The following is a 57,098-nucleotide window of genomic DNA, read 5'->3' as shown; positions in this document are numbered from 1 at the left end:
AGGTGGCCGGTCAGGGTGATCTCGGGCTGGGCGTCATGCAGCCCGAAATTGTAGATGTTGGTCAGCGGGTTTTCCTGCGCATCGACCTCGCCCGAGGCAACCGCCACGACCAGATCCTTGACGTCGATCACCCGAGGATCGAAGCCGAGCGCGCGGAACACCCGCTGGTGATCGTCGCTGGCAAGGGTGCGCAGGCTGAGCCCGGCGCAATCGTCCGGTGTCGCCAGCTTGCGCCTGGCCGAGATATGGCGCAGCCCGTTGTCCCAGTAGCCCATCACCTCGAAGCCGGTCCTTGCGGCGACATCGGCGGCGATCCAATCGCCAAGCGCGCCGTCGAGCCGGGCAAACAGATCGTCCCGGGCCGGGGCGGCAAAGGGCATGTCAAACAGCGTCAGCGACGGCACCCGCCCGGACATGTAGCTCGACGAGAAATAACAGCCGTGGATCTCGCCAGCTTCGACCATGGGCAACAGGTCGGCAGCCTTGTGCCCGCCCTGGGTGATATCGGGGCGCAGCAGGATCTCGGCCTCGCCGTCGGTCAGGCGGTGCAGCGCCGCTGCGAAATACCCGGCGCCGCGGGTATGAACCGAATTGGGCCCCTGATAGCCGCCAAAGATGATGCGATGCGGTTTGCTCATCCGACCAGCTCCTGCATCAGCTCGGCGGGATCGACCGGCAGCGCAACGGGCACGCCGCGCTTGGCCGACAGATCCATCGCCATGGTCATCATCAGGTTGCGATGGCCATCGGCGGCGGTGGCATGGGGCGTGCGGGCCCCGGCATAGACCCGCTGGAACCAGCTGTTGGTTTCCTCGCGCATCGGCCCCCAAAGCTGGCCGTCATGCAGATCACCCGGCGGGTAGGAGGTCAGGAAATCGACATGCCGCGCCGGGGCGACATAGCCGTCGGGCACATAGCCACCGCCCTGCGCCACGTTGGTGGCCATGACCAGATCGCGGTGGGTGTCTTCGATGTCGATGACGCCCTCGGTGCCGACGATGCCGATCTCGATGCCGTAGACCGCGCCGGGCCAGACCTCGGGCAGCGCCCAGCTGATGTTCATCGACCAGATGGTGCCGTCATCCATGGTGAACACGCCGAAGGTGCTGTCCTTGGTGCCATGGGCGCTCAGCACCTTGTCGCAGGATTGCGCAAAGACCGAGACGGGTTTCTTGCCCTCCATCAGCCACATCGACATATCAAGGCTATGCGTGCCCGACACCACCATCGGCGTCAGCGTCGCGCGATCCTGCGTGCGCCGGGTGGTGGCGATGGGCACCATGCGGTTCATGAAGGCGCGGGTGACGACGGAATGCACCTCGCCAATCTGGCCGGTAATCAGCCGCTCCTTGATCGCAAGGAACCGGCGGCGAAAGCGCTGGGTGTAGCCGACCACCGCGTCGATGCCGTTTGCCTCGATGGCGGCAAGGATCTGGGCCGACTGGCGCGCATCGGTGGCCAGCGGCTTTTCGATGAACAGCGCGTGGCCGTTTTCGATGGCCAGCATGGTGGGATCGAAGTGAAAGTTCTCATCCGTGGCGATGATCGTCGCGGTGACTTCGGGGCGGTTCAGCAATTCGCGGTAATCGTCGGTGTAGAAATCCGCGTCCACGTCGTCGGCCAGCTTGCGGCCGATGTCGGATTTGATGTCACACAGCCCGATCCAGCCGATGCCGGGAAAGTCACGCGCCAGCTCTGCCCGGATACGCCCGATGGTGCCGCATCCCACGATCGCAAGGCCAACCTGTTTTTTCTCAGTCTTCATCTTTGACCAATCCTTCTTGTTTATTCCGCCGCCACGGGGGCGGTCTTCTGGCGGCGGGCGCGCAGCCCACGCAGGATTCCTTCGGCGATGACGAACAGCACCGCGGCCATCAGCACCGTGCCGATCCACTGCGACAGGATGAAGCCGATGGACTTGTCCTCGAACACCAGCAGCGCGCGGCGCAGGTTCTCGTCGGCAAGCGGGGCAAGGATCACCCCCAGCACGATCGGCGCGACCGGAAAGCGGAACACGCTGAGCGCAACGCCGAACAGCCCGGCGCCGAACATCACCCAGACATCGAACATCGACAGCTTGACCGACCAGGCGCCGATCACGCAGACCGGGATGATCAGCGGCATCAGCACGCCGCGCGGCAGGCTGAACAGCTTGACGCAGGGCTTGATCAGCGCAAAGGCGGCGCCGAACATCATCAGGTTGGCCAGCAACAGCGCGCCGTAAATGAAATAGATCAGGCCGGGGTGGTCGATCTGGATGGTCGGCCCGACGCTGACATTCTTGAGCGTCAGCGCGGCCAGCAGCGCGGCGGCGGCGGCGTTGCCCGGAATGCCAAGCGCCAGGGTCGGCAACATCGAGCCGCCAATATTGGCGTTGTTGGATGTCTCGGCGCAGACCAGCGCCTGATAGCTGCCCTTGCCCCATTTCGCCTGTTCCTCGGGCGAGGCGCGGCGGCGGCCGATGTCATAGGCGAGGAACGATGCCACGTTGGCCCCCGCCCCCGGCACCGCCCCGATCAGCGCCCCGAGAATGCCCGAGCGCGTCGCGGCCGGAGCATAGCGCATCAGCTTGCCCATGGTCGGCAGCACCCGGCCCACCGTGCTGGGGATCGTCGGCGCCGAGCGCGACGGCAGGGTGCGCAGGATCTCGGTAAAGCCGAACAGGCCGATCAGGATGGCGACGTAGCTGATGCCGTCGAACAGCAGGTAGCTGTCGAAGGTGAAGCGCGGCACGGCGTGGATCTCATCCAGCCCGACCAGCGCGACCAGCATGCCGATCCAGCCCGCGATCCAGCCCTTGAGCGGCATTTCCCCCGAGGCCATCGACCCCGACACCATGATGCCGATCACCGCCAGCCAGAACATCTCCCACGAGCGGAAGTTCAGCGCAAAGCTCAGGATCAGCGGAATGAACAGGATCAGCAGGACGATGCCCAGCGTGCCGCCCATGAACGACGCGGTGATCGACATGCCAAGCGCTTGGCCGCCCTCGCCGCGTTGCGCCAACTGGTGACCTTCGATCATGGTGGGCACCGCGTCGGGGGTGCCGGGAATGTTGATCAGGATGGCCGAGATCGCCCCCCCGAACACCGACCCGGTATAGACCCCGATCATGAAGCAGATCGCCAGTTCCTGCGGCATTCCCGCCGACAGGCCGATCAGAAGGCCCATCGCCATGGTCGTCGACAGCCCCGGCAGCGCGCCCCAGATGATGCCCAGCGACACCCCCGCCAGCGTCATCACCAGCAAGGTCGGCGACAGAAGTTGGATGAATGCGTCCAGCATGGCTCAGAACCCTCCCGGCAGCGGAATGTGAAACAATTTCTGAAAGACCACCGACAGTGCGATGGTCCAGAACAGGGCGATGGCGGCCTTGGCCCAGAGCGGGCCGCGCCAGAACACGTGCATGATCCCGGTCAGCGCGATGAAACTCACCGGCTCGAAGGCCGACAGCACGAAGGGCGCACCCGCGATGCTGAAGAAGACCTGAAAGGCGAGGAATTGCAGCCCGAGGATATAGGCCCCGACCATTGCCGCCAACGCCAGCATCCGGACATGTTCGGTGACGTCGCCCAGCAGCAGTTCACCGGCACTCCCGTCCTTGCGGCGCTGCAGGGCGGAGTTCCCGAGGATCAGCGCCATGACCGCAAGCGACGCACCGGCCACGAAGGGCAGCAACCCCGGCGCGGTCAGCGCCGAGCCCGGCACTGGCAGGCGCAGCGATGCGATCATCACGACCACCGCCGTCAGCAGCAGCGCGCCGGCCGCGATCAGGTCGAGCACTGGCGCGGCAAGACCCGCGTTCGCGTCCTCGCCTTCGAATTTGATATCTTCGGAAACAGGTGAAGTCATGATGGCACCTCCGGTGCCAGCCGTCGGCTGGAGAGTTCAGGGGCAGGGTGTGGGCCCGGGCCGCGATCGCGCCGCCCGGGCAGGCATGCGATCAGCTGATCGGCGGAGCGACGTAGCCCTGCGGCGGCCACCAGCTGTCGAAATCCTCGGGCGCCGGAAGGCCAAGTTCCTCGGCGGTGCGGATATCGGCGCCGATGGCGTCCTTGTTCTTGTTGAAGATGTCTGCGGTCATCGCTTCCATCAGCGCGCCCTGGCGGTCGGCTTCTTCGCCGACAAGCAGGCCGGGCTGGAAGAAATTCTGCGCCATCATCTCCTTGAACCCATCCGAGGTCGCCGCCGCGCGGAAGGCATCGACGAGCTGCTGCAAGACTTCGGGCGGCAGCGCGCGCGGCACCATGAAGTTGTAGGTGGCGCCCACGGGCAGGATCTTTTGCGTCTCGGGCAGGATGCCCCCGATCGAGGGCAGCACCCGGCCATCCTTCAGCGTCACGTCAGCCGAGCTGGCATGGCACAGGTTGCGCATCTCGCCGCTGCGGATCAGGTCGATATGTTCGTGCAGACCGCCCCCGGCGATGTCGGTCTCGCCCTGAAGCCCGGCCAGCGTGGCGGGCTTGCCGCCCTTGTAGGGAACGTATTTCATCTCGATCCCCGCCATATTGGCGATGATCAGCGACACCTCGTGCCAGACACCGCCGGTGCCCGAGGTCGAGATCGTCAGCTTGCCGGGGTTGGCCTTGGCTTCTTCGATCACCTCTTCCATCGACTGGAAGGGGGAATCCGCGCGCACCGACCAGCTGGCGGGGGCGTCGGCGGCCTTCATCGGCAGCCAGTCCTGCCAAGGCACGAAATCCGCGTGGCCCAGCACCCGCACGAAGCGGTTGTAATTGGCCGCGCCCAGCAGCGTGTAGCCATCGGGCCGCGCCGCCGAGACGTATTGCGTCGCCACACCGCCGACCGCGCCGGGCTTGTTGACCACGGTGATGGTCCAGCCCTGGGCGCGGGCCATCTCGTCGGCCAGCTTGCGCATGATGGAATCGGTGCCGCCGCCGGCGGAATACATCACCACCAGCGTGATCGGCCGGCGCGGAAAGCTTTGCGCCAGTGCCGCGCCGGGGATGGTGATGCTCATGGCGGCAAGGCCACCGACGCTTGCCCCTTGCGCCAGAAGCGCCCGGCGGGTCAGCGAGTTGTTTGTCTTAACCATTTTGTTTCCTCCCTAGTGATGACGCGGGTTCCTCTCCCGCGCGCGGATCCTCCAATCCGCGCAGCCTGCTGAGGACCGCTTGGTCCGTCACCGGCCTGATCAACTTTGGTCAGCCATTCTCAGTTCACAACCAAAATGAACCAACCCTGTTGATCATTGTTTTTATCGTTTTATATCAGGCTATTAATTTCCATTCTCTCTACAACATCCAACCCATTTGGTTGACCAATTCTTGTGATCGCGATCACCATCACAGCCCCCTCCCCGCGAGCGTCAACGCGATCCAGGTCAACACCGGCAGACAGGCGAAGGTCAGCAGCGTCGACACCACCACCACACCGACCACCCGTTCGGGATCGCGCCCGAAACGTTCCGCGAACACATGGATCACGATCGCCGTCGGCATCGTCGCCATCAGGAACACGACCCCTGCCGGAACCCCCTGCAACCCCAGCAGCCAGATCACGCAGATCGCCGACACCAGCCCGACCCCAAGCCTGCCAACGGCAAGGATCAGCGCCGAACGCAGGTCGGCGACCCGCAGCCGCGCCAGCGACGTGCCCAGCAGCAGCAGCATCGCCGGAACCATCATGCCGCCGGTCATCTCGGCGGTGCGGGCCAGCACGATTGGCACCTCGACCCCCGTCACCAGAACGACCACCACCGCGATCACCGCGTAGATCAGCGGCTGGCGCAGCAAGACGCCCAGTCGAAAACTGCCCGCATAGATCGCCATGCCGATGGAGTGCTGCGCCAGCGCGACGACGACGAAATAGGCAACCGCCAACTCTCCGCCCGCCTCGCCGAAGGTCAGCAGCACCAACGGCAGCCCCATGTTGCCCGAATTGGGCATCATCAGCGCCGGCAGAAAGCTGCGCAAAGATCCGCCCGCCAGCAGCAGGATCGCCGCCGACAACGCCGCCGAAATCGCAAGGCACACTGCTGCCGCGCCGGACATTCCCAGCACCGCCGAAGGGTCCAGCTGCAACGAGGTCAGGCTGCTGAAGATCAGCGCGGGCGCCGCGACCAGCACCACGACGGTGCTGAGCGTGCGGGTATCGAGCCCGCCCGCCCCGCGCCCCATCGCGTAGCCGATCAGCACGAGGATGCCGACCGGCCCGAGGATCTGCAGCATCTGCCCGATCAATCGACACGCCCGCCTGCCTTTTGCGCCCAAAGGCGATCCGGCGCGGCATCAACCATAGCGTCGGATCGGCAAAGGCGCATTGCGATCACTCCGCGTCCAGACCGAGGAAGCCGCTGATCGCGAGCATGAATTCCTGCGGCCGGTCGACGTTGATCACATGCTTGGCCCCTGCGACGCAGGTGTATTCCGCCCCCGGGCAGGCCGCAGCCATGGCTTCCATCGTGGCTGGCGTGGCGCCGCCATCATGTTCGCCGGAGACGAACAGCGCGGGCACGCTCATCTGTCCCAGATGGCGCAGGTAATCGAGCTGCATCAGCGCATGGGCGCAGCCGCGATAGCCCGTCGCCGAGGTGTGCAGGAAGCTGTCGCGCAGCGCCGCCTCGCGGTCGGGATGGTTGGCGCGAGTCTCTTCGCTGAGCCAGAAGCCGACGGTGCCCTCCCACACGGCCTCGACCCCGCCAGCGTCGAGCTTGGCCAGCCGGTCATGCCAGCTTTGCACGAAGGGCGGCGGCGCATCGGCGCGCGCGGCGCAGCAGACGATGCGCTCGATCCGGTCCGGGTGGTGCAGCCCAAGCCCCAGCGCCGTCATGCCGCCAAGCGAGAGCCCCATCACCGACGCCTTTTCCACCCCATGCGCATCCAGCACGCCAATCGCATCGGCGACGAAATCGGCAAACTGGTAGGGGCCTTCCGGCGCCGGGCTCTGGCCGTGGCCGCGCGTGTCGCAGGTGATGACGCGGTAATGGGCGCTGAGCAGCCCAAGCTGGCCCTGCCACATGGCTTCCGTGGCGCCAAGGCTGTTGAGCAGCAGCAGCACCGGCGCGTCGGAGGGTCCGTGAACGGACGAGTGAAGAGTGATAGCAGTCATGCGCATTCCCGTGGTCTTGGGCCCCGGCCGCATCGGCCAGAACCTGTGTCATGATGGGAAAGCGGATCCGCCCGGCGACATGCCAAAGCGGCATCGGCGTTCTCACAAACCTGAAGCAGGCAAGTGAGTTAGCACCAATGCCAGCGCCTCCCCCTGACAAAGGCTACCCTCGGGATGCCTGCGGAAGAAATGATTAAAGATAGCGGTATCTATCAGGAAGGTTGATACCTGCCGCAAGTTGTGCGCCCTTGTCAGGCCAGCGCCCTGTCGCCGTGATCGGCGTCGGGGTCGTAATGGCTCATCGGGACGATTGACAGGGCGCTGGTCAGTTCCGCCTGCAGGATATCCGCAAAGCCTTCGGCACCCTGGCTCAGCGGGCGCGAGGCATGTTCGATCCGCAGGTAATCGACCTCCATTGGCGGATCGGCCAGCGGCACGACCCGCCGTCGCCCCCCGTCCAGATCCGGCAGGCACAGGATTCCCGGCAGGATCGAGATCCAATCTGATTCGGCCACCAGAGCCAGCGTGCCATGCATGGTGTCGAGCTCCAGCCGTTCGCGCACCTCGATCTTGTTCTGGTTCAGATAGCTTTCGATGCGGTGACGGCGGGCGTTGCCATGCCCTGGCAGCACCAGCTTCTGCGCCGGCAGATCCGCCAGCCGCACCCCTTCGGGGCCAACGGGCAAGTCGCGCTCTGCACTGCACACGAGGCATTCGCGATCCTGTCCCATCGGCGTGACCTCGAGCATCTGGCCCATGTCGAACGAGCCGGGAACCACGGCGAAATCCAGCCGCCCCTCGCTGACATCATTGGCCAGCGCGCCGGAATAGGCCTCGGAGATCGACAGGCGCACCTCAGGAAAGGCGGCGGAGAACCGCAGCAAGGCCGGTGTCAGCACGGCGCGGGTAAAGGTCGGCATCAGGCCGATGCGGATATGGCCCGTCACCGATTTCGACAGCGAGCGGATGCGGTCTTCGGCATGGTAGGCGGCGGCAAGCACCTTGACCGCCTCGCGGTAGAAGGAACGGCCCGCCTCGGTCGGGCTCACCCCGGACGAGCTGCGGGTGAACAGGTTGACGCCGTAGCGCTTTTCGATCTGGCCCACATGCATCGACAGGCCCGATTGCGTCGCGTTGACCTTTTCCGCGGCGGCGGAGAACGAGCCTTGTTCGTAAACGGCCACAAAGTATCGCAACTGCTGAAGCTTCATTCGAGCCATCCAATTTTCTTCTACCTTCTACAGCCTAAGATTAATTGTCCTGATGGTTCAACCCGCCATATCCTGTGAACAACGACGAACAGGAAAGGATGACACATGTCAGACGACACACTTCTTGAACCTTTGGACGGCCGCCTGCTGCGTGATGTCTTTGGCTGCTTTGCGACCGGCGTGACCGTCGTCACCTCGATCGGGGAGGATGACAAACCGGTGGGGCTGGTGGTCAACTCCTTCTCGTCGGTGTCGCTGGACCCGCCACAGATTCTCTGGAGCATCGGGCTCAATTCCCCGTCGCGCGACGCGTTCTGCAAGCACGAAGGCTTTGCGGTCAACATCATGGGCGCTGAATCCAAGGACGAAACCATGCGCTTTTGCACCCCGTCCGACGACAAGTTCGCCGATGTGGACTGGTGGGCGGGCCATTACGGCGTGCCGGTGCTGCGCAGCGCGCTGGCGACGCTGGAATGCCGCACCGAACAGCGGATCATCAGCGGTGACCATGAAATCTTTATCGGGCGGGTGCTGCGCGTCGATCATCAGGACGTGGCGCCGCTGCTGTTCCACCGCGGGAAATTCGCACAGCTGGGCGCGCTCGCATGAGGCCGCTGCCCCGTCTCATGGTCGCCCCCAACGGGGCGCGGCGCACCAAAGCCGACCACCCCGCCCTGCCGATCACCGATGACGAGCTGGTGGCCGTGACCCGCGACTGTATCGCTGCCGGGGCCGATGGTGCACATCTGCATCTGCGCGATGCCAATGGCGTGCATCTGCTGGATGCGCCGCGCTATCGCGCCTTGCTCGACCGGCTCGAGGCTGAATTTCCGGACGCCTACCTGCAGGTCACCTCCGAGGCGGCGGGGCGCTATGACGCGCAGGCGCAGCGCGCGATGGTCCGGCAGCTAAAACCGCGCTACGTGTCGGTCGCCCTGCGCGAGATGGTCCGCCAGCCCGAAGACTGGCCCGCCGCCCGCGAGTTCTACCACTGGGCCGCCAATGCCGGGGTCGAGATCCAGCACATCCTGTATTCTCCGCAAGAGGTGCAGGGCTTTGTCATCGCGCTGAACAATGGCCGGATTCCGGGCCGACATCATCTGGTGCAACTGGTGCGCGGCACCTATGCCGATGGTGCCGACGGCGCGCTGCCGCTGGCCGACTACCTCGCCGAAATGACGCGCGCCACCGATCACAGCTTTGACTGGATGCTGTGCAGCTTTGGCGCGGATGAGACCGCCAGCCTTGTCGAGGCGGCGCGCGCCGGTGGCAAGGCGCGGGTCGGCTTCGAGAATTCGCTGCAAAACGCTGATGGCAGCCGCGCCGCCGACAATGCCGAACGGGTGCGCGAGGTGAATGCAGCGCTGCCGCAACCTGCATCGGCGCTGTCCTGACGACCCTCTTCTCCGGGCTCCCTCCCCATCCGGAAAGGCGAACGCCGCGCGCACCCCAATGCGCGCGGCGTTTCGTTTGGGTTGGTATGGTTTGAGGGAAAATTGCACCATGGCGATCCACAGGCTACACAAGCGCGCCACCCCATCCCACGGAGCTTGCCAATGCGCCGCCGATCCGCCAACCCGACCCTGAAAGCCGCCTGATGGCGCCGCGTGGCCGCGCCGTCGGCAAACCTGTGCCGCTGTATGAAATGGTCGACAGCACCCTGCGCCGCCGCTTGCTTGACCGCAGCTACCCCCCCGGCACGATGATCCCCAGCGAGATGAAGCTGGCCGCCGAACTGGGCGTCAGCCAAGGCACGGTGCGCCGCGCGCTGAACGGGCTGGTCGACGAGGGGCTGCTGTTGCGCCGTCAAGGGCTTGGCACCTTTGTGCCCGAGATCGACGACCGCAAGGCGCTGTTCCTGTTCTTCAACCTTGTGGGCCATGACGGCACGCATGAAATGGCTGCCGCGCAGCTTGTATCAAACCAGATCGCCGAGGCGACCCCGCTGGAAACCGAGCGCCTGTCGCTGTCCCCGGGTGCCTGGGTGCGACGCCTGCTGCGGGTGCGGCTGCTGCGCGGCGCGCCGACCATCGTCGAACGTATCGTGGTGTCCGACGCCGCGCTGCCGGGGCTGGGCGAGGATGCCCCCCTGCCGCCCCACCTGTTCCGCCACTATGAGAACGCCTATGGCCAGACCGTCACCACCGCCGAAGAGCGGCTGCGCGCCGCTGCCGCCAGCGCCGAGGATGCCGCTCTGTTGCAGATCGCACCGGGGGCACCGCTGCTCGAGATCGAGCGCATCGCCTTTGGCGTGACGGGCGCGCCGATCGAATGGCGGCGCAGCCTGTGCCACACCGCTTCGCATGATTACCTGATCCGCCGCCCCTGATCTGCTACTGAGGAGCAATTGACCTGCCCGCGCAAGCAGTCTTATATAAGAGTTATAAGATTCAGCCAGACCGAGTGGATACCATGCCCGATTCCGACGCGCTTTGCCTGCCCGTAGCCACCTTGCAGCGCTTCGCAGCGCAGGCGCTGGCCCATCACGGGCTGCCCGCCGCCGATGCTGATACCGTCGCCGAAATGATGATCGAGGCCGATCTGCACGGCGCCGATGCCCACGGGCTGTTCCGCCTGCCGCGCTATATCGACAGGCTCAGGGCCGGGGGGTACACCCGCACGCCCGCCATCCGCGTCGACAAAAGCAAGGGTGGGCTGGCCCGCGTCAACGGCGACGGCGCCATGGGGCATCTCGTGGTGCGGCGCTGCGTCGACGAGGCGATCATGCGAGCGCGCGAGCATGGAGTCTCATGGGTCGGCTGCCACGATTCCAACCACGCGGGCGCCGCCGGCGTCTGGGCCATGCGCCCCGTCGCGCAGGATATGATCGGCATCTACATGGCCGTCGGCAGCGCCAACCACATGGCGCCTTGGGGCGGCACTGAATCGCTGTTGTCGACCAACCCCATCGCCATCGGCGTGCCGGGGGGCAAGGGCGGGCCGGTGCTTTTGGACATGGCGACCACCAATGCCGCCTATGGCAAGGTCAAGATGGCCGCCGCGCTGGGGCAGACCATGCCTGCCGACTGGATGATCGACGCGCAAGGCGCGCCGCTGACCGATCCGACCCGCGCCTCCGAGGGCAGCTTACTGCCCATTGGCGGGCCCAAGGGCTATGGGCTGGCACTCATGATCGGGCTGCTCGCAGGCACGCTGAACGGCGCTGCGCTGGGGCGCAACCTGATCGATTTCAACGCCGATGACACCACGCCCACCAACACCGGCCAGTCGATCCTCGTGATCGATCTTGCGGCGCTGGGGGCGGTGGAGCTGTTCAAGCAGCAAGTCGATCTGTTGCGCCAAGAGCTGACGGAATCGGCCCTGCGCCCCGGGTTCGATGGCATCCGGCTGCCCGGCGACCGGGCGCTGGCGCTGCACCGCGAACGCAGCGCCGCCGGCATCCCCTGCCCGCCGGTGCTGGTGAGCGCGCTGAACCGGGTCGCGCAAGACGCGGGCCTGCCCGCATTGGAGACATGGACATGACGACGACGCCAACCAAGACCCCTCGCATCTTCAACACCCCAGACATTCCCGCCCATGATCGCGGCAACGGGGTGACGACACGGCTGTTCTGTTCCGAAAGCCGCTGCGCGGCGGGGGTGACAACCGGCACCACGACGCTTCCGGTGGGGCGCTCGGTGCAGATGCACAGCCACAATTGCGACGAGCAGATCATCATCCTGCAGGGGCAGGCCGAGGCCGAATTCAACGGCGCCCGCCACCCCATAGGCCCGATGGAGGTGGCGTTCATCCCCAAGGATACCGTGCATTGCTTTCACAACGTCGGTGATCTGCCGGTGCTGATGCTGTTCGTCTATGACGCGGGCAAGGTCACCCGGACCTTTGCCGCGTCCGGGGAAACCGTGGAACACCTTTCCGAGAGCGATCTGGCGCAGCCGCGCAGCTGATCGGTCCGCCGCGCCAGTTACCCGGCGTCTGGCGCGGACTGCTGAAGGAACAGGTTCAGCGCCTTGCGGATGATGGCCGGGCGATCAGGGCTGTCGCCCCGGTTGCCCGCCTGCCCCGCGAGCTGGCGCAGCCCGTGGTTCAACAGCCCCCCATGCAGCAGCCACGGCACGTCGAGCTCTTCGACGGTGACCGCAAAGGCATCCCCCTGCCCCAGTTCAGCCCGGCGTTCGCGCACCATCGGCTTGAGGATCTGTTCCTGCACAACCTCGCGATACCACGCATGCACCTGCGCATCGCGCAGCAGGGCATAATACCATAGCCGCAGCCAGACCGGCTGAAAGACGATCTCGGTATAAGCCTCGTAGAAGGACTGAAACCGGTCCACCACCGGGCGGCTGCGATCTTGCAGCAGCGCATCCCAGGCCGGGTCCCAGGTTTCGAGAAACACCCGGCTGTAGGCGGCTTCGATCAGGCTCTGTTTGTCGGGAAAGTAGCGATAGAGCAGTGGCTGGGTGATCCCCGCCCGGCGCGCAACCTCGCGGGTGCTGCCATCGAAACCCGTTTCGGCAAACAGATCAACCGCAGCTTGCACGATCTCGGCCTGCCGCGCCGCTGGCGACAACCGTTTGCGAACCGGGGCGGCGCCCTTGTCGCGCTGGCTTTGCTGTCCTTTGGGCACTTGAACTCCGGCGGGTGGGATATACCTGCCTTACCAGATAGCGCGCCCGGCAATCAATGTCATTGATTATCGACCGATCAATAAACACGCGATGCCGTCACTGCCAACCGGACACCATCTGACGGTCGGAATACCCAAAACACTGCTGGATCACATCTTCTAGGAGGATCATCGAGCGCAGCGCCCGCGCGACATCAGCCCAAGGGTGATCGGCCAGCACCAACGTGCCAAACACCGCCGTGGCGCGGGTGATCCGCAACAGCTTGTCGGCAACCGCGCCCGGATCGCCGTAAAGCACACAAGCGTCGATCGCCTCGTCGATGCGGGCCTTGCGGGCGTGTGGCCCCAGAATGTTGCGAAAATAGCTCCGACACGGGCTGGCGGGCGCCATCACCATGTCGCGGGCCGTGGCAACATCGTCGGCGATCAGCACCGAGCGCGCCACACGCCAGTCGCCGGGATGGGCGCAGCGACCGGCGCGGGTGCAGCCGGTGACATGGGCGCTCCAGTGCCGCGACAGGGTTTCGGTGTCGGCCCAACTGACGGAAAACGGGGCGCGGCATGGGCCTGCGGCGATCGTTTGCGCGGCCTGAATCTGCGGAGAAACAAAGAGGCCGTGGTCGGTTTCGCCAGTGCTCTGGGTCACTCCGCGCGTGCTGGCGAGGCGAAGCCCGGGCGGGCAGATGGCGGTGCTGCGCAGTTCGAGACAGGCTTCGCCCTCTGGTCCGCGCGGGCCGCTGCGGCGGGTTTCCGAACCCGCCACCGGGACATAGAATTCCGAAAACCCAAGTGCACGGGCGACGCTTGAGCGTCCGCAATCTTGGGCTCCGAAGCGTTCAGAGCGGTGATGTTCGGGCGGAACGAACAGGTATCCCAGTTTCATTGCGGCCTCCTCCCAAAGGCGAGGGCCCCGGCGCGGCCCCTGCCCGTGATGATACGGGCAGGGCAGTGCGCTTTTGAAATGACATCTACAGACGAAAGGCATCAGGAAACCTGATACCCTCCGCATCGTGCCTGCGTCAGTTCAGGACGTATTCCACCGGCCAGTGATGCCCGCCATCGCGCGCGGCATCGATGAAATCCTGCAGTACCTTGGTTCCGGGCATCCCGCGCGAATCCGCCTCGGCAGCGCTTTTGCGCGGCAGCTCCGACAGGCTGCTGGCCCATTGTGCGCGCACGTCCTCGGGCAGCTCGTTGATGATCGCGCCGTTTTCGCGCAGCGCCGCCAGCCCCGCAGCCTGACTGTCATCCATCGCCTTGCCATTGCTGGCTTCCCAGGCGCGGCCCACCTCTTCGATGATGATGCGCAGATCGTCGGGCAGCGCCTCCATCTTGCGCTGGTTGGCGGTCATCACCACCACCGGCATCGCGCCATATCCGATCAGCGTGTAATAGGGCGCCGGTTCGTAATACTTGAAGCCATTGTAGCCCGCCGGGGTCATCAGCCAGCCGTCGTAAACGCCGGTCTTCATCGCCATGTAGCCTTCGGGCAGGCTGGATTGCACCGGCACCGCTCCGGCGTATTCCAGCCACGGCAGGTTCGGGCCCGCGCCGCCGATCTTGACCCCCTTGAGATCCTCGACCGTTTTCCATTCATCAACAGTGCCCAGATGGTAATTGTCCCATGCGCCGAGGCCCAGCAGCACCTGACCGAATTCCTTTTCGAACTGTTCCGACAGCCATGGGTTCTTGTCATAGACCACCCGCACCGCCGAAATCGCATCTGATGTTGCCTGCGGGCCGAACGGTTCGAAATACGGGAAATTGTGCAGGTACAGGTTCGACGGCTCGAAGCACACGCAATAGCCGCCAAAATCCAGCAGGCCGGTCTGCACCGCCTCAAGCGTTTCGGACACCCCCGCGATGCCGCCCCCGTAGGATTCGATAAAATTGACCTTGTGCTCGGTCTCTTCGGCGGCGCGGCGCTTGACCTCGGTGACGAAAAAATCCGACATCGTGGTCACGTAGGGCGCTGGCCCCTTGGGGTGACCCGAGCCGATGCGGAATGTGAAACTGTCGGCCTGCGCCGCCGATGCCGCGCATGTAAGCGCCAGTGCGGTGCCGGCGACAGCCATCGAATGCCTGTGTGTGAAGCGCATGAAATATCTCCTCCCCTTCGATCCGTGGCGCGGCTGGCCGGACCGTCTGGCGGGATATGCGCCCGCCGCCTGCCCCGCGCCTTGCAGGAGTGTTACACTAATTTATCGATTGATAAACAAAAATCTTGTGGCGAGGCGTCCCTGACCATAGGCTCTGCCCGATATCGAAGGTGGAGGAAAAAATGAAATTTCAGACAGCCCTCGCTCGCTGGGCGCATATTCTGTCGGCGGGCTGGGTGTTTCTTCTGGCGTTGCTGATCATCGCGGATGTGGTCGGGCGCACGCTGTTCCTGCACCCCATCGCGGGCACCAAGGAGATCTTGCAGAACTCTGTCATCGCGGTGACCTTCCTGCAATTGCCGCTGGCGATTCTCACCGGATCGATGCTGCGCACGACGGCGCTGGTGGATGCGCTGGGGCCCCGCAGCCGGCTGATGATGCGCTGTTTCGCCTGGACGCTCGGCGCGCTGCTGTTCGCGGCCATCGCCTATGCCTCGCTGCCCGCCGCCTTTGCCGCGATCCGCCTTGGCGAATACGAGGGCGAAGGCGCGATGCGCATCTACACATGGCCGGTGCGGTTCCTGCTGATCGTCACCAGCGCGCTTGCCGCCCTTGCCTATCTGTCGACGATGATCGCCGATCTGCGCGGCGGCGGCGAAGACACCCCCTACTCAACCGTGCGGAACTGACATGACATTGATGATTTTCGGGGTCCTCGGCCTCTTGATGCTGTTCATCCTGATGGGCGTGCCGCTGGCGGTGGCGCTGGGTTCGGTCAGCTTTGTCGGGGTGTACTGGATGCTCGGCAGCCTCGACATTGCCCTGTCGATCCTGAGTTCCACCGCCTACGAAGCGCTGCGCAAGGATATCTTCATCATCATCCCGCTGTTCGTGCTGATGGGCGATTTCGTCAGCCGGTCGGGATCGGCCAGCGATCTTTACAGCCTGTGCAACCGCGCGTTTCGCCGCCTGCCCGGCTGCCTTGGCGTTGCGACCGTGATGGGCAACGCCATCTTTGCCGCGATCACCGGCGTGTCTATCGCCGCCGCGGCGACGTTTTCGCGCATCGCCTACCCAGAGATGATCGCGCTGGGGTATTCCAAGCGCTTCTCGCTGGGCACGGTCGCGGGCAGCGCCTGCCTCGGGATGCTGATCCCGCCGTCGATCCTGATGATCGTCTGGGCGGTGCTGACCGAGCAATCCATCGGAGCGCTGTTCATCGCCGGGCTGGCGCCGGGGCTGCTTCTGGCGCTGGGTTTCTGCGGCTACTGCGTGTTCTACGCGATCCGCAACCCCGACTGCGCGCCGATGCAGGCCGCCCCCGTGGCCGGCGCAGGCGATTCTGCCGCGCTGCGGCGACAGATGCTGGGCGGGCTGTCGATCCTTGGGCTGATCGCGGTGGTGATCGGTGGCATCTGGGGCGGGCTGCTGACCCCGACCGAGGCGGCCGGGTTCGGCACCATCGGGGCCCTGTTGCTGGGCATCGCCAAGGGCATGACCCGCAAGGACATCACCGAGGCGATCTACAACGCCGGGCGCACCACCGCACCGATCCTGATCCTGCTGGTGACGGCCTCGATGTATTCGCGCTTTCTGGCGATGGGCGGGGCGACGCAGGTGATCGGCGATCTGATGTTCTCGATCAGCGAATCGCCGGCGGTGGTCGTGGCCATCATCTTTGGCGTCTGGATCCTGCTGGGCATGTTCATCGATTCGACATCGATCATCCTGCTGACGGTGCCGATCTTTGCACCGGTGGCCACCACGCTGGGAATCGATCCGCTGGCCTTTGCGATCTTCGGCATTCTGGTGATCGAGGCGGGGCTGCTGACGCCGCCCTTCGGCATCCTCGTGTTCACGGTGAAAGCCGCAGCGCCGGGGGATGACATCGCGCTTGGCGACATCTTTCGCGGTTCGGTGCCGTTCTGGATCCTGATCCTCGGCGTTGCGATCCTTGTGCTGCTGTTCCCGGCGCTGAGCACCTGGCTGCCCTACAACCTGATGTAACGCCGGGCCTGCTGCACGGTCGCACAGGCGCCGGTGCCCTTGATTGGGCACCGGCGCTGTCACGCTGCGCGGGCCTTGGCGCGGCGCGGGCAGGCCATCTGAAAACCAGATGGAAGACTTCAGATCTTTTAGATTTTTCTGCTGCCTCCAGTCCTTCATCACTGTTGGAACACCCAAGGAGGAGCCAAATGAAACTGTCATTCTTTACGATGCCGATCCACCCGCTGGGCAAGCCCTATGCCCAAAGTCTGGCCGAGGATCGCGAGGCGTTCATTCTGGCCGATAAACTGGGATTTGCCGAAGCCTATTGCGGCGAACACACCACCGATCAGGCCGAGATCATCACCTCTTGCGTCGCGTTCCTCGCCAGCCTTGCCTATGAAACCAAAAACATCCGTCTTGGCACCGGCACGGTGAACATGCCCAACTCGCACCCTGCGCGCGTCGCCGCCGAGGTCGCGATGCTGGATCACATGCTGGAAGGGCGGCTGAATTTCGGCATCTCGCCCGGCGGGCTGATGTCGGACGCCGAGGTGTTCGGCAGCATGGACAAGGATCGCAACGCGATGTTCGTCGAATGCATCAACATGGTGCTCGACATCTGGGCCGGGGAAGCGCCCTACAATCTCAAGGGCGAGTTCTGGGAGGTGACGACCGAACGCACCATGATGCGCAACATCGGGCAGGGCGACATCATGAAGCCCTATCAGGACCCGCACCCGCCGATCATCGGCACCGCCGTGGCGCCGTTTTCCAAGGGCGTCAGCGCCATGGCGGAACGTGGCTGGCAGCCGATCTCGGCGAACTTCCTGCTGCCCAAATGGGCCGCGACCCATTGGCCGAAATTCGTCGAGGGCTGCGAAAAGGCCGGGATCGTGCCCGATTACAACGACTGGCGCGTGGCCAAGAACATCTGCGTCGCCGACGACATGGAAACCGCGCGCGCCTATGCTCGCGATCCGGGAAGCCCCTACGTGCTGTATTACAGCCAGTTGCTGACCAAGATGCGCGCCGGGGGCAGGCTCAACCTGTTCAAGGAAGACCAGAACATGCCGGATGACGACGTCACGCTGGAATACGTTCTGGACCGGCTGGTGATCCACGGCGATGCGCAATCGGTGGCCGACCAGATCCTTGCCCTGCGCGAGGTGACCGGGCCGTTCAAGCATCTGGTCTACGCTGGCCACGACTGGACGGATTACGACCTTGGCCGCAAGAGCATGGTGCTCATGGCGGAAAAGGTCATGCCGCTGCTGACGGACGCGACGAAGAGCGAGCCGATCACCGCCGCGGCCTAATGCCTCGGCCCGCGGCGATGCCATGCCGCGGGCCTTTCTGCGCGGGCTGTGCGTTGCCCAGTCGCGAACGGCAGGGAGGGGTTGGCGCAAAAGCCTCCTGCCCTACCAGACGCGATCGAGCAGGCTCAGCCAGTTTTCGCCCATCACCCGGCGGATCTTGGTTTCGGACCAGCCCGCGCGTTGCATCGCTGCGGTCAGGTTGGGGAAATCGGCGATGCTCTCCAGCCCGTCGGGAAATTCGACCTGCCAGATCTCGGTCAGCTGGCGGGCATAGCCCTTGTCGCGGTTGAGGTATTCGAAGAACTTCGCGCCGTATCCCATGGTAAAATCGGTGCCAAAACCCACCCGCTCCTCGCCCACGAGGTTCACGATATAATCGATGGCGGCGACGTAATCATCCACCGTCGCGCCGTTGCCAGCGGCAAGGAACGGCGGGAACATGGTCACCCCGACAAAGCCGTCATGCTCGGCGATGAACCGCAGCTGTTCGTCGGATTTGTTGCGCGGATGTGCCTTGAGACCGGCGGGCAGGCAGTGGGAATAGGCCACCGGCTTCTTTGACGCGAGGATCACGTCGCGCGAGGTCTTCGGCCCGACGTGGCTGAGATCGCAGAGCATCCCGACCCGGTTCATCTCGGCCACCACCTCGTGGCCGAAATCCGACAGACCGCTGTCGGTGCTCTCGTAGCAGCCCGACCCGACGAGATTCTGGGTGTTGTAGGTCATCTGCACGATGCCAACGCCCTGCTCCTTGAACAGTTCGATGAACTCGAGCCGGTCTTCGAAGGCGGTGGTGTTCTGGAAGCCGAGCACGATGCCGGTCTTGCCCGCGGCCTTGGCGACGCGGATGTCAGCGGTGCTGCGCGCCTTGACGATCAGGTCGCCATGCTGCTGGAACTGGCGGTTCCACGCGCCGATGTTCAACATCGTGTCACGGAACCCCTCCCAGACCGAGCAGGTACAGTTGGCCGCCGTCAGCCCGCCCGCCGACATGCTTTCGAACACCGGACGGCCCCAGTCCGAGATGATGAGACCGTCAAAGACGATGAGATCGTCGTGCAGCGTGGTCATGTGTTCAGGTCCTTCAAGGTCAGAGATAGATGTTGCGCACGATGGCGTCGTGATCGCCCGCCATGGCGCGGACGTCGCCGCCATCGACCACCTGCCCGTCGCGCAGGACGATGAAGCGGTCGGCGGCGCGAAAGGCGAGGTTGAGGTTTTGCTCGACCATGAGCAGCGTCACCCCTTCGCTCTTAAGCCGGTCGATGATCTGGGCGATCTCTTCGCAGAACTGCGGCGACAGGCCTCCCGACGGCTCGTCGAGCAGCAAGAGGCGCGGGCGGGACATCAGAGCCCGGCCAATGGCGACCATCTGCTGTTCGCCGCCCGACAGGGTGCGCGTGGCCTGACGGCGGCGCTCTTTCAGGCGCGGGAAGCGCTCGTAGATGTCGGACAGGGTTTGCGCCTGCTGCTTGCCGCCCCGGCGCATGGCGCCGAGCCTCAGGTTGTCTTCGACCGACAGGTCCGGGAACAGATCCCGCGCCTGGCTGACCTGGGCGATGCCATGGGCAAAGATCTTGTGCGGCGGCAGGCCGGCGGTCTCGATCCCGTCCAGCATCACCGACCCTGAGGTCGGCGTCACGAAGCCGCAGACGGCGTTGAGCGAGGTCGATTTGCCCGACCCGTTCGCCCCCAGCAGCGTCAGGCATTCGCCAGGGAGCACATCGTAGCTTGCGCCGCGCAGGATTGGTTTCTTGCCGTACCCGACGTGCAGATCACGGATTTTCAGAAGCGGTTCAGGCATGTCCAAGGTAGGCCTCCAGCACAGCGCGGTCTTCGCGGATCTCATCCGGGGTGCCTTCGGCGATGCGCGCGCCCGCCGCCATCACGAGGATGCGGTCGGCGGCGGCCATCACCAGTTCCACCGCGTGTTCGATCAGCAGGATGCCGACGCCCTTTTCCCCGGCGAGGCGGCGGATGATTTCCATCATCTGATCGCGCGCCACCGGCGACAGGCCCACGGCGGGTTCGTCCAGCAGCAGCACCGGCGGGTCCGAGGCGACGGTGCGCACGATCTCGACAATGCGTTGCTGCCCGCCCGAAAGGTCCCCGGCGCGGGTGTCGGCCATATGCTCCATCGACATCAGCTTGAGCAACTCGCGGGCGCGGTGGATGTTGTCCGCCTCGGATTTCAGCGCGGCGCTGCGCCCCAGAAGAATGTCGAGGAACGAGCCTTCGGTCTGCGCATGCAGACCCGTCAGCACGTTTTCCAGCACCGTGAGCGCCGGGAACAGCCCGCCGTTCTGAAAGGTGCGGCGCACGCCCTTTTCGGCGATCTCGTGCGGGGAAAGCTGCGTCAGTTCTGCCCCATTTAGAAACACCGTCCCGCTGGTCGGCGTGACATAGCCCGAAATGGCATTGAACAGCGTCGACTTTCCCGCACCATTGGGGCCGATGACAGCGCGGACATTGCCCTGCATCAGGGTGAAGGACACGTCGTCAAGCGCGGTCAGCCCGGAAAAGCGGACCGACAGGCCGTTTACATCGAGCAGGGTCATGGGGCCTCCCGGTAGTGACGTTCGACAAAGATCGGCGACAGGCGGCGCAGCAGCGAGGCAAGCCCCATCGGCATCAGCACCAGAACCCCGGCAACGATCAGGCCAAAGAACAGCTCTTCCATGCCCGGAAAGGCGCGCAGATATTCCGGCAGCGCCGTCAGCAGCACCGCCCCGAGCACAGAGCCCAGCACTGAGCCGAGGCCGCCGACCAGCACCATGGCAAAGGAGGCGATCAGGTGCAGCATGCCAAAGCTTTCGGGAAAGACATGCCCGACATGGCGGGCGAACAGCGCCCCGGCGCAGCCCACCACGAAGCCCGACCACATGAAGGTCACAAGGATCACCCGCGACGTGGGAATGGCAAGCGATGCGGTTGCGATCTCGTTTTCGCGCACCGCCATGACCGCCCGGCCAAAGCGCGAGCGCAGCAGGTTCAGCGTGGCCTTCACCAGCAGCACCGTCACCCCGAGGAAGACGTAGAATTTCAGCGTGTCATCGGTAAGCGAGATGCCGAAGAGCGTTTCGCGCGGCATCGGCGTGCCATCGGTGCCGCCGGTCAGGGGCGCGAAATGGGTGTAGCCCCAGCGCATGAGCTCCCCGAAGGCCAGCGTAATGATGGCAAGGTAATAGCTGCGGATGCCTCTCAGCGCCGCAGCGGACGCAAGGAAGCCGCCGAGCGCCCCAAAGGCGCCAGCCAGAGGGATGGTCAGCAGCCACGGCACCCCCAGCTTGGCGGCAAGAATGGCCGAGGCATAGGCCCCGATCCCGAAGAAGGCGGTGTTGGCAAAGGCAAGCTGCCCGAGGTTGCCGATGGTCAGCGTAAAGCCAAGCGTCACCAGCACCGACACCAACATGCCGTTGGCGATGAACTGCGTGTAGGGATTGGTGGCCAGCGGCAGCAGCAGCAAAAGCACGGGCACGGCCCAGAAGATCCATGTGCGCAGGCGGCGTTGACGGGCAGAGGGCATGGTCTGACTCATGATCTTACACCTTCACCACGGCCTTGCGACCGAACAGGCCCTGCGGGCGGATGAACAGCACGGCGACGATGACCACATAGGCGGTGATCTCGATCAGCGCGCTGTCGATGTAGGCACCGGCATATTGCTCGGCGACGCCCAGCAGCACGCCGCCCAGCACCGCGCCCCCCAGCGAGCCAAAGCCGCCCAGCGTCATCGCGGCAAAGCCCTTGATCAGGAAACTCGCGCCAAGGTCCGGGTGCAGCAGCGACACCGGCGCCACGAGGATGCCCCCGAGCGCCCCCAACGCCGCGCCGATGCCCCATGAAAAGTCGTTGAACCGATCGACATTCAAACCGATGAGCCGGGCGCCGCGCGGGCTCTGGTAGACCGCCTGCACCATCTTGCCGAGATCGGTCATCGCCAGCAGGCCAAAGAAGATCAGCAAGAGCACCAGCACCGTGCCGATGATGAACACCGCGTCTCCGGTGATCACCAGATCACCGACGAAGATCGGCGCCATGTCGAACACCGGCGGCATCGGCAGCACCTCGCGGCCCCAGACCATGCGGGCGATGCCTCGCAGCAGGTAGCCCGCGGCGATGCACATCAGCGCAAGGCCGATATGCGGCCCTCCGCGGATCGGCCGGATCAGGCCGCGGTTGAACATCACGCCCAGCACGAACATGGCCGCCATCGCCAGCACTGCCGCCGGAACAAAGGCCACGCCCAGCAGCACGACCAACACGTAGGACAGGAACGCCCCCGCCATGACGAAATCGCCGTGGCCGAAATTCACCACCGTGGTGGATCGGTAGACCACCGTCAGCGACAGCGCGATCAGCGCATAGATCATGCCTTGGGAGAGACCTCCCAAAGTCAGCTGCATCAACATCTTGTCGGCTCCTTCAATGTCCCCGAAAAAGGCCGGGCGCAGCGCTGCCGCGCCCGGCAGTCGGGGATCAGTAGGGCTGGCCCCAGGCGCGCAGCACCGTGGGTTCGCCATCGACAAAGCCCGCCACGGCCGAGCCCTTGACCCCTTGGTGGTCTTCGGGGGTCCAAGTGATCGGGTCAGACAGAATGCCGGTGTCGAAATCGCGCACCTCTTCCAGCGCCGCCATCAGCTTGGAGCGCGTCAGGTCCGGCCCGACCGCCTCGAGCGCCGAGACCAGCGCCTCGGCAGAGCCGATCGACACGAAGGAGAACGTGGAAAGCTCTTCATCCGGGTCGTACTTGTGGATCATCTCGCCCCACTGCTGCATCAGCGGCCCGTCGAGATTGTCCACATAGGAATGGATGACGTAGTAGTTCTGCACAGTTTCGAAATCGCCGGTGCGCTTGAGCGTGTTCTCAAGGTCGGTCCCGGCGGTGCCCATCACCGGCACATCGCCCATGCCGTATTTCACCAGATCGCGCAGGAAGATCGCGGTTTCTGCCTCGTAAAGCGCGGCAATGATGAAGTCGGGCTTTTCCTGCCGCAGCTTGAGCACCTGCGCGGTGGCATCGGTCTGCCCGCGCTCCATGGTCAGCTCAAGGCTGGGCGAGACGCCGTTTTCTTCCAGATAATCGCGGGCAGGGTTGGAATAGCTGTGCGCCCAGTCGTTGGAATGCTCGATGATCGCGACATTGCTGGTGTCGGGCTTGGACAGAACAAAGGCAGCCATGGCCCGGCCATTGGCACCGCCCGTGGGCACGCCGTGAAAGATGTTCTTGGCAAGCGGGTCCGAGATACTGTCGCTGACCGCGTGCGCGACGATCCACGGCAGGCCGGCTTCCTCGATGGTCGGCCGCAGCGCCAGCGCCACGCCCGAGCAGGAATTGCCCTGAAGCATGAACACCTTGTCCTGCGAGATCAGCTTCTTGGCCGCGGCGAGCCCCTTGGCGCTGTCGCAAGCGGTGTCTTCCTGTACGGCGATCAGCTTGCGGCCATGCACGCCGCCTTCCTCGTTGACCTTGTCGTAATAGGCCATCATGCCCACCAGCGCCTTGCTGTAGGACGAGGCATTGCCGGAAAACGGGCCCATGACGCCGATGGTGATGGCGTCCTCGCTCAGCCCTTCGGTTTCCCAGTCCTGCGCCAGCAGCGGCGTCGCGGCAAGCGCGGCGGCGGCCAGCATCAAAGTGAAGGTCTTCATCTGTCTCTCCTGTCGGATGTCTGTTGGATGGTCGGCGGCTGTACCGCTCTGGTTGGAGGCTGACGCCTCATGTTAAATACCGACTGTCTGGTTTTTAAGTTGCGGAAGGTCGTTCCAGTCGGTTGCTGTCAGTCGGATATGACGGGGCGGACGTGAACGGCGATGATCGCCTTCAGCGCGCCCAGCATCTCGGTGAAATAGCTTTCGTCGCGGCGCAGGACCGCCTGCACCGCCATACCTCGAAACACGTTCATCACGAGGTTCAGCGCCACGCGCGAGGTCACCACCTTGGGATCGACCGCCACGAAAGTCTTCGACCAGGTGCGTTCGAACTGCTCGTGTAGATCGAGGATCAGCGGTGACAGGTGGCGACGCAGATCCTCGTCCCCCCGCGCCGCAACGATGATTTCAAGCGACGAATAGAACCAGTCGCCATTGAGAACCCCGTCATAGATCGCGTCGAAAAAGCCATCATAGCTCAGGCGACCTGCCCGAAGCTCTGCGCCAAGGGTTTCGAGTTCATTGGCAAAGTTTGAGAACATCTCTTCGGTGGCGGCAACGATCAGATCCCGCTTGCCGGGGTAGTGGTGGGTTTGCGCGCCCCGCGACACCCCTGCCCGCTTGGCGATGCCTGCGGTGCTTGTATTGGCATAGCCCACCTCCATCAGCGACTGCGTCGTTGCGCGCAGCAACAGGGCCCGCGTCTGGGCGCTGCGCTGATCCTGTGTGCGTCGTGTCGTGACAGTCATGTGCTCTCCATTTGAAAACAGGTCAGTTTGTTTTTATATTCCTGTCAACAAGTTTTCCAACTGCGCATTGGCATTGATAGGGTCCATTGCGTCACTTGCCGAAAATTGACGCAACAGCCCCCGCGAGAGCCTGCAGTCTGATGGAGTCTCTGCTCAACCGTGACGGAGCAGGCGAATGAGCTAGAACCGTTTCACCGGTTCAGGGGACCGTGGCCCAGAGATCCGCGAGGAGATGAGCAGAGCGCAGCGAAGCGGCGCCGGTTCGGTCGTCGCCGAATCGGTATCCTGCTCGGGCGCAAGGGCATGCTCATGAACCACGAAAAGCTTTAGAGGGACTGTCGGTGAAGCGACGGCGCGGGCGCAAGCAGGTCCGTGGGTCACGCACGCCGATGCCAGAGGCGGCGCATCCCAATGCCCGCAGCTCGCCAGACTTTCTGGCAGACAGCTTCGGCGCCTCGCGCACGTTCCGCATTCTGGCGGTGATCGACGATTGCCGCCGGAAGTCCCCGTGCCTGACCGCCGACACCGGCATCTCGGGCGCCGTCGCCATGCTCGCTCAGGCCAATGGCGACCGCCCGCGAGCTGGATGTGCTGGTGCGGATCTACGGCAAACCCGCATGCATCGTCAGCGATAACGGCACCGAGTTCACGAGCCACGCCATCCTGAACTGGACCGACAAGAACCGGGTGGCCATTTTCAGGACATCCCCTTCCTCTTGGGGAATGCCGGTCTCGCGCCCAAGCCGGTCGGTCTTTTGCGCGAGGCTCAAATCCTCTTTCGACACCACATCGGTGCCTCGGGATTCATTTGTTCCGCGTCGACAAGCCAACGCCTAGATCATCAGCAACGCCGTGCCGCACTGGCAAAATCATCGACACTTTGAAACCTGTGAACGAGCGTCATTCCGGGCGCACTGAGTCGAAGAACCGCGAGAACATGTCCTCGCCATCAACCGGGCGCGAGGCCGCCGCAAGCGCGATGCCCAGCCCGATGGCCGATGAGGTTGGATTGTGCCGCTCGGCACCTTCGCCCGCGTTGAGGTTCATCACCAGAGCCGGCGACAGGAACAACCCGCTGCGAACGATCTCTTCCCAATCCTCGGGCAGGAGCTCCTGCGCCTTGAGATGTGCAAGCCATGGTTTCCAGAATGTCTCGGCCTTGGCGTCCAGCAGCGCCAGCCGCGCAGGTGTCGGATGCCAGTCGGTCTCGAAAGACAGAACGTCTTCGGACAGCGTCACATTGGCCTCGAACCGTTCCGCCGCCATTTCGGGATTATAGAGCCAGAACGGATGGGCGAAGATATTGTGGAAGGTCGATTTGACCTCGGCCAGAAGCCCCGGCACCTTATTGCCTGCAAACGCCGGATCGAAGAAAGAGAGCCGGTCCTGATCTTCGCCTCGTTCGTACCAGACATTGGCGTTATGCGCATCGCCATGGGCCACGATCCCGCCGGCACTGGCGGTGTTCAGCGGTGCGTAGCGTGTGAGCGCGTCGTCGAACGCCTGTCGCAGGCTCGACCCATAGCTGATGCCATTGACCCGAACGGTGGCATCGGCGATCTCGTCCCAATCGAGCGACACCCCGCCCGGGAACGCGAACCGTTTGCCAACGTAGAATTTCGCCAGACGCCCGCCGGGATAGCTGCCCGCGGGCAGATCGATGAGGCGCTCGTAGAACAAGCGGTGTATCGGTTCCGCAGCGGCCTGCGCGGGAGAGATCGCCTGCAGCGTCTCTTTGGCGACGGACAGAATGCGGGCGTTGAGATCGGCCTCGGCCGCACGGGCGCGGGCGGTGGCCGTCGCATCAGGCGCTTGATCCAGCTCGAACAAAACATCCGAGAAGCGCGGATCAGAGCGGCGTCGGTAAATCAGCACCTGCTCGCCCGCCAGCGTCGACATGTGCACCGGTTGATCGACGGGCAAACCCGCCGAGGACAGGATATCGGCACGGTAATATTCGCCGGTCATGTCCTCTTCGCCGTCTTCCTGATGGAATTTGAAGAAGAAGGCCTGATCGCCGGATTCGAAAAACCCGTTGAGGGAATTGAGTGAGTACTGATCCTGATTGATCCTGAGATCGCTCACCGGGATGTCGAACAGCCCGGTGATGAACTCTTCGAGCATGGTCTGCGCCCGTGGGATGTCTTCGCGCGCCACCGCCCGAATTTCGGCGGTGCGGGACGGCGTTGGGGTATCAGTGGCCATGATCACCTCCGATTTGAATGAGAGTTTTGATCCCGCCGGTGTCGCCCGCGAGCAGCCTGTCATAGGCTGCCGGGACCTCGGCGAGAGGAAGAATTTCCGCAATGAACGGATCGAGATACGGCGCGAGCGCAGGCAACATGTCATTGATGCTCGCCAACTCGTCTCCAAAGGCGTGACAGCCGATCAGGGCGATCTCGCGCTCGACCAGTTGCACCGGATCGATGATCTTGGCCGCGCTGCCGATCCCCACAAGACCCAGACGGCTTGCGCCTGCGATGGTGTCCAGAAGGCGAGAGATCACATCGGCATTTCCGGTTGTGTCGATGGCATAACGGAAGCGTCGATCCGCGAGTTCGTCGAGATCCGTGGCGATGGCGCCGGTGACCTTTGACAGCAATCCGCTGCGCGCCGCGTTGCGATCCAGAATGCAAACCGGATGGCCCGCGCGGGTCGCAAGAAGCGTGACCAGAGCGCCAATCGGGCCGCATCCCGCCACGACGATCTCGGCTCCGCCCGGCAGCGCCATGAGGTTGAGCGCATGCAGGGCAACCGCCAGCGGCTCGGCCATGGCAAGATGGCGATCCGCCACATCCGCCGGGGCTTTCAGCACGTTCCTTGCGGGCACGGTCACCTGCTCGGCAAAGCCGCCATCGATCACCTCGCCCAGAAACCCGAGCTTTGTGCAGACCTGACCGACGCCGTCGCGACAGGACGGGCAAACGCCGCAGGTCCAGCGGCTGTCGACGACGACACGATCGCCAACCGCCACATGAGAGACCTCTGCGCCCAGCTCTGTCACCGTCCCGGTAAATTCGTGACCGGCGATCGACGGGGCACGGCTGATCCATGCTCCGGTCCGGTAATTGTGCAGATCAGAGCCACAGATGCCCGCGACAGAAACGGCGAGCGTGACCTCCTTCGCCGCGGGAGCGGCGGGGCCGGGGACCCTCTCGAAACGAAGATCCCCGATCCCATGGAGGCGAACCGCGTCCATCACTCCGGCTTCAGGTAGGCGTTGCGCAGGTCGCTGACAGCGTTGGCGTGCGACGAGAAGCCCTCGTATTCCGCGAGGGTTTTCGCGGCTGCGGCCATTTCCGGATAGCCTTTCTCGGTGACATAGCCGACCGAACTGCGGCGGATGAAATCGGTGACCGAGAGCGGCCCGTAGGTGTTGGCGCCTTTCGAGGTCGGCAGCACCGCGTTCGGCCCCAGCGCGAAATTCGCGATCGAGACCGGCGTATGGGTGCCGAGCAGAATTTCCGAAGCCTCGGTGATGTCACCAAGATAGTCGAAGGGCTTGGTCGACAGGATTTCAAGGTGCTCGGGCGCGTATTCGTTCACGAAGGCACAGGCATCCGCCATATCCTTTGCAAGGACGATACCGCCCGACGCGCCGGTCAGGACGGTGCGCGAGAATTCGACACGGGTCTCGGTCATCTTGCCCCAAAGCTCGGGCAGAGCGGCCAGCGCCTCTTCGACGACGCGCTCGGAGGGCGTCACCAGCCATGCGGAACTGTCGGGGCCGTGCTCGGCCTCGATCAGAAGGTCCATCGCCGCAAGGCCGCCCGACACGGTGTGATCGGCAAGGATCATCCCTTCCGACGGACCGGCGGGCAGGCCCGGATCGATGATCCCGGCCAGCAGGCGCTTCGCCGCGACGACCCAAGGGCTGCCCGGTCCGACAATCTTCTGGGCTTTCTTGACGGTTTCGGTGCCGAAGGCTGCCGCCGCCACGGCCTGCGCGCCGCCGCACTTATAGATGGTCTCTACGCCAGCGATCCGCGCCGCGACCAAGGTCGCCGCATCAATCTTGCCGTCCGGCCCCGGAGGGGTGAAAATGGCGAGGTTCGGCACCTTTGCGACCACCCCCGGCACCGAGGTCATCATCGTGACCGAGGGGAACGATCCCTTGCCACGCGGCACATAAAGCGCGACCGAATTGATCGGCAGGTAGCGGTCCCCCGCAAAGGCGCCCGGGCGGATTTCCTTGAGGAACATCGGTTCCGGCGCCTGCTCCTCATGGAAGGAGCGGATGTTCTCGATCCCATAGCGGATCGCCTCGATCACCTTGTCATCCACCAGCTTGAAGGCTTCGTCGAACTCTGCCTCGGACACCTGAAGCGTCTCTGCCGTCAACGGCGTCGCCTTGTCGAAATCACGCCCGAACCGAACCAGCGCGGCGTCGCCTTCGGTTTTCACCGCATCGATGATCGGCTGCACCTTGTCGAGGAAGAAGGACAGATCGGCTTCGGACCGGCGGATGAGCGCGGCGCGTTCGGCTTTTCCCAGACCAGCGAGTTTTTGCACGTTGACGTCAGACATGACGGATCCTTTCGTATGATCGTTCGCGACGCCGCGACCGCGAGGGTCGGGCCATCATCATTTTGATTTCAAGAAGATTTCGAGCCCGACGAGGCGGTCGAGCAGCCACACCGCGAGCAGCGCGATCACCACGAAGACAGAGGAAACCGCCGCCAGATCGGGCGTGATGATCGAGCGAATATTGTTATAAATCTGCACCGGCAGGGTCACGGTCCGCGCATCGGTCAGAAGCAGCGAGACGAGGAACTCGCTCATTGCCAGCACGAACATCAAAAGCCCCCCGGTGATGACCCCCGGCATGACACCCGGCAAGGTCACGAACCAGAAGGTCTCGAAGCGCCCTGCCCCGCAGCTCGATGCGGCCAGTTCAAGATCGCCATCAAGCGCGCCGGCGGAAGAGGACACCGACCAGATGATGAACGGGAGGTTGATCACGGCAAGCGCCACGCCCACCGGCCAGAGGCTTCCCAGAACACGCCATTCGCCAAAGACCAGCATCATGCCGATGCCAGAGCCGATCAGCGGCACGGTGAATGGCAAAAGCAGGTAGATCTGGATCGCATTGGCAAAGCGCAGCTTGAACCGCGACAGGGCAAGACCGGCCAGCGTGCCGACGGGCACAGAGACGATGAGACAGACGGTAGAGACGATCAACGAACGCACGAAGGCCTGCTGCAGATCGCGTGCGAGGGCGATCTTCCCGTACCATTTGAGCGTGAAGCCTTCGGGCGGGAAAGAGATCATGTTGGCGGTGGTGAAGGACGCACCGACAACGATGATCGTGGGCACCGAGAGGATGAGGATACAGAACCAGACAAGCGCCCAGAACAGAATGCGTTGCGATCTTGCGGTCATTTCCTGCTTCCCATGCCAAGTGTCCCGGCGCCGAAAAGCGCGATGACCACACCGACGATGACCGACCCGAGCACCACGAGCAGCAATGCAAGCGCGGCCCCGAGACCCTGATCCGCAGTGCGGAAGAACTGGTCATAGATCGCGTTGGCGATGAAATCCTGCGAGCCGCCGCCCAGCATGGCAGGCATCGCGAAATCGGTCAGCGACAGCGTTCCAACCACCAGCCCCGCACCGATCAGGCCTGGCTTGGCCATCGGAAGGACGATGTGGCGAAAGCTTTGCAGCCAGTTGGCCCCCAGAGACGACGCCGCGGTTTCGGTTTCGCGCGGGATTGCCGTCAAGGCGGGGGCAAGCATCAGCACCGCAAAGGGCAGCATGTATTGCACCAGACCAAAGACCACGGCCGGGAAGTTGAACAGCAGGCGGATCGGCTCGATCCCGACGAGACCAAGCGCGTTATTGGCGACGCCGTTGGTGCCAAGAATGATCAGAAGCCCGTATGCCCGCACCACCTGACCGATGAAGAACGGCAGGAAGAGCGTGACCAGAAGCGCCTTGCGCACAGCCGAACGTGTCGTGCGCACCATGATATAGGCATAGGGCAGCGCGAGCAGCAGCGTGAAGAAAACTGTCAGCCCGGCGGCGAAGACGGATCGCATCACCACACGGCCATAGGTCGCGCTCTCCATCACCGCTTGGTAGTTCTCAAGCGTGTAGGCCTCTGACGGCCGAAAGGTCGCACGGTCGAGCGTATGAAGCGAGCTGTCCGCCATTTCGAACAGGCCGAGCACCAGAATCCCCACCAGCAAAAGCGCAGGCATGATCAGCGCCCATCCGGTGTAGGGTGACATACGGGCCGGCCAGAACCGGTCCAGACCATAGTTCAATGCGTCCATGATCCGCCAGCGCAACGGGTATCTGAACGTGGTTTGAGGATCGTCCGTGGACGGGATCTGGGGCATTGCGGCGTTCCGGGGTCACGATGGGGGTGGCTGGCTGCGCATGGCCCTCAAAGGCGCGGCGCGACCATGAACAGGACCGGGAGAATATCCCGATCCTGACGTGCATGTGGGCTCAGCCCTGCATGATTTCCTTGAACTTGGCGAACCAGTCGCTTTCGTTCTGAACCTGAACCGCCGACGAAACCCGGATTAGATGTTCGAAATCTTCCGGCTCGGTCGGGTAGGACGGATCGCCCGCAAGCCCTGCCGGCGGGGTAAGACCCTCGATGACGCCCGGAAGCCCGAGACCGTCAAGCCAGATCTGCTGGCTTTCCTGCGACAAGGCCAGATTGATGTACTGCTTGGCCCAGTAAAGCTCGTTCTCCGGAAGGCCCTTGGGAATCCACAGACAATCGGTGTCGAACTTGCAGCCCTCTTCCGGCACGGTCCATGCCAGCTCTACGCCGTTCTTCTTGGCCGCAAGCGCGTTGGTCGAGATGGTGCAGGCCGCATCGATTTCACCATTCTGGAACCATGTGGTGAAATCCGGATCCTCACCCAGAAGCGGGTTCTGCTCTTTCATCTCGCGGACGAAGTCCCAGCAGGCATCCATGTTGTCGGGGATATCCTCAAGGCTGCCACCGCCCGCGACCTGCGCGGGGAAATGGAAGCCGATACCGTCGTTGTAGAGCGCGATACGGCCCTTGAACTTGGGATCGAGCAGATCACGCCAGGATTTGGGCGGACCATCCGGGAAGGCGTCGGGGCGATAGGCCAGCACATAGACATAGCCATAGGTGTTGACCATCGGATAGCCGTCTAGCCCGACCGGCTTGGCCAGTTCGGTGGTGTTGGCGAGGTTGGTGAGATCGGAGATATCCTCGGTCACACCGCGCAGCGCCGATTTCGTCGCATTGGTGGTGGTGTCCCAGTTGATGTGGATCGGCGGCACGCGGTTCTGCGCCACGGCGGCCCAGACCTTGGGCTGGATCTCATTGTCTTCGGTCAGATCGTGACGCACGGCAATGCCGGTCATCTCGGTAAAGCGGTCGGAGACGCCCTTCTTCAGCGATTCAACCCATTCGCCGCCCCAGGCGCGGACGATGATCTCGGACGGCTTCTCGGGTTCCTGCGCAAACAGGCGGCTGGCGGGCAAGGCGGTGAGCAGAGCTGCTCCGCTGGTCGCCAGACCGGCTCGCAGAATGTTCCGGCGGGAGTATTTGATGGACATTCGGTAGTTTCCTCTGTTGGTAAGCGGCGTTTTTTCTTATGCCGCTGGGCTGAATATCTTCAGATCGCGACGGTTCCAACCAAGCGCGACGGGGTCACCAACGCGGAACAGGCCGAAACTGTCAGGATCGTGGTGATAGACGCGGAAAGTCGCGCCGCAAAGCGCCCCGATCTCGACGACATACATCTGGCGCTCGCCCTCGAAGATCGTGTCACACACGCGCCCCTCCAGCGTCATGTCGCAGGCCGCAAGCGCCTCGCGCGTTCCTGCAAGGCGGATCTGTTCGGCGCGGATCGCCGCCACCACCGGCGCCCCGGTTTCGAACCTGCGCGCGGCTGTCCCCTGCACCACAAGATCCCCAACCTGCAGATTGCCATCCGCGGTGGCCGTCCCTTCGACAAAAGAGGACAGACCAAGGAACCCCGCGACAAACGGATTTGCCGGGGCGCGATACAGCGCGACGGGGTCGGCCTGCTGCTGGATGCGGCCCCCATCCATGACGATGACATTGTCGGAAACGACGAGCGCCTCGCGCTGGTCATGGGTCACGTTGATGGTGGTGACGCCCAGCTCATGCTGAATACGGCGGAATTCCAGCTGCATTTCCTCGCGCAACTTAACATCGAGCGCGGCGAGCGGCTCGTCGAGCAGCAGAAGATCCGGCTCGAAGACCAGGGCGCGGGCGATGGCGACGCGTTGCTGTTGCCCGCCGGAGAGCTCGTTGATCCGCCGGTCGCCATACCCACCAAGTTTGACGAGATCGAGAAACTGGTCCACGCGCCCTGCGATCTGGCGCGGATTGAACCGCCGCATCTTGAGCGGGAAGGCCACGTTCTCGGCCGCAGTCATATGGGGGAACAGGGCGAGCTTCTGGAACACCATCCCGACAGAGCGACGATGCGGCGGGGCGGCATCGACTGCCTTGCCATTGATGGTGATTTCGCCTGCGGTCTGCTTTTGAAACCCGGCGATCATGCGCAACAAGGTTGTCTTACCAGAACCTGACGGACCAAGGATCGTCAGGAAGCGCCCCTTCTCCAGCTCGAAACTCGCATCGTCAACCGCAAGCGCACCGCTACCAAAATCCATCGACACATGACTTGCGCGCACGGCGACCTCGCGGGCCGCTTGGGTGGCATCTGCTTTCGCGGCGATCTGAACTGTCATCGTTGCCCCTGTGATCTGCTTTGGAGGGTAAGTAAGCACTCTTGAAATTAAAAGTATATACTTATGTCCGAACCAACTGGCAGTTTGGCCAGAAGTGGATACCTGCCTAAATTTTGGCCAGATATCCACCATCGATGACTATGCAGTGACCAAAAATATAGTTGGCGCCACTTGACGCAAGAAACCTAACCGCTGCCGTCAGGTCGGACAGATCGCCCATGCGGCCTGCGGGGATATTGGCGATCATCTTCGCAACCCAGTCCTTGTCTTCGTAGAAGACGCTGGTCAAATCGGTCTCGAAATATCCCGGCGCGATGGCGTTGACGCGGATGCCCTTTGGCGCCCATTCGGCGGCCATGGCACGGGTCATGCCGAGAACGCCGCTTTTCGACGCGCTGTAGGGCACAGCGCCCGGAACGCCAACATAAGAGGTCAGCGAGGCCAGATTGATGATGGATCCACGTTGCGCCTCTGCCATTTTGGCTGCAACGGCCTGCGCGACAAAAAACGCCCCTTTAAGATTGGTGTCGACAATCCTGTCCCAAAGCGCCTCGTCGACATCGAGAGTATCGCGGACCGACTCAACGCCGGCATTGTTGACAAGCACGTCGATCGGGCCAAGAGGTGCAATCTGGGAGCGTATCGCCCCCAGATCCCGTTGATCGAGACCAAGACAGACCGCTTCGCCCCCCATGTCGCGAATCTCTGTTGCCACGGACGTCAAGGCTTCGGCGCTCCGCGCACTCAGGATCAGGCTTGCGCCATCGCGTGCAAACGCAAGGGCAATCTCGCGCCCGATGCCGCGGCTCGCGCCGGTGACAAACACGGTCTTGCCCGTGAAGTCGAACCTGACATCGGTCGCGATGCTATTTTCATCTTGCATTCGTCCTCGGTCCCATAATTGTATGTATATACATATGTGTGGTAAATCGCCACGCTTGAGTCAACGGAGATTATCATGACGCCCCCCAGGTTTCCCGCCAGACCGGAGCTTGCCTCTCTCAAGCCGTACAATTCCGGGCTGACAGTTACTGACGTTGCGAGCCGTGCCAAGGGGCATCCCATTGCAAAGCTGGCCTCGAACGAAAATCCGCACGGCCCCAACGCCGCTATTCAGGCGGCGATGCGCGATGCGATCGCGCGCCCCTTTGTTTATCCAGATCCTTCCGCCCGTGCGCTTGCCGATACAATCGCATTGCTGACCGGCGCCGAAAAAGACCGGGTCATCCTAGGAGACGGATCGGAAGACTTGCTCAACGTTCTGGCGCGCGCCGTGTTGAACCCGGGCGATGAGGTGGTGACCCTGTTCCCGTCCTTCCCGCTTCACGAGGATTACGCCACCATGATGGGGGCCAAAGTGACCCGCATCGGCCTGACCCCGTCGTACGAGATCGATATGGGTGCGCTTCTGGACGCCGCCGCGCGGCCGGTGCGCCTTACGCTTCTCGCCAACCCGATGAACCCCGCAGGGCTCTGGCTCGGCCCCCAAGAACTCGACGCATTGCTGGCGGCGCAAAACCCCGAGAGCCTGCTGTGCCTTGATGAAGCCTATGTCGAATATGCCGCCGGTCCGGATTATGCCTCGGCAACGGAACGTCTCGCCAAGCATGACAAGCCGCTGTTGATCCTGCGCACCTTTTCCAAGGCCTATGGGCTGGCGGGATTGCGCATCGGCTATGGCATCTCCAACAGTGATGACGTGATCGATGCGATGAACCTTGTCCGAACGCCTTTCAACACCAATGCCGTGGCGCAAGCCGCCGCGCTCGCGGCGTTGACCCACACCGAAGAGATGGCGCAGGCGGTGTCCCACACCCTGCGCGAACGGGCACGGATGGCAGAGCGCCTGACCGCTCTGGGCCTGCGCGTTTTGCCATCCAAGGGGAACTTCCTGTTCGTGGACTGCGGGCAGACCTCTTGCGATGTCGCGGATCGGCTCATCAGCTTCGGCGTGATCGTGAAACCGTGGAAACAGGAAGGCTTTGAGAGCTTTCTGCGCGTCTCGGTTGGTCTCGACTGGGAAAATGACCAGTTTCTGGAGGCAATGGCCCGGGTTCTCTGACCCGGGCACCTCGCCTGTCCGTGGCTTGCGGCGCGGCTCAGGTGAGCACGTGCCGCAAGACGTCGGCAAACCGTGCCTGCACCGCATCGCGGTGAATGTGCCGCCCCGCGCGCACCACATGCGCCCCGGCTGCCCAGACATCGCTCACGGCGACATCGCGCCCGAAAATCCACCGATCGAGCAGCGCGTCGCCTTGCCCCAGCCCCAGCGGATCGGCCAGAGCGACCAGATCGGCCGGCGCACCTGAGGCGATGAGCGGAGCGGGTGCATCAAGCGCCTGCGCCCCGCCTGCGAGCGACGCATCGAACAGGTGACGCCCCGTCGATCCGCCTTCGGGGGCCAGCACATTTCGAGCGCGGGCGTGCAGGCGCTGACCATATTCGAGAACGCGCAATTCCTCCGCGACATCGATCCGCACATTCGAATCCGTGCCGATGGCGATCTTGCCGTCAGCCGCAAGGAATTCCGGTGCCGGAAACAGGCCATCGCCGAGGTTGGCTTCGGTCACGGGACACAGGCCTGCGACAGCTTTAGAGGCCGCGATGCGCTGCATTTCGGAGGCGGTCAGATGGGTGGCGTGGATCAGGCACCAATCGGCATTCACCTCGGCATGATCGAACAACCAGTCGACTGGACGCTGGCCGTAAAAGGCCAGACAGTCCTCGACCTCTTTGACCTGCTCCGAAATATGTATATGAATTTTCCGCCCCGGAAGCGCGCCGCAAAGTGCCGACAGCTCTTCGTGGCTCGTGGCGCGCAGCGAATGCGGCGCGAACCCGACACGGTCTTGCGGGCGCGCCAGACGCGCCTCGCAGCGCGCGACCAGTTCGACAAACCGATCTACAGAATGAATAAAGCGGCGCTGCCCGTCGCCCGGCGCCTGCGGGCCGAACCCGCCATGGGCGTAAAATACCGGCAGATGGGTCAGCGCGATCCCGGTCTGCTCTGCCGCCGCGAAAATCCGGTCCGACAATTCGGCAGGATTGTCGTAGGGGGTGCCATCTTTGCCGTGGTGCAGATAGTGGAATTCCCCAACGCGGGTGTATCCGGCTTCGAGCATCTCTACATAGGCCATTTCGGCCAGGGTACCGACATCCTCCGGGCTGACGCAGAGCGCGAAGCGATACATCATCTCCCGCCACGTCCAGAAACTTTCGCGCCCTGCGCTCCTGACCTCTGTCAATCCGGAATGGCCGCGCTGGAACGCATGGCTATGCACATTGGGCATGCCCGGGATCAACGTGGCGACGCGGGCATCGCCCGAACGTTGCGTGGCGCCAATTTCAACCGATCCGATGTGCCCGTCTGCAATATCGAGCCGAACATTGTTCTCCCACCCTGTCGGCAAGAGGGCCTTGTCCGCAAAAATCATATCTCGCTGCTCCGTTTTTGTCGGCACATCTCTGTAGACGCGTGAAAAGACATAGAATCGTCTTCCTTAGTGCCTTTTATTATGTATATACTTATAAAATCACAGCGCAAAGACCAAATCCCCGCAACCCCAACGGCGCACACAGGGAACCCATGTCCGACCCGATCCTTCTTTCAAACGCCCGCCTCTCCGCCGATGCCGCCGGTCTTGTCGATATTTCCATGCGAGACGGTCGCATCACTGCAATCGGTGCCGGGCTTGCACAGGACGGCCACGAGATTCTCGATTGCGAGGGACGGCTGGTCACATCCGGGCTGATCGATTGCCACACGCATATCATCCACGGCGGCGACCGAAGCGGCGAATTCGAAATGCGTCTCGAAGGCGCGACCTATCAGGACATCGCGCGGGCGGGCGGCGGGATCGTCTCCTCGGTCGCGGCCACCCGCGCGCTCGACCCCGAGGCGCTGGTGGCGGCCTCGTTGCCGCGCATTGACGCCCTGCTCTCGGAAGGCGTGACGACGCTCGAGATCAAATCGGGGTACGGGCTGTCGATCGCCTCCGAGCTCAACATGCTGCGCGCCGCCCGCCACGTCGAGGCCCTGCGCCCGGTCCGTGTCACCACCACATGGCTCGCGGCCCATTCCATGCCGAAGGATTTCGAGGGCTGCAAAACCGACTATATCCGTGACGTCGCCATCGCCGGGCTGATCGAGGCCCATGCCGAAGGACTGGTCGATGCCGTGGACGCCTTTTGCGAATCCATCGCGTTCTCTGCCGAAGACATCCGCCCCCTGTTCGACACGGCGCGCGAGCTGGGCCTTCCCGTCAAGCTGCACACCGAACAGCTCACCCGGTCGGGTGGCACGGCGCTTGCTGCCGAGTTCGGCGCGCTCTCCGTCGATCATTTCGAATATGCCGACGAGACAGACGTCGCCCAGATTGCCGCCTCCGGCAGCGTCGCGGTGTTGCTGCCCGGCGCCTATTACATGCTCAACGAAACGCAAAAACCGCCTGTCGCGGCGCTGCGCAAGGCCGGTGTGCCCATGGCATTGGCAACCGATTGCAACCCGGGAACCTCGCCGCTCTCCTCGCTTCTGACCACCATGAACATGGGCGCGGTGCTGTTCGGGCTGACGGTGCGCGAATGTCTGGATGCAGTCACGGGTCACGCGGCTCAGGCGCTCGGTCGCGCGGGCGACATCGGCGTTCTGGCACCCGGCGCATCTGCGGATCTGGCAATCTGGAACGTCGAACGCCCCGCGCAGCTTGTCGCGCGTCTTGGCCACCACCCCCTTCACAAACGTATCTTCAAAGGAGCCGTCGTTCATGGCTGAAGTGCTTATTCCCGGGCAGGTGTCTTTGCGGACCCTTGCCGACATCTACTGGAACGCAACCGATGTGGTGCTCTGCGACTCCGCCTATCCCGGCATCGAGCGCGCCGCGGCGCGCATCGCCGAAGTGGCCGCGGGAAACGCACCGGTTTACGGCGTCAACACCGGCTTCGGCAAGCTGGCCTCGATCCGGATCGAAAGCGCGGATGTGGCGACGCTTCAGCGCAACCTGATCCTCAGCCATTGCTGCGGGGTCGGGACACCGCTCTCGCCCGAAGTCGTGCGCCTCGTTATGGTGCTGAAACTCATGTCGCTCGGGCGCGGCGCTTCGGGCGTTCGCCGCGACATCATCGACATCATGCAGGCGATGCTCGCCGCAGGGGTCCTTCCTGTCATCCCGGAGAAAGGCTCTGTCGGAGCCTCCGGAGACCTCGCCCCGCTGTCACATATGGCCGCGGCGATGATCGGAGAAGGCGAAGCCTTTTATCAAGGCGAGCGTCTTGCCGCCCGCGATGCGTTGTCGCGCTGCGGCCTTTCGCCCGTGACCCTCTCGGCCAAGGAAGGCCTCGCGCTGATCAACGGCACGCAGGTCTCCACGGCGCTGGCGCTCGCCGGTCTGTTCCGCGCCGAGCGCGCGTTGCAAGGCTCGATCGTGACGGGGGCGCTGTCGACCGATGCCGCCATGGGCTCCACCGCGCCGTTTGCCGAGGAAATCCACACCCTGCGCGGTCATAGCGGTCAGATCGAAGTTGCGGCGACCCTGCGCAATCTTCTGGCGCAGTCCGAAATCCGCGCCAGCCATGCCGACAATGACGAGCGTGTTCAGGACCCTTATTGCCTGCGCTGCCATCCGCAGGTCTCGGGCGCCTGCCTTGACCTTCTGCGTCAGGCGGCAAGCACGCTTGAGATCGAGGCCAACGCCGCCACCGACAACCCGCTGGTCCTGTCCAATGGCGATGTGGTTTCCGGCGGAAACTTCCATGCCGAGCCAGTCGCCTTTGCCGCCGATATGATCGCCCTCGCCGTGGCCGAGATCGGCTCGATCGCGCAACGCCGGATTGCCATGCTGGTCGATCCAGCGCTGAGCTTTGGCCTGCCGGCCTTCCTGTCGCCGAAACCAGGCCTCAACTCCGGGCTGATGATCGCCGAGGTGACCTCTGCCGCGCTGATGAGCGAGAACAAGCAGCTGTCGCACCCGGCCTCGGTCGACTCGACCCCGACATCGGCCAATCAGGAAGACCATGTGTCCATGGCCTGCCACGGCGCCCGCCGCCTGCTGCAAATGACGCAGAACCTGTTCCACATCATCGGGATCGAGGCGTTGACCGGCGCGCAGGGCATCGAATTGCGGGGCCCGCTGACCACCTCCGCGCCGCTTTGCGCCGCGATCACCGTGCTGCGCGAAGACGTCGCCGCCATCGTCAACGACCGGCTCATGGCGCCGGACCTTGAAGCGGCGGCGGAGCTGGTTCACTCGGGCAAACTGGCCCGCTCGGTCTACGACCTGCTGCCCGAGGTGTTCTGATGGATCCGGTTCGGATTACACGTGGCAACAGCCCGCTTGTTCTAAGCTCGCCCCATACCGGCACCTATGTGCCCGATGACATCCGGGCCAAGCTCAACGACGAGGGGCAGCGCCTGCGCGACACCGATTGGCATATCGAAAAACTCTATGCGGGGCTGATCCCCGATGCGACATGCGTTCAAGCCACCTTCCATCGCTATGTCATCGACGCCAACCGCGACCCGTCGGGGAAATCGCTCTATCCGGGGCAGACGACCACGGGTCTGGTGCCGCTTACCACCTTCGACAACACGCCGATCTGGCGGGAGGGCGAAGAGCCCGACGCCACCGAGGTTGCCCGCCGCACGGCGCAATTCCATGCCCCGTATCATGCCGCGCTCGCGGCCGAGCTGGCGCGGGTGAAGGCGATCCATGGCTATGCGGTGCTTTATGATTGCCACTCGATCCGGTCGGTCATTCCATGGCTCTTCGAGGGCACCCTGCCCGATTTCAACATCGGCACCGATGGCGGGCGCACCTGCGACCCCCGGATCGAGGCAGCCGCCCATGCGGGCACGCAGGCGACAAGGCGCACAGAGGTTCTAAACGGTCGTTTCCGCGGCGGCTGGACCACCCGCCACTACGGCCAGCCCTCTCAAGGGATCCACGCGATTCAGATGGAACTGGCGCAGGCGTCGCATCTGGCGAGCGAAGAGCCCCCATTTGCCCTGAGCGAGGCGAAATGCGCAATTCTGCGACCGCAGCTCACCGATATTCTGACCCGAATCCTGCACGCCGCGGCCGAGGCCGCAAGACATGCCCCCCAGCACTGAAAGGCCCGAAAAGATGACCAATCCCCGTCACAATCAACGCGACATCTTCCCGCCCACCGGGACCGAACTCAACGCAAAAAGCTGGCTCACCGAGGCGCCGCTGCGCATGCTGATGAACAACCTGCATCCCGATGTGGCCGAGAACCCGCATGAGCTTGTCGTCTATGGCGGCATCGGGCGCGCCGCGCGCACATGGGAAGACTTCGATGCCATCGTCGCGGCGCTCAAGGATCTTGAGGCCGACGAGACCCTGCTCGTGCAATCGGGCAAACCCATTGCCATCGTGCGCACCCATCCCGATGCGCCGCGCGTTCTGATCGCCAACTCGAACCTCGTGCCGAACTGGGCCAATTGGGAGCATTTCAACGAATTGGATAAAAAAGGCCTGATGATGTACGGCCAGATGACCGCCGGGTCGTGGATCTACATCGGCGCGCAGGGCATCGTTCAGGGCACCTATGAAACCTTCGCCGAAGCGGGCCGTCAGCATTATGGCGGCGACCTTACCGGCAAGTGGATCCTGACCGGCGGGCTGGGCGGCATGGGCGGCGCGCAGCCGCTGGCCGCGGTCATGGCCGGGGCCTGCTGTTTGGCGGTGGAATGCGACGAGACCCGCGCCGATTTCCGTATCCGCACCCGCTATTGCGATGAAAAGACCCATGATCTTGACGAAGCGCTGGCGATGATCGAGCGCTGGACTAAGGCGGGCGAGGCGAAATCCGTGGCCCTGATCGGCAATGCCGCCGATGTCTTCCCCGAGATCCTGCGCCGCATGCAGGCGGGCGAAGCGCTCCCCAATGCGCGCCCCGATATCGTCACCGACCAGACCTCGGCCCATGACCCGTTCCACGGCTATCTGCCGACCGGCTGGAGCGTCGCCGAATGGCGCGAGAAACAGGAAAGCGATCCGGAAGCGGTGAACCGCGCCGCGCGGGCCTCGATGAAGGATCACGTCGAAGCCATGGTCGGCTTCTGGAACGCCGGTGTGCCGACCCTCGATTATGGCAACAACATTCGCCAGATGGCGCAGGAAGAAGGGCTCGAAAACGCCTTTGCCTTCCCCGGCTTCGTGCCCGCCTATATCCGTCCGCTGTTTTGCAAAGGCATCGGACCGTTCCGCTGGGCGGCGCTCTCGGGCGATCCGGAAGACATCTACAAGACCGATCAGGCGATGAAGGAGCTGTTCCCCGAGAACGAACATCTGCACCGCTGGCTGGACATGGCGCGCGAGCGCATCGCCTTTCAGGGGCTTCCCGCGCGGATCTGCTGGATCGGCCTTGGCGATCGTCACCGGGCTGGCCTCAAGTTCAACGAGATGGTCGCCAGTGGCGAGCTGAAAGCCCCGGTGGTGATCGGGCGCGATCATCTGGATTCCGGCTCGGTCGCCTCGCCCAACCGCGAAACCGAATCCATGCGCGACGGCTCCGATGCCGTCTCCGACTGGCCGCTTCTCAACGCGCTGACCAACACCGCCTCTGGCGCGACATGGGTGTCGATCCACCATGGCGGCGGCGTCGGCATGGGCTTCTCGCAGCACTCCGGCGTGGTGATCTGCGCCGACGGCACGCCCGAGGCCGCCAAGCGGCTGGAACGCGTGCTGTGGAACGATCCGGCCTCGGGCGTCTGGCGCCATGCCGATGCGGGCTACCCCGAGGCGATTGAATGTGCAAAGGCACATGGCCTGCGCCTGCCGCGGATCCTCGGATCATGAGCAAGATCTACCCGGGGGTGGAGCGTCGCTTCACCCCTTGGAAAAACGGCGGCGGCGAGACCGCCGAGATCCTCTGCAAGCCAGAGGGCTCCGGGTTCGACAATTTCGACTGGCGGATCAGCACTGCGAAGGTCGGCCAATCCGGCCCCTTCTCGACCTTTCCCGGCATCAACCGGGTGCTCACGGTGATCGAGGGCGGTGCGATGCGTCTAACCTTTTCCGATGGCCAGATCATCGATTGCCAGCCGGACGGGGTGCCGCATTGCTTTTCGGGAGAGACGCCCTGTGTCGCTGAGCTACGCGGCGCAGAGCTGCTCGATCTGAACCTGATGGTGCGCGCGCCCCTGACCGGCGCGGTCTATCAAAGCGGCGCGCACGTCCCGGGCGACGCTCTCTTGGCCTGTTATCTTTTTGCGCTGGATGACATGCCCTGTTTCGGGTTGAACCGGCACGATCTTCGGGAGCTGCCGCTTGCCAGCGTCACCGTGCCTGACAACGCGCTTGTCCTGACGATCCGGCGCGGGAACGGCTGAGCTCAGACGCCGAACTTCCCGTCGAACTCAGCGATCAGCTGATGCGCTTCACCGGGATAGAGCAATCGCGCGCAGGTCACCCAATGGGCATCGATCTGCGTGCGACGCAGCATTTCGAGACAGGCCGCGCCCACCGGCAACTCCAGTAGCGTCGCGTCGCGCCCCGATACATTGAGCGCCCGCACATGGTGCCGCGCCTTGGTCCACGGGATGGTTTTCAAAAGCCAGGATCCCGGCACCTCCTTGTTGAAATCGACGCTCATGGCATCGGGCACCAATGTGGTGTTGATCACCCGCGTTTCGAGACAGAAGGGCTCATCGTTCGAATAATGCAGCCCCTGAAGGAACAGCGATTTGTCCTGTGCCTCGTCTTCGTTCAAGCTTAGAAGACGACGGTCTTGTGCATTTCCGGCGCGGCTTTCGCAGGACTGCAGAGACCATTTGTACCGCCGCCCAAGCGCAGCGACCTCCTCTGCGATATTGTTGATCGCAAGCACAGCAGATTCCGCGCGCGGCTGCGCCACGACCGTGCCGATACGCTTACGCCGGATCACGTAGCCTTCGGAAGCAAGGCGGATCATCACCTTGTTCATGGTCATGCGAGAGACGCCATATTGCTCTGCCAGCTCGGTCTCTTTGGGAAGCAGGAAGCCCGGCGGCCAGGTGCCATCGATGATCTTACGAGAAAATTCATTCAGAATTCGGCCATGCAGCGTTTCCGACTTTTCTCTTGCCATTCGACTTCTCGTCTTACTCAACGGTTTCGTACGTCCCCGTCATAGAAGAGAACATGACCTCTCTTATCCAGATACCTTGGCAGGGTGCCCAAGTATATACTTCGTTTATTTCTGAAGCCGCTGAACCGGCGGCTGCAATGGCGTGTGATGAATTCTACTGGCACTGTAAATTAAACCGGCCATGCGCAGGTTCAGGTTCAGGGGAAACCGGACTTACAGCCAGACGCCATCGGCAATCACGCCATACAGGAAGTGGTGGCGGCGATAGAGGCGGGCGTTGGTCATGCCACCGTTTACGCGGCCAGCCGCATTCATTTTACGGTCCCGCGGAACGGGATCGCCATTCGCCGCCCCCGCGTGGGTGCCATTCGCGTTCAAGCAGAGCAGCTCTTCACCGATCAGCGCCGTTCCCGGGGCAACGGCCGAGCTTCACGCGAGATCCTCGCGATACCGGGTGGAAAGGCCACTCCCACCCGGGTCGATCATATCGAATGACGGGCGGTGTCTACCCCCATTCAGGCGCGTTCGCGAGCTGGGCAAGCGGGACGCGGGCAATGTCCTCGAAGGCTTCCAGAATGCGCTCGACGGCGTGGTCAAGCGTCGCTTCGCCCTTCTCTGCCGTCGCGAGCGAGGCATTCCCGCAGGCGCCGCCCGGATTCATGTCCTGCACCTGCCATGCGGGTTTGATCGCGCTCTGCAGGCCCATGTTGCGATAGTTTGCGTCCCAGTCCTGCGCGGTGGAAGTGAAGTCGCGCGCCTTTTCCATGACGACATTTTCCGGGTCGAGGGCGAGCATGACAGAGGTTTCCATGTCGCCAGCATGGATGCCGTAGCGCCGTTCGCTGTCGGTATAGAGTCCGTCGGGCATCCCGAAACCGGACCACGCCATGCAAAAGACCAGCATGTCGCAGCGAACGCGCAGTTCGCGCGCGACGATATCCATGACGCTGATGTTGCCGCCGTGACTGTTGAGCAGGACCATCTTGCGCACGCCAGAGCGGGCGACGCTTTCGCCGATCTCGATCCACATGGCGATCAGCGTCGCGGCGGAATGGGTCAGCGTGCCCGGATAGCGCAGATGCTCGTTGCTCTTGCCGATGGCCTGAAAGGGCAGGAACAGAACCGGGCTGTCCTCGGGCAGTCGCTCGGCGAGGCGGGCAACGATCCCCGAACCGATCGTGGTGTCGACCGAAATCGGCAGGTGCGGGCCGTGCTGTTCCGTGGCGCCCACCGGCAGCACCGCGATGAGCTTGTCATGGTCCAGCTTTGCAAAGGCTTCGCTGGTGTAATCCGACCAGTAATGTTTCAACGGTGTTCTCCAGAATTGGGCGTCAGGGGCCATGCCCCCGACGCGCAGGTTTGCTTAGCAGGCGTAAAGCCTGTCGAGCCGGATCCGCCGCCCCACGATGCCGAGCGTCACGATGGTCAGCACGATCAGGATGGCCGAGATCGCATGCGCCGTCGGTTCGAGCGCGAAGGTCGCCTCTGAATAGATGCGGACCGGCAGCGTCGTCGTCCGGGCAGTGGTCAGGAAGCTGGTGACGGTGACCTCGCCGAAACTCATCAGGAAGCCGACGATCCCGGCGGCGAAGAAACCGGGGGCCAGCCCGGGCAGGACAACCAGAAGGAACTGGCGCACCGGGCCTGCGCCCAAGCTGCTTGCGGCCTCTTCCTGTGCACGGTCCAGTTGCAGGACCGACGCGGTCAAAAGCGTGATCACGAAGGGCAGCATCACCACCACGTGGATGGCGCCCATGCCAAGGAAGGGCGGGATCATGTAATAGACCTGCAGCAGCTTCAGCATGCCGACCCCAACCGCGATATGCGGCAGCGACAGCGGCAACAGCCAGAACGCCAGCAGACCGCTTCGCCCGCGAAACGGGTATCGGGCCAGAGCAAAGGCGGCAGGCAGGGCAAGCGACACGGCGATCACCGTGGCCACCACCGCGAGCTTGACCGAGACCATGAAGGCGGCGGTGTAATTGCCGTTGAACAGGACCGCCTCGTACCATTTCAGGGTAAAGCCCTTGAACCCGGCAGCGGTGGCCAGCGGCACGTCGTTGAAGCTCTGGATGCAGACCAGCGCAAGCGGCAGCAGCAGCAGGCCGAGACTTGCCGCCAGCAGCAGCCGTGCAAGGGTTGGGCCGACGACCTCCGCGACGCAGATCAACCAGTGCGGAAGCGCAATCGGCTCGCTGGGTTTGCCCGATGTCCAGGGCATCATGCGATTGAGCGCCAGCGTGCAAAGCCCGGCGAAGGCCAGTCCAAGCACGGTCATGGTCAGCGCAAGGGCCGAGGCCATGGGAGCGTTGAGGTTCGAGATCGCCTCTTTCAGAACCAGCATGCCGATGGTCCAGACCTTGCTGCCGCCCAGCAGGGTGGCGGACACATAGGCGGTGGTCGACATCAGGAAGACCATGATCACCCCGGCGCGCAGCCCGGGAAGCGACAGCGGAAGATCGACGGTAAGGAACCGCACCACCGGCGAGGCGCCAAGGCTTTCGGCGGCTTCATGCACGCGCGGCGAGGTGCTTTGCATCGTGTCGTAAAGCGCAAGCACAAGGAAGGGCATGAAGACCTGAGCCAGTCCTATGGCGACGGCACCGTGGGTAAAGAGCATGGTGCGCGCCTGCGGCAGCCCCAGAAAATCCAGAATGACGTTGATCAGCCCGTCCGGAGACAGCAGCAGCATGATCCCGAGCGAGCGCACCACGACGTTGGTCAGCAACGGGATCAGGATCACCCCAAAGGCCAGTGCCCGCCATTTGCCGGGCATCCGCGTCAGCCAGAAGGCCAGCGGATAGCCCAGAAGCGCGGAGAGCACGGTGACTCCGGCCCCCAGCAGCACGGTTTCCAGAATGACCCCGAGGTAAAAGCCATCCCCCAGCACCAGCGCGAATTGCGCAAGCGAAGGCGGTTGGATCAGCGGGCCGAACGGGTCCGGCACCGCGTGCAGCGACAGCAACACAACGGCGATTACCGGCGCGGCGAAGGCCAGCAGCAGCCACAGAGTGACCGGCGCTGCTAGCGCCGGTCCCATCCATTTGTTCATCCTGCGATTTCCCGGTCAAACTTCGACTGCCAAGCCGACCGGTTGGCATTGATGTAGTCCCAGTCAAAATCGTTCATCTGCGCGACCTCTTCCGGCCCCATGACCTTGCCCTTCAGCTCTTCGGGGATGGTCACGTTGCTGACGGTGGGCGAATAATAGGTCTCGCGCGCATAGGCCAGCATGCAGGGCTCGGAGAGATGCAGGTTGATCCACTCTTCGGCAAGCACCTGATTTTTCGTGCCCTCGGTGATGCAGGCAACGTTCATGGCCATGGCTGTGCCCTCGATCGGCTCGGCGATGGCGATGTTCGGGTTGCGGCTTTCCTGATACTTGCGGGTAAAGCTCGCGAACTCGACCGACAGATCGCAAATGCCCTGATCGAACATCTCGAAAAGCTGCGCCTGACTGGATTGGATCGCGGCCAGCGGCTTTAGCTCCGCCACCTTGGCGATCACCTTGTCATAGTCCTTTTCGGTCCAGCCAAAGGCCTTGGCGGTCATCATCAGCGCCGACACCCCCTCGGCCCCCAGACCCTGCGGCCAGGCGATGCGGCCCTGCCATTCGGGGTTCCAGATGTCCTTCCACGAAGTGATCGGCGCGCTGGCCTTGGTCTTGTCATAGACGATGGTGCAGGGGTTGAAGGCAACGCCGTAGCCGCCCAGTTTGGCCGCATCATAAAGGTTTTCGTATTGCGGCACGGCAGAGGTCGGGGCTTGCGTGACCTTGTCCTTCACCGCCTGACGGCTCTCGTAGATGTTGAGGTAGAGGATATCAAAGCTGGGGCGACCGCGCTCGGCATAGGCGCGGGCGCGACGGTCGACCGTGCCGCCAAGCACGTAGCTGACCTTGCAGCCGTATTTCTCGACCAGCGGCTTTTCGCAATATTCCTTGACCAGCTTCTCCTGAGTGCCGCCCCAGATGCCGACGACAAGCTCGTCGCCGGGCTTGGGCTGTGCCGAGGCGCTGCGCACGAAATGAAACGGTGCGACAACACCCGCGCCAAGGGCGAGCTTGCCGAAGGTCCGTCTGGAAAATGTCATGGGGAGTCTCCTGTCAGATGAAAGTGGCGGCACCGGGCAGCGCGGTGATGCTGCAGGTGGTGCCAACGGGGGGTGGGGTGAGGTCGGATGGGGTAATCACGCGGATCATCCCCGAGAGCGTCTCGATTTCGGTCTCGAAGGTCTCGCCAAGGTAGGCGACACTTTTCAGCTCGCCCAGAACAGCCAGCGGACCGCCCGGCGCCCCGCTCAGGCGCAGACGCGCCGCGCGCAGGACGATGGAGGTGGCGCCCTCGGGCGCGCCCTGACAGCTAAGGCCCGGCGCGGTGAACACGCCGTTCTTGACCGTGCCCTTCACCACCGTGCGCGCGCCAAGGAATTCGGCCGAGAACGCCGATGTCGGGGCATCGCAAAGCTGGCGCGGCGCGCCAAGTTCGCGGATCAGCCCGCCTTCCATCACCGCGACCCGGTCCGACATCGCCAGCGCTTCCTGCTGATCATGGGTCACAAAGATGGTGGTGATCCCAAGACGCTGCTGAAGCGATCGGATCTCGTCGCGCATCTCGCCGCGCAGGTTGGCATCCAGATTGGACAGCGGCTCATCGAGCAAAAGCAATTCCGGTTCGACAACCAGCGCGCGGGCAAGCGCGACCCGCTGTTGCTGCCCCCCCGACAGCTGCGCGGGATACCGGTCGGCAAAGGCACCAAGGCCGACGGTTTCAAGCCCGGCTCTGGCCTTGTCGCGGCAATCGGTCTTGGAGAAATGCCGCATCCTGAGCCCGAACCCGACATTGCCGAGCACCGTGAGGTGGGGAAACAGCGCGTAGGATTGAAAGACCACGCCGATGTTGCGCTGGTGCGGCGGTTTGCGGGTGATGTCCTTGCCGCCCAGCAGGACCGAGCCTTCGCTGGGGGGAACAAATCCGGCAATCATCCGCAGGGTGGTGGATTTGCCGCATCCGGACGGGCCGAGCAGCGACAACAGTTCGCCCTTGGGTATTTCAAGACTGAGACGATCCACCGCGCGGGTCTGGCCGTAGGTCGCGGTCAGTCCGTTCAGGACAAGGTGGGTGTTGTTTTGCATTGAAAGCTGCGCTCCTGAGGCGTGACGTTCCGGGGGTGGCCGCTCTGCGAGCCGGACCCGGCATCGCGGCGAATTGGGCCGGTGGTCGGCAATTGGCGCCCAACGGGGGCGGAGAGGTTTTTGAGCCTACGCCCGAGATTTAGGCGCACTTGATCATTCAAGTGGCAATACAGAAAGGGTCTGAGGCGCGACACGTCCCATGATCTGGCTCGAATCGGGCCAATGTCCGGACACCCCACATCGCGTTTCACGCCGATCCCGCCAAGCCCGCGACCGAGATGCGAGCATCGGCACCAAGACCGCCCGGCCCAGCCACCCAAAGCTTTCTGCAGGCCAAATGCTGGAAAACAGGGGGGATGCGCGGCATTCTGATCTCGCTTGTCAGCCGGACAGAACACCGTGTCCTGTGCAGATGCGGCGAGAATGCGCCCCGCCAGACAGCGGAACAACGCAGGCAAGGCTTATGTCTGGTATAAGGCTGGCGTTATACCCCCAGTTCAGACCCGGCATTTTCAGCGCAGGTTTCGGCCTCGGCGGACAGCATGTGCCTGTCAGCCTGCCGCGCGACATCCCGAACCAGTTGGCGCAGCCACCGGTGCTGCTCTCCGTTTTGCACACGCTCGTGCCAGAGCATGTGAACCTGCATCTGCTCCAGCTCGACGGGGGCTTTGAAAACGCGAAGCTTGCCCTCGCCGAATGCCTCCGCGATATAAGTCGCGTAGGGCGTGCCGGTCGTGAAAACGAGATCGCTGCTTTTCAGAAGCTCTGGGATCTGGGCATATTCCGGGACAGACATCATCACGCGGCGGCGAACACCGACCTTTGCCAATCTGCTGTCGATCGGGCTGTAAAGCGCATTGGTGATCGGCGTGGGTGAGACATGATCGCAGTCGACGTAATCCTTCATTGTCAGCCCCTTGCGGCGCGCAAACGGATGCTGCGTTCGCATCAGGCAAGAGATGCCGCACTGCAGGAGCGGCGCAGATCGCAGGCTGCCCCTCGGGGCGGGCCAGCTGGAAATCACCAGATCGACGCCCTGCTCCAGCTCCTTCGCAAGATCGGCGTTTTCCGACGGGGCAAAGAAATCCACCGCCAACCCCGGGGCTTCGGCCCGAAGCCTTGCGCCGATCGCAGGGACGAGAAAACCGCCAAAGCAATTCACCACGAGGATCCGGATCCGCCCCTCGGCTCGAAACGGATCGAACCTGTCCTCGCTTCCGACCAGCTCGGCCAGTTTCTCAAGCGTCTCGGCGATCAGATCGGCAACCTGTTCGCCCCGCACCGTCGGCACGAGGCTTTGCCCGGACCGTACCAGAAGCGCATCGGCGAAAACCACGCGGGCTTTCTTCAGGCTTGCGCTCACGGCGGGCTGGCTGGTCCCCAGCATCATTGCGACCCGCGACACGTTTCTTTCGCGCAGCAGAAGCAAGGTCGTGCGCAACAGCCGCACGTCAATCCCGTTGATCAGACCTTCGTCCATTTCGTTGCCTTTGATGCCGATGCATGGGGGTATGCCCAAGGGTTTCGATGGCAAGACAAAGCTCCGAAGGACGACGAGACGGTCGTTCAATGTAAGCTCAGCTTGCAGGCCGCCAGATAGCCGAGGCTCTGGCCTGTGTGCAAATCGCGCAGGCACCGGCAGTTTGCGAACCGGCTGGCGCCGGATGCTCTGCCTTGCTGGTAAGCGAGGCGAACGAAGATGGCCCACGCAGAGCTGCGCCTGCGCGACACAGCGCGTATTGCACAGGCCAGCGACCGGCATCGCTTTACCGTCCATCGCAGGATCAGGCGCGACATTTTCCCAGACAACGAGCAGTTGGATCCGACCGGCGCGCCCCGTCAACGACGGCGATGATGACGCCAAGACAGCGGTGCATGCGCTGGAATGGCCCGCAATGCCTGTCGGCTATGCACTCCGCCCGGCAATTGCGACCGCTGGCCCAAACCATGGCGCGCGTCCCATTGCCCACAGCCAGACGGTGGTTTTATACGCAACCCGCCAGTCTTTGGCCAAGCCGAAGCCGCCGCCGATCCGTACACGTTAATTTATATTGCCGCGAGGCGTCGCCACATTCATTCTGCGCGGGGAATAGGCGACGTTCCTGCCTCGGTACCCACCCGGAGACAGCCATGAAAGCCTTGCGTATCCTGTTTGCCATCGTCCTGATCGCAGCGGCCAGCCTTGGCGGCTTTGTGCTCACCGGCGATATGGTCGCGGCGACCGACAGCGCCGGCGGCGCGCGCGGCCGTGGTCCGACCGCCGTGCGCACCGCCCCGGCCCAGACCTTGCGCTTTGCCGAAACCGTCGAGGCGGTCGGCACCGCCCGCGCCCGCGAGGCCGTGGTGCTGCACCCGCTGGCGGCGGGCCGCGTCACCGAGATTGCCTTTGCCCCCGGCCAGTCGGTCGCGACGGACGATGTGCTGCTGCGGCTCGACGATGCCGAGGCCCGCGCCAACCTCACCGCCGCCGAGGCGACGCTGGCCGAAACTCGGGGCAACTACGCCCGTCTGCAAGGGCTGGCCCGCAGCGGCAGCGCCACCGAGGCCAATCTCGAAGCCGCCCGCGCCGCCATGCTGCGCGCCGAGGCGGCACAGGCGCTGGCGCAAAAGACGCTCGATGACCGCAGCCTGACCGCGCCCTTTGCCGGGGTCGTCGGCTTTACCGATCTTGCCCGGGGGCAGCTGGTCGACAGCGCCTCGGTGGTGACCACGCTCGACGATCTGTCGGTGATCGAGGTCGCCTTTTCGGTGCCCGAACGCTATCTGTCGCGGCTGCAACCCGGGCTCGAGGTGCGGCTGACCTCTGCCGCCTGGCCGGATCGCAGTTTTACCGGCACCATCTCGGGCATCGACACCCGCATCGACGAGACGACGCGCTCGATCGCGCTGCGTGCAAAGGTGCCCAATGACGACCGGCTGCTGACCGCGGGCATGTTCCTGCGCGCCGCGCTGGTGCTTGATGAGCGCGACGCCCCCGCCGTGCCGGAACGCGCGCTGAGCGTGTCCGGGGCGCAGACCTTTGTGCATCTGAACGAGGGCGGCATCGCGCGGCGCCTCAGCGTCACCACCGGGCGGCTGGATGCAGGCATGATCGAGATCACCAGCGCCTTGCCCGAGGGCGCGCAGGTGATCACCAGCAACCTTGCAAACCTGTCGGACGGCGCGCCGGTGCAGGCAACAGAGGAGGTCGACGGATGAGCCTTCCCGATCTGTCGATCCGCCGGCCGGTGCTGGCGACGGTGCTCAACCTGCTGATCGTGCTGATCGGGGCCGTGGCGATTTCGCGGCTGCCGGTACGCGAGCTGCCATCTACCGATACCGCGCGAGTGACGGTCAGCGTCGATTACACCGGCGCCGCGCCGGATGTGGTCGACACCCAGATCGCCGCGGTGATCGAAGGGGCGCTGGCGGGGATCTCGGGGCTCCAGAGCATGGAGACCGAAAGCGAGCGGGGCCGTGCCCGCACCGTGCTGATCTTTGACAGCGCCGTGGACATCGACAGCGCCACCAACGATGTGCGCACCGCACTGGATCGCGCGGCGCGCGATCTGCCCGATGCCGCCGACGCGCCGCAGGTGCGCAAGAACGACAGCGAAAGCGATCCGGTGGTGCGCCTGTCGCTGGCTTCAAGCGAGATGTCGGCGCTCGAGCTGTCCGATTATGCCAATCGTTTCATCGTCGACCGGCTGGCGCGGCTGCCCGGCGTCGCCAATGCCTCTGTCTACGGCGAGCGCGCCCCCGCCATGCGGATCTGGCTGGATGCCGGGTTGATGGCGGCGCATGGGGTGACCACTGGCGACATCATCTCGGCGCTGGATGCCAACAACGTCGAATTGCCTGCGGGCGAGATCGAGACCGGCGCCCGTCAGCTGTCGCTACTGGCGCGTACCCGGTTCACCGGCCCCGAGGAATTTGCCAATCTTGCGGTGCGCGACGATGGCGCCCGCCCGCTGCGTCTTGGCGATGTGGCGCGCATCGAAGAGGCGCCAGAGGCATCGGAAAGCCTGTTCCGCTCCGATGGGGCGACGGGGCTGGGGCTTGGCATCCAGCCGCAGGCACAGGCCAACACCGTGGCGATCAGCCGCGCGATCAAGGCCGAGCTGGACCTGATCCGCCCCGGCCTGCCCAGCGGCATGTCGTTGACCATCACCACCGACGAGGCGCTGTTCATCCAGACCACCCTGAACGAGGTCAAGGACGTGTTCATCGAAGCGGTGCTTCTGGTGACGGCGGTGATTTTCCTGTTTCTTGGCTCGGCGCGGCTCAGCCTTGTGCCCATCGTCACCATCCCGGTGTCGATTCTTGGCGCAGGTCTGGCGATGCTGCTTCTGGGCTTTACCATCAATATCATCACCCTGTTTGCGATGATCCTCGCCATTGGCCTTGTGGTCGATGACGCCATTGTGGTGCTGGAAAACATCCAGCGCCACCGGGCGATGGGCTATTCCCCGCGCGAGGCGGCGCGGGCCGGGGCCAATCAGGTCAATTTCGCGGTGATCGCCACCACGGCGGTGCTGATCGCAGTGTTCCTTCCGGTCAGCTTCATGGACGGCGAGATCGGCCAGATCTTTGGCGAATTCGGCATCGTGCTGGCGGTGGCGGTGGTGGTGTCGGGCTTTACCGCGCTGACCCTGTCGCCGGTGCTGGCGGCGCGGCTGATGCCTGCCGAAGACAAGCCCAACCTGCTGACCCGCGCGGTCAACGCGGTGATCCGGGTGGTGGAGCGCGGCTATCGGCGCGGGCTGGGCGCGATGCTGAAACTGCCAGAGCTGCTGCTCGGCGGCACCGCCTTTGCCGTGGCGGCCTGCGCGGCGCTGTACCTTTCCCTGCCGCAGGAAGTGACGCCGAAAGAAGATCGCGGCCAGTTCCGCATCTATGTCACCGCGCCGCAGGGATCGTCGCTGGAGGTCACCGATGCCGCCGCCCGGCAGGTCGAGGCGGCGCTGCAGCCGCTGCGCGACCGCGGCGCGGTCAGCAATGTCACCACCATCGTCGGCATGTGGGGAGAGCTGCGCCGCGCCATGCTGTTCGTCAATCTCGTGCCATGGGACGAGCGCGACATCTCGGTGCAGGACGCCATGGCCGGCCTGCGCGCACCGCTGGCCGGGATCACCGATGTGCAGACATGGATGCGCCCGTCGGGTGGGCTTGGCATCGGTAGCGGTCGCGGCGGCTTGCAGTTCTTTCTTGGCGGGCCGGATATCGACACCGCCGCCGATTGGGCGAATTCACTGGCTGCGGTGCTTGAAGACGATCCCGACCTCAGCGGCGTCGAAGTCGGCCATGCCGCCGACCAGCCCGGCGCGACGCTAAGCGTTGATCGGCTGCGGGCACAGGATCTGGGGCTGGATGCGCAGACGGTGTCGAGCACGCTTCAGGTGCTGATCGCCTCGCGCACGGTCGGCGAGTTCAGCCGCGACGGGCGGCAATACCCGGTGGTGCTTCAGGCCGCGCCCGAGGATCGCGACGCGCCCGAGGATCTGATGTCGATCCTGCTGCGCAACGACCGCGGCGCGCTGATCCCGCTGTCGGCTTTTGCCAGCCTTGAAACCGCCGCCACGGTACCGTCGATCACCCGCTACGACCGGGTGCATTCGGTCGGGGTCGAATCCGACATGACCACCGGCGCCGATCTGGCGCAGGTCATGGCGCGGGTGCAGGCGGCGGTGGCCGATCTGCCCGCCGGGGCGACGCTGGCATGGGATGGGCAGGCGGCGGATTACCTGAAAAGCTCGGGCGACATGGGGATGGTCTTCGCCATGGCCATGGCCATCGTGTTTCTGGTGCTGGCGGCGCAGTTCGAAAGCTTCCGCACGCCGCTGACCATCCTGCTGACCGTGCCGCTTGGTCTTGGCGGGGCGGTGCTGACGCTGTGGCTGACCGGGCAGAGCATCAACATCTTCAGCCAGATCGGGCTGGTGCTGCTGGTCGGGCTGATGGCCAAGAACGGCATCCTGATGGTCGAGTTCAGCAACCAGCTGCGCGAAGAAGGCATGGCCCTGCGCGCCGCCGCCATCGAAGGCGCGGTGACCCGGCTGCGCCCGGTCACCATGACCACCGTTGCCACCATCCTTGGCGCGGTGCCGCTGGCCACTGCGACCGGGGCGGGGGCGGAAAGCCGCGTCGCCATCGGCATGGTGATCACCGGCGGGCTGGCGCTGGCCTTTGTGCTGACCCTGTTCGTCACCCCGGTGATCTATGTGATCGTCGAGGGCATCCTGCCCCGGCGCGATCCCGAACCGGACCCCGTACCGGCTCAATAAGGAGGAGAGACCATGACCAAGCGCATGACAGCCAAGGATTTCGCCCCGGAACTGCTCGAGCTTTATGATTTCTACGCCCACGGGCTGATCTCGCGGCGCGATTTTCTCGACCGGGCGGGCAAGTATACCGTGGCGGGAATGACGGCGGCGGCAGTGCTGGGCATGATGTCGCCCGATTACGCCATGGCCGAACAGGTCAGCTTCAATGACCCGGACATCACCCCCGAGTGGATCACCTATCCCTCGCCCAACGGGCATGGCGAGATGCGCGCCTATATGGTGCGGCCAAACGGCATGGACACCGCGCCGGGAGTGGTGGTGGTTCATGAGAACCGCGGGCTAAACCCCTATATTCAGGATGTGGCGCGGCGGTTGGCCAAGGCCGGGTTCATCGCCATGGCTCCGGACGGGCTGACCCCGATGGGCGGCTATCCGGGCAATGACGAAGAAGGCCGCGCCTTGCAGCAGCAGGTCGACCCCGAAAAGCTGATGAACGATTTCTTCGCCGCCATCGAATATCTGGCGGCGCAGCTCGAGGTGAGCGGCAAGGTCGGCATCACCGGCTTTTGCTACGGCGGCGGCGTAGCGAACGCGGCGGCGGTGGCCTACCCCGAACTTGGCGCGGCGGTGCCATTCTATGGCCGCCAGCCCGATGCGGCGGACGTGCCGAAAATCGAAGCGCCGATCCTGCTGCAGTACGGCGCGCTTGACGAGCGGGTGAACGCGGGCTGGCCGGCCTATCGCGAGGCGCTTGAGGCGAATGGCAAGACCTATGAGGCCTATATCTACGAGGGCGCAAACCACGGGTTCCACAACGATTCCACCCCGCGATACGATGCCGAAGCCGCAGAACTGGCCTGGTCGCGCACCATCGCGTGGTTCCGCAAATATCTGGGCTGACGCTGTCTACGACCTTTGCGCTTGCCCGCAAGGCGGCTGGGGGCGCTGCCCCCGTCTTTTTGCAAAGACTCCCCCGGGATATTTAGGGCCAGAAGAAACCCGGGGCGGTGCGCGGCTTGGATAACCGCTGATGCCCAAGTCTTCGGCACGCAGCACAACGCAGGGCGGGGAAATCAAGGCTCTCGTCGTCTTGGTCGGTCGCCCTCTTGATATGGCCAAGATGCGCAAGACTAAAGCTGGGGCGTGAACAGTTGGGGCTGCCGCGCAGCCAGCATTTTCCTGCCAGGCTCATGCCCCAAGGATTGCGCGATCATTCGGCATTCCCTAACTGGCGCATCCCGTCAGGTCATAGGACTGTTTCTTGAACTGCTCTGGGTTGAAATAGTGCCAGTCTTTCTTCGTCTGCAAGGGCGTGCTGCTGCCCCGGATCTGATTGTGGGCATTGCTGGCTTCAGGTCTGGAGAGGGCGGTGGGGCCCGGCCGCCAAGTCCTTGCCAGATTGGGAGTTGTGGCTTTGCAGCACCTTCTTGATGCGAGCCATAAGCCGCCCAATTGCCCGACAATGGGTTGTCTGCAAACCAAGAGTATCCGTTTTGGTCAAGTTGGGCTCTGGGTCCATTTGCGTTCTTCGCGGAGAAGGGCATATGCTGTGACAATCAGCTTGCTTATCACGGCCACGATAGCCAACTGCTTGCATTTTCCGGCTGATCCCAGCTGGTCATATTTCGCCTTCATGTCCGGGTTGAAGCGCGTTGTCACGATTGCAGGTAAATAGATTGCCCGCCCTAAAGACGCTCCCTGCCACGCCAGTTTTCCGATTTCCTCAACAGGGGTGCGAGTCCCGCAAGCGCTGCGGCCTGCTTGCTGCTCAGATACCCAAATTCATGTAGATCCGTGAGGATTGCCGGACCCGAACGTCAAAGGTCTGTCTGCCGATACGCTCACGCGGCTGAAATCCGACTGGGGGACGACTTGCGAGGCTGGCAGAAACGCGACCTTGGCGCTTGTTCTGTATCTGGGCTGACGGGGCCAGCCTCAATCCACGCATGTACAAGCAAAAACAATGTCTTCTGGTGAACACCGGGCTGGGGGCTACAGTCGCAAGAAGCGGCTGTCTCTGGCCGGCGGCGTCCGTGGACGTACCCAGATAGGCTATTGTAAGCCACGCGGCGCGGCCTGACGAAAGATCCCACTCTGGCCACAGACGAAGGGGCTTTGGGCGTCTGAATGGCTCTACGAGAGGATGATGTCCCAACTGATGGTGTAGCTCACGACGGGCCTCGCGCTCACCGGCGGGCCGAGCTTGTCAGTCGCGCTGC

50 protein-coding genes and 2 pseudogenes (1 of these 52 running past the window's edge) are annotated in these 57,098 nt (G+C 63.8%); 18 read left to right on the top strand and 34 right to left on the bottom strand.

What is annotated here, in order from left to right; translation table 11 throughout:
• The 8 genes from Q4543_RS06680 to Q4543_RS06645 all read right to left on the bottom strand — a co-directional run.
• Positions 1-638, bottom strand: the 5' portion of a protein-coding gene (locus Q4543_RS06680) for a TRAP transporter substrate-binding protein (protein WP_303437019.1). Its footprint begins 301 nt before the window's first position; only the first 638 of its 939 coding nucleotides appear in the window; the start codon lies at positions 636-638; its stop codon lies beyond the left edge, outside the window.
• On the bottom strand, positions 635-1,765 hold the full coding sequence (locus Q4543_RS06675; RefSeq protein WP_216001792.1) for a Gfo/Idh/MocA family protein: 1,131 nt from the start codon (positions 1,763-1,765) through the stop codon (positions 635-637). The genes Q4543_RS06680 and Q4543_RS06675 overlap by 4 nt, the downstream gene beginning before the upstream one ends.
• Positions 1,766-1,785: 20 nt before the next feature.
• Entirely contained in the window at positions 1,786-3,285 is a 1,500-nt protein-coding gene (locus Q4543_RS06670) for a tripartite tricarboxylate transporter permease (protein ID WP_216001793.1), read from the bottom strand.
• A 3-nt stretch (positions 3,286-3,288) separates the two neighbouring features.
• A complete protein-coding gene (locus tag Q4543_RS06665) occupies positions 3,289-3,852 on the bottom strand; it encodes a tripartite tricarboxylate transporter TctB family protein (RefSeq protein WP_216001794.1) in 564 nt (187 codons plus the stop codon).
• Positions 3,853-3,943: 91 nt separating this feature from the next.
• On the bottom strand, positions 3,944-5,056 hold the full coding sequence (locus Q4543_RS06660) for a tripartite tricarboxylate transporter substrate binding protein (protein WP_303437017.1): 1,113 nt from the start codon (positions 5,054-5,056) through the stop codon (positions 3,944-3,946).
• A 250-nt stretch (positions 5,057-5,306) separates the two neighbouring features.
• Positions 5,307-6,191, bottom strand: a complete 885-nt coding sequence (locus Q4543_RS06655) for an AEC family transporter (protein ID WP_303437016.1) — start codon at positions 6,189-6,191, stop codon at positions 5,307-5,309.
• A gap of 97 nt (positions 6,192-6,288) precedes the next feature.
• Positions 6,289-7,071: an alpha/beta fold hydrolase gene (locus tag Q4543_RS06650; protein ID WP_303437015.1), complete on the bottom strand. Its 783-nt coding sequence runs from the start codon at positions 7,069-7,071 to the stop codon at positions 6,289-6,291.
• Positions 7,072-7,322: 251 nt separating this feature from the next.
• Entirely contained in the window at positions 7,323-8,291 is a 969-nt protein-coding gene (locus Q4543_RS06645) for a LysR family transcriptional regulator (RefSeq protein ID WP_303437014.1), read from the bottom strand.
• A 96-nt stretch (positions 8,292-8,387) separates the two neighbouring features.
• Here Q4543_RS06645 and Q4543_RS06640 point away from each other — a divergent pair, with 96 nt between their 5' ends.
• The 5 genes from Q4543_RS06640 (at position 8,388) to Q4543_RS06620 (ending at position 12,190) form a co-directional block, all read left to right on the top strand.
• The gene (locus tag Q4543_RS06640) at positions 8,388-8,891 is read left to right on the top strand and encodes a flavin reductase family protein (protein ID WP_216001799.1); all 504 of its coding nucleotides are present in this window, start codon (positions 8,388-8,390) and stop codon (positions 8,889-8,891) included.
• Positions 8,888-9,676, top strand: coding sequence for a 3-keto-5-aminohexanoate cleavage protein (locus Q4543_RS06635; RefSeq protein ID WP_303437013.1), 789 nt, complete (start codon positions 8,888-8,890; stop codon positions 9,674-9,676). Before Q4543_RS06640 ends, Q4543_RS06635 begins: the two co-directional genes overlap by 4 nt.
• A gap of 203 nt (positions 9,677-9,879) precedes the next feature.
• Complete coding sequence (locus Q4543_RS06630) at positions 9,880-10,611, top strand: GntR family transcriptional regulator (RefSeq protein ID WP_303437012.1); 732 nt, start codon at positions 9,880-9,882, stop codon at positions 10,609-10,611.
• Between the two features lie 83 nt (positions 10,612-10,694).
• Positions 10,695-11,765 carry an Ldh family oxidoreductase gene (locus tag Q4543_RS06625; protein ID WP_303437011.1) on the top strand — a complete coding sequence of 357 codons (1,071 nt, stop codon included), beginning with the start codon at positions 10,695-10,697 and terminating at the stop codon, positions 11,763-11,765.
• Positions 11,762-12,190, top strand: coding sequence for a cupin domain-containing protein (locus tag Q4543_RS06620; protein WP_216001803.1), 429 nt, complete (start codon positions 11,762-11,764; stop codon positions 12,188-12,190). Before Q4543_RS06625 ends, Q4543_RS06620 begins: the two co-directional genes overlap by 4 nt.
• Before the next feature lie 17 nt (positions 12,191-12,207).
• Here Q4543_RS06620 and Q4543_RS06615 read toward each other — a convergent pair whose 3' ends face one another.
• The 3 genes from Q4543_RS06615 to Q4543_RS06605 all read right to left on the bottom strand — a co-directional run bounded on the left by Q4543_RS06615 (position 12,208) and on the right by Q4543_RS06605 (position 14,969).
• Entirely contained in the window at positions 12,208-12,870 is a 663-nt protein-coding gene (locus Q4543_RS06615) for a TetR/AcrR family transcriptional regulator (RefSeq protein WP_303437010.1), read from the bottom strand.
• A 97-nt stretch (positions 12,871-12,967) separates the two neighbouring features.
• On the bottom strand, positions 12,968-13,753 hold the full coding sequence (locus tag Q4543_RS06610) for a hypothetical protein (RefSeq protein ID WP_303437009.1): 786 nt from the start codon (positions 13,751-13,753) through the stop codon (positions 12,968-12,970).
• 136 nt (positions 13,754-13,889) lie between these two features.
• Positions 13,890-14,969: a C4-dicarboxylate TRAP transporter substrate-binding protein gene (locus Q4543_RS06605; RefSeq protein WP_303437008.1), complete on the bottom strand. Its 1,080-nt coding sequence runs from the start codon at positions 14,967-14,969 to the stop codon at positions 13,890-13,892.
• Between the two features lie 182 nt (positions 14,970-15,151).
• Here Q4543_RS06605 and Q4543_RS06600 point away from each other — a divergent pair, with 182 nt between their 5' ends.
• The 3 genes from Q4543_RS06600 (at position 15,152) to Q4543_RS06590 (ending at position 18,274) form a co-directional block, all read left to right on the top strand.
• The gene (locus tag Q4543_RS06600) at positions 15,152-15,658 is read left to right on the top strand and encodes a TRAP transporter small permease (RefSeq protein WP_303437006.1); all 507 of its coding nucleotides are present in this window, start codon (positions 15,152-15,154) and stop codon (positions 15,656-15,658) included.
• A 1-nt stretch (position 15,659) separates the two neighbouring features.
• On the top strand, positions 15,660-16,976 hold the full coding sequence (locus Q4543_RS06595; RefSeq protein ID WP_303437005.1) for a TRAP transporter large permease: 1,317 nt from the start codon (positions 15,660-15,662) through the stop codon (positions 16,974-16,976).
• A 188-nt stretch (positions 16,977-17,164) separates the two neighbouring features.
• A complete protein-coding gene (locus Q4543_RS06590; RefSeq protein WP_216001809.1) occupies positions 17,165-18,274 on the top strand; it encodes an LLM class flavin-dependent oxidoreductase in 1,110 nt (369 codons plus the stop codon).
• Positions 18,275-18,376: 102 nt separating this feature from the next.
• Here Q4543_RS06590 and Q4543_RS06585 read toward each other — a convergent pair whose 3' ends face one another.
• From Q4543_RS06585 to Q4543_RS06555, 7 genes are all read right to left on the bottom strand, one after another.
• Entirely contained in the window at positions 18,377-19,345 is a 969-nt protein-coding gene (locus Q4543_RS06585) for a dipeptidase (RefSeq protein ID WP_303437003.1), read from the bottom strand.
• A gap of 19 nt (positions 19,346-19,364) precedes the next feature.
• Positions 19,365-20,078: an ABC transporter ATP-binding protein gene (locus Q4543_RS06580; RefSeq protein WP_303437002.1), complete on the bottom strand. Its 714-nt coding sequence runs from the start codon at positions 20,076-20,078 to the stop codon at positions 19,365-19,367.
• On the bottom strand, positions 20,071-20,832 hold the full coding sequence (locus tag Q4543_RS06575; RefSeq protein WP_303437001.1) for an ABC transporter ATP-binding protein: 762 nt from the start codon (positions 20,830-20,832) through the stop codon (positions 20,071-20,073). The genes Q4543_RS06580 and Q4543_RS06575 overlap by 8 nt, the downstream gene beginning before the upstream one ends.
• Entirely contained in the window at positions 20,829-21,812 is a 984-nt protein-coding gene (locus Q4543_RS06570; RefSeq protein WP_303437000.1) for a branched-chain amino acid ABC transporter permease, read from the bottom strand. The genes Q4543_RS06575 and Q4543_RS06570 overlap by 4 nt, the downstream gene beginning before the upstream one ends.
• A 4-nt stretch (positions 21,813-21,816) precedes the next feature.
• Complete coding sequence (locus Q4543_RS06565; protein ID WP_216001814.1) at positions 21,817-22,686, bottom strand: branched-chain amino acid ABC transporter permease; 870 nt, start codon at positions 22,684-22,686, stop codon at positions 21,817-21,819.
• Positions 22,687-22,753: 67 nt separating this feature from the next.
• A complete protein-coding gene (locus tag Q4543_RS06560; RefSeq protein WP_303436998.1) occupies positions 22,754-23,926 on the bottom strand; it encodes an ABC transporter substrate-binding protein in 1,173 nt (390 codons plus the stop codon).
• Between the two features lie 128 nt (positions 23,927-24,054).
• Entirely contained in the window at positions 24,055-24,675 is a 621-nt protein-coding gene (locus Q4543_RS06555; RefSeq protein ID WP_303436997.1) for a TetR/AcrR family transcriptional regulator, read from the bottom strand.
• 217 nt (positions 24,676-24,892) lie between these two features.
• On the opposite strand from Q4543_RS06555, the pseudogene Q4543_RS06550 reads away from it, so the two are divergent.
• Positions 24,893-25,365: pseudogene (locus Q4543_RS06550) on the top strand (IS3 family transposase); the annotation flags it as partial.
• A 5-nt stretch (positions 25,366-25,370) separates the two neighbouring features.
• Here Q4543_RS06550 and Q4543_RS06545 read toward each other — a convergent pair.
• The 9 genes and pseudogenes from Q4543_RS06545 to Q4543_RS06505 all read right to left on the bottom strand — a co-directional run.
• Positions 25,371-25,524, bottom strand: a pseudogene (locus Q4543_RS06545) (IS3 family transposase); the annotation flags it as partial.
• Between the two features lie 51 nt (positions 25,525-25,575).
• The gene (locus Q4543_RS06540; protein ID WP_303436996.1) at positions 25,576-26,880 is read right to left on the bottom strand and encodes a hypothetical protein; all 1,305 of its coding nucleotides are present in this window, start codon (positions 26,878-26,880) and stop codon (positions 25,576-25,578) included.
• On the bottom strand, positions 26,870-27,874 hold the full coding sequence (locus Q4543_RS06535) for a zinc-binding dehydrogenase (protein WP_303436995.1): 1,005 nt from the start codon (positions 27,872-27,874) through the stop codon (positions 26,870-26,872). Before Q4543_RS06535 ends, Q4543_RS06540 begins: the two co-directional genes overlap by 11 nt.
• A complete protein-coding gene (gene hisD / locus Q4543_RS06530) occupies positions 27,874-29,202 on the bottom strand; it encodes a histidinol dehydrogenase (RefSeq protein ID WP_303436994.1) in 1,329 nt (442 codons plus the stop codon). Before hisD ends, Q4543_RS06535 begins: the two co-directional genes overlap by 1 nt.
• Positions 29,203-29,259: 57 nt before the next feature.
• Positions 29,260-30,057, bottom strand: coding sequence for an ABC transporter permease (locus Q4543_RS06525; protein ID WP_303436993.1), 798 nt, complete (start codon positions 30,055-30,057; stop codon positions 29,260-29,262).
• Positions 30,054-31,019, bottom strand: a complete 966-nt coding sequence (locus Q4543_RS06520; RefSeq protein WP_303436992.1) for an ABC transporter permease — start codon at positions 31,017-31,019, stop codon at positions 30,054-30,056. The genes Q4543_RS06525 and Q4543_RS06520 overlap by 4 nt, the downstream gene beginning before the upstream one ends.
• Before the next feature lie 112 nt (positions 31,020-31,131).
• Complete coding sequence (locus tag Q4543_RS06515) at positions 31,132-32,229, bottom strand: PotD/PotF family extracellular solute-binding protein (protein ID WP_216001822.1); 1,098 nt, start codon at positions 32,227-32,229, stop codon at positions 31,132-31,134.
• A gap of 36 nt (positions 32,230-32,265) precedes the next feature.
• Positions 32,266-33,528, bottom strand: a complete 1,263-nt coding sequence (locus tag Q4543_RS06510; protein ID WP_303436991.1) for an ABC transporter ATP-binding protein — start codon at positions 33,526-33,528, stop codon at positions 32,266-32,268.
• Positions 33,503-34,279, bottom strand: coding sequence for an SDR family NAD(P)-dependent oxidoreductase (locus Q4543_RS06505; protein WP_303436989.1), 777 nt, complete (start codon positions 34,277-34,279; stop codon positions 33,503-33,505). The genes Q4543_RS06510 and Q4543_RS06505 overlap by 26 nt, the downstream gene beginning before the upstream one ends.
• A gap of 75 nt (positions 34,280-34,354) precedes the next feature.
• On the opposite strand from Q4543_RS06505, the gene hisC reads away from it, so the two are divergent.
• Complete coding sequence (hisC, locus tag Q4543_RS06500) at positions 34,355-35,458, top strand: histidinol-phosphate transaminase (RefSeq protein ID WP_303436987.1); 1,104 nt, start codon at positions 34,355-34,357, stop codon at positions 35,456-35,458.
• 37 nt (positions 35,459-35,495) lie between these two features.
• Here hisC and Q4543_RS06495 read toward each other — a convergent pair whose 3' ends face one another.
• Positions 35,496-36,830 (bottom strand): formimidoylglutamate deiminase, encoded by a 1,335-nt coding sequence (locus Q4543_RS06495; protein WP_303436986.1) that lies wholly within the window; start codon positions 36,828-36,830, stop codon positions 35,496-35,498.
• Between the two features lie 152 nt (positions 36,831-36,982).
• On the opposite strand from Q4543_RS06495, the gene hutI reads away from it, so the two are divergent.
• From hutI to Q4543_RS06470, 5 genes are read left to right on the top strand one after another with little or no spacing between them, the layout of a single operon-like run.
• On the top strand, positions 36,983-38,167 hold the full coding sequence (gene hutI, locus Q4543_RS06490; RefSeq protein ID WP_303436985.1) for an imidazolonepropionase: 1,185 nt from the start codon (positions 36,983-36,985) through the stop codon (positions 38,165-38,167).
• A complete protein-coding gene (hutH, locus tag Q4543_RS06485; protein WP_303436984.1) occupies positions 38,160-39,689 on the top strand; it encodes a histidine ammonia-lyase in 1,530 nt (509 codons plus the stop codon). The genes hutI and hutH overlap by 8 nt, the downstream gene beginning before the upstream one ends.
• The gene (gene hutG, locus Q4543_RS06480) at positions 39,689-40,501 is read left to right on the top strand and encodes an N-formylglutamate deformylase (protein WP_303436983.1); all 813 of its coding nucleotides are present in this window, start codon (positions 39,689-39,691) and stop codon (positions 40,499-40,501) included. The genes hutH and hutG overlap by 1 nt, the downstream gene beginning before the upstream one ends.
• A 13-nt stretch (positions 40,502-40,514) precedes the next feature.
• On the top strand, positions 40,515-42,212 hold the full coding sequence (hutU, locus tag Q4543_RS06475; protein ID WP_303436982.1) for a urocanate hydratase: 1,698 nt from the start codon (positions 40,515-40,517) through the stop codon (positions 42,210-42,212).
• On the top strand, positions 42,209-42,745 hold the full coding sequence (locus Q4543_RS06470) for a HutD family protein (RefSeq protein ID WP_303436981.1): 537 nt from the start codon (positions 42,209-42,211) through the stop codon (positions 42,743-42,745). Before hutU ends, Q4543_RS06470 begins: the two co-directional genes overlap by 4 nt.
• 2 nt (positions 42,746-42,747) lie before the next feature.
• On the opposite strand, the gene Q4543_RS06465 is transcribed toward Q4543_RS06470, so the two are convergent.
• From Q4543_RS06465 to Q4543_RS06440, 6 genes are all read right to left on the bottom strand, one after another.
• Positions 42,748-43,482, bottom strand: coding sequence for a UTRA domain-containing protein (locus Q4543_RS06465; protein ID WP_303436979.1), 735 nt, complete (start codon positions 43,480-43,482; stop codon positions 42,748-42,750).
• Positions 43,483-43,987: 505 nt separating this feature from the next.
• Positions 43,988-44,791 (bottom strand): creatininase family protein, encoded by an 804-nt coding sequence (locus Q4543_RS06460; protein ID WP_303436978.1) that lies wholly within the window; start codon positions 44,789-44,791, stop codon positions 43,988-43,990.
• 54 nt (positions 44,792-44,845) lie between these two features.
• A complete protein-coding gene (locus tag Q4543_RS06455; protein WP_303436977.1) occupies positions 44,846-46,534 on the bottom strand; it encodes an ABC transporter permease subunit in 1,689 nt (562 codons plus the stop codon).
• On the bottom strand, positions 46,531-47,574 hold the full coding sequence (locus Q4543_RS06450) for a PotD/PotF family extracellular solute-binding protein (protein ID WP_216001835.1): 1,044 nt from the start codon (positions 47,572-47,574) through the stop codon (positions 46,531-46,533). Before Q4543_RS06450 ends, Q4543_RS06455 begins: the two co-directional genes overlap by 4 nt.
• 13 nt (positions 47,575-47,587) lie before the next feature.
• A complete protein-coding gene (locus Q4543_RS06445; protein ID WP_303436976.1) occupies positions 47,588-48,616 on the bottom strand; it encodes an ABC transporter ATP-binding protein in 1,029 nt (342 codons plus the stop codon).
• 484 nt (positions 48,617-49,100) lie between these two features.
• Positions 49,101-50,459: a LysR family transcriptional regulator gene (locus Q4543_RS06440; protein ID WP_303436974.1), complete on the bottom strand. Its 1,359-nt coding sequence runs from the start codon at positions 50,457-50,459 to the stop codon at positions 49,101-49,103.
• A 287-nt stretch (positions 50,460-50,746) separates the two neighbouring features.
• Here Q4543_RS06440 and Q4543_RS06435 point away from each other — a divergent pair, with 287 nt between their 5' ends.
• From Q4543_RS06435 to yghX, 3 genes are read left to right on the top strand one after another with little or no spacing between them, the layout of a single operon-like run.
• Positions 50,747-51,814 carry an efflux RND transporter periplasmic adaptor subunit gene (locus Q4543_RS06435; protein ID WP_303436973.1) on the top strand — a complete coding sequence of 356 codons (1,068 nt, stop codon included), beginning with the start codon at positions 50,747-50,749 and terminating at the stop codon, positions 51,812-51,814.
• Complete coding sequence (locus Q4543_RS06430) at positions 51,811-54,879, top strand: efflux RND transporter permease subunit (RefSeq protein ID WP_303436972.1); 3,069 nt, start codon at positions 51,811-51,813, stop codon at positions 54,877-54,879. The genes Q4543_RS06435 and Q4543_RS06430 overlap by 4 nt, the downstream gene beginning before the upstream one ends.
• A gap of 12 nt (positions 54,880-54,891) precedes the next feature.
• Positions 54,892-55,779 carry a YghX family hydrolase gene (gene yghX, locus Q4543_RS06425; protein WP_303436971.1) on the top strand — a complete coding sequence of 296 codons (888 nt, stop codon included), beginning with the start codon at positions 54,892-54,894 and terminating at the stop codon, positions 55,777-55,779.
• Positions 55,780-57,098 lie beyond the last annotated feature (1,319 nt).

The organism is Salipiger sp. 1_MG-2023 (assembly GCF_030547555.1).
Lineage (GTDB): Bacteria > Pseudomonadota > Alphaproteobacteria > Rhodobacterales > Rhodobacteraceae > Salipiger.
This window is presented reverse-complemented; position numbering and strand designations above follow the sequence as displayed.

Excerpts from the sequence above, each read along its gene's own strand:
- Q4543_RS06660 (WP_303437017.1), bottom strand. The coding sequence starts at position 5,056 with ATGGTTAAGACAAACAACTCGCTGACCCGCCGGGCGCTTCTGGCGCAA.
- hutH (WP_303436984.1), top strand. The coding sequence starts at position 38,160 with ATGGCTGAAGTGCTTATTCCCGGGCAGGTGTCTTTGCGGACCCTTGCC.
- Q4543_RS06620 (WP_216001803.1), top strand. The coding sequence starts at position 11,762 with ATGACGACGACGCCAACCAAGACCCCTCGCATCTTCAACACCCCAGAC.
- hutG (WP_303436983.1), top strand. The coding sequence starts at position 39,689 with ATGGATCCGGTTCGGATTACACGTGGCAACAGCCCGCTTGTTCTAAGC.
- hisC (WP_303436987.1), top strand. The coding sequence starts at position 34,355 with ATGACGCCCCCCAGGTTTCCCGCCAGACCGGAGCTTGCCTCTCTCAAG.
- Q4543_RS06435 (WP_303436973.1), top strand. The coding sequence starts at position 50,747 with ATGAAAGCCTTGCGTATCCTGTTTGCCATCGTCCTGATCGCAGCGGCC.
- Q4543_RS06670 (WP_216001793.1), bottom strand. The coding sequence starts at position 3,285 with ATGCTGGACGCATTCATCCAACTTCTGTCGCCGACCTTGCTGGTGATG.
- Q4543_RS06570 (WP_303437000.1), bottom strand. The coding sequence starts at position 21,812 with ATGAGTCAGACCATGCCCTCTGCCCGTCAACGCCGCCTGCGCACATGG.
- Q4543_RS06465 (WP_303436979.1), bottom strand. The coding sequence starts at position 43,482 with ATGGCAAGAGAAAAGTCGGAAACGCTGCATGGCCGAATTCTGAATGAA.
- Q4543_RS06455 (WP_303436977.1), bottom strand. The coding sequence starts at position 46,534 with ATGAACAAATGGATGGGACCGGCGCTAGCAGCGCCGGTCACTCTGTGG.
- Q4543_RS06645 (WP_303437014.1), bottom strand. The coding sequence starts at position 8,291 with ATGGCTCGAATGAAGCTTCAGCAGTTGCGATACTTTGTGGCCGTTTAC.
- Q4543_RS06640 (WP_216001799.1), top strand. The coding sequence starts at position 8,388 with ATGTCAGACGACACACTTCTTGAACCTTTGGACGGCCGCCTGCTGCGT.
- Q4543_RS06470 (WP_303436981.1), top strand. The coding sequence starts at position 42,209 with ATGAGCAAGATCTACCCGGGGGTGGAGCGTCGCTTCACCCCTTGGAAA.
- Q4543_RS06430 (WP_303436972.1), top strand. The coding sequence starts at position 51,811 with ATGAGCCTTCCCGATCTGTCGATCCGCCGGCCGGTGCTGGCGACGGTG.
- Q4543_RS06675 (WP_216001792.1), bottom strand. The coding sequence starts at position 1,765 with ATGAAGACTGAGAAAAAACAGGTTGGCCTTGCGATCGTGGGATGCGGC.
- Q4543_RS06610 (WP_303437009.1), bottom strand. The coding sequence starts at position 13,753 with ATGAAACTGGGATACCTGTTCGTTCCGCCCGAACATCACCGCTCTGAA.
- hutU (WP_303436982.1), top strand. The coding sequence starts at position 40,515 with ATGACCAATCCCCGTCACAATCAACGCGACATCTTCCCGCCCACCGGG.
- Q4543_RS06555 (WP_303436997.1), bottom strand. The coding sequence starts at position 24,675 with ATGACTGTCACGACACGACGCACACAGGATCAGCGCAGCGCCCAGACG.
- Q4543_RS06630 (WP_303437012.1), top strand. The coding sequence starts at position 9,880 with ATGGCGCCGCGTGGCCGCGCCGTCGGCAAACCTGTGCCGCTGTATGAA.
- Q4543_RS06520 (WP_303436992.1), bottom strand. The coding sequence starts at position 31,019 with ATGCCCCAGATCCCGTCCACGGACGATCCTCAAACCACGTTCAGATAC.
- Q4543_RS06595 (WP_303437005.1), top strand. The coding sequence starts at position 15,660 with ATGACATTGATGATTTTCGGGGTCCTCGGCCTCTTGATGCTGTTCATC.
- Q4543_RS06650 (WP_303437015.1), bottom strand. The coding sequence starts at position 7,071 with ATGACTGCTATCACTCTTCACTCGTCCGTTCACGGACCCTCCGACGCG.
- Q4543_RS06605 (WP_303437008.1), bottom strand. The coding sequence starts at position 14,969 with ATGCGCTTCACACACAGGCATTCGATGGCTGTCGCCGGCACCGCACTG.
- Q4543_RS06525 (WP_303436993.1), bottom strand. The coding sequence starts at position 30,057 with ATGACCGCAAGATCGCAACGCATTCTGTTCTGGGCGCTTGTCTGGTTC.
- Q4543_RS06510 (WP_303436991.1), bottom strand. The coding sequence starts at position 33,528 with ATGGTGGATATCTGGCCAAAATTTAGGCAGGTATCCACTTCTGGCCAA.
- Q4543_RS06535 (WP_303436995.1), bottom strand. The coding sequence starts at position 27,874 with ATGGACGCGGTTCGCCTCCATGGGATCGGGGATCTTCGTTTCGAGAGG.
- Q4543_RS06575 (WP_303437001.1), bottom strand. The coding sequence starts at position 20,832 with ATGACCCTGCTCGATGTAAACGGCCTGTCGGTCCGCTTTTCCGGGCTG.
- Q4543_RS06450 (WP_216001835.1), bottom strand. The coding sequence starts at position 47,574 with ATGACATTTTCCAGACGGACCTTCGGCAAGCTCGCCCTTGGCGCGGGT.
- hutI (WP_303436985.1), top strand. The coding sequence starts at position 36,983 with ATGTCCGACCCGATCCTTCTTTCAAACGCCCGCCTCTCCGCCGATGCC.
- Q4543_RS06665 (WP_216001794.1), bottom strand. The coding sequence starts at position 3,852 with ATGACTTCACCTGTTTCCGAAGATATCAAATTCGAAGGCGAGGACGCG.
- Q4543_RS06625 (WP_303437011.1), top strand. The coding sequence starts at position 10,695 with ATGCCCGATTCCGACGCGCTTTGCCTGCCCGTAGCCACCTTGCAGCGC.
- hisD (WP_303436994.1), bottom strand. The coding sequence starts at position 29,202 with ATGTCTGACGTCAACGTGCAAAAACTCGCTGGTCTGGGAAAAGCCGAA.
- Q4543_RS06600 (WP_303437006.1), top strand. The coding sequence starts at position 15,152 with ATGAAATTTCAGACAGCCCTCGCTCGCTGGGCGCATATTCTGTCGGCG.
- Q4543_RS06590 (WP_216001809.1), top strand. The coding sequence starts at position 17,165 with ATGAAACTGTCATTCTTTACGATGCCGATCCACCCGCTGGGCAAGCCC.
- Q4543_RS06565 (WP_216001814.1), bottom strand. The coding sequence starts at position 22,686 with ATGTTGATGCAGCTGACTTTGGGAGGTCTCTCCCAAGGCATGATCTAT.
- Q4543_RS06585 (WP_303437003.1), bottom strand. The coding sequence starts at position 19,345 with ATGACCACGCTGCACGACGATCTCATCGTCTTTGACGGTCTCATCATC.
- Q4543_RS06560 (WP_303436998.1), bottom strand. The coding sequence starts at position 23,926 with ATGAAGACCTTCACTTTGATGCTGGCCGCCGCCGCGCTTGCCGCGACG.
- Q4543_RS06445 (WP_303436976.1), bottom strand. The coding sequence starts at position 48,616 with ATGCAAAACAACACCCACCTTGTCCTGAACGGACTGACCGCGACCTAC.
- Q4543_RS06635 (WP_303437013.1), top strand. The coding sequence starts at position 8,888 with ATGAGGCCGCTGCCCCGTCTCATGGTCGCCCCCAACGGGGCGCGGCGC.
- Q4543_RS06540 (WP_303436996.1), bottom strand. The coding sequence starts at position 26,880 with ATGGCCACTGATACCCCAACGCCGTCCCGCACCGCCGAAATTCGGGCG.
- Q4543_RS06505 (WP_303436989.1), bottom strand. The coding sequence starts at position 34,279 with ATGCAAGATGAAAATAGCATCGCGACCGATGTCAGGTTCGACTTCACG.
- Q4543_RS06495 (WP_303436986.1), bottom strand. The coding sequence starts at position 36,830 with ATGATTTTTGCGGACAAGGCCCTCTTGCCGACAGGGTGGGAGAACAAT.
- Q4543_RS06580 (WP_303437002.1), bottom strand. The coding sequence starts at position 20,078 with ATGCCTGAACCGCTTCTGAAAATCCGTGATCTGCACGTCGGGTACGGC.
- yghX (WP_303436971.1), top strand. The coding sequence starts at position 54,892 with ATGACCAAGCGCATGACAGCCAAGGATTTCGCCCCGGAACTGCTCGAG.
- Q4543_RS06515 (WP_216001822.1), bottom strand. The coding sequence starts at position 32,229 with ATGTCCATCAAATACTCCCGCCGGAACATTCTGCGAGCCGGTCTGGCG.
- Q4543_RS06655 (WP_303437016.1), bottom strand. The coding sequence starts at position 6,191 with ATGCTGCAGATCCTCGGGCCGGTCGGCATCCTCGTGCTGATCGGCTAC.